This window comes from Patescibacteria group bacterium (assembly GCA_028711655.1).
GTDB lineage: Bacteria > Patescibacteriota > Patescibacteriia > Patescibacteriales > JAQTRU01 > JAQTRU01.
On the sequence record JAQTRU010000001.1, the window covers coordinates 1 to 57,671 of the forward strand.

The window sequence follows — 57,671 nt, forward strand, 5'->3', positions numbered from 1 at the left end:
CTTTCGTTATATATGCCCCAATGGTTATTTGTCCCGGCAACGCTTTGGAGATCAATTTCGGCGTTATTTCCGGTGGCGCTATAAATATGAATCTGACTGTTTGGGTTGTTGGCACCTAGGCCGAGCCTGTTATTTAAAATCAAATTACCAACCATCGTGTCCCCGCTCTTAGCCACGAAATCATTAGGCAGATTATTCCAGTCGTTGAAATTCAGGCTATTATTGTCTGTATCATTTTTGTTATAATTGCCGGTTATGGCCAATGCTTCTTGGCCCGGGCCTAAGTCATATATGGCTAAAAATCCGATAACTGAAACAAACAACAAAATAACTCCGACAGTTAATTGCCTTTCTAATTTTTTAATTTTAGTTAAATTGTTTGGTTGCATATGGTTATGATTAAATTATAAATATTTAATTCTTATGTCCGGAAAAATTATTGCAACAAACAAGGAAAGGTAATATTGAATTGGCAATCGCGAACAACCGGCGCGGAACCGCAATCCTCCGGACAATTTTCCGAATTTTCTCCCGAAGCCGCGTCGCAAGTTCCGTTTCCGCAGCAGTCAGCTACTTTGCAATCGCCCGAACCGCCGGTTGAACATTCAACAGCCGGATCGCATTTCCCGTCTCCGGGCCTACAACCGGTTATTTTGCAGTCCGGATCATCAGCAGCCGTACAATTAGCCGGGCAAACGCCATCGCATGAACCGTCGGTCAAACAAGGAGAAGAAACGGACATTATTTTTATAGTGCAGATTTTCGTGGCCGTCCCTCCCCGGCTGTCATTTACCGCCACGGAAAAATTATAGTTTCCGTTATTGCCGGCCCTGAGAGAATAAATTTCTTTTTGGTTTAAATTGGCGGTATCCCGTAAAACCGGAGCGGCTGACCAGCCGGTCCAATTTGTACCGGATGTATCTAAACTCCAAGTAAGCACGTCTCCATCCGGATCGCTCGCGCCAACATATCCCTTAAATTCTTCACCGGGCGTTCCGACCAAAGTTCCGCAAGTAATAACCGGGTTTCTGTTTGCCAAGGTTTCGCCGAAAGCGGCGCTGCCGGCGCAGGCTCCCGCTCCCAGATTGATATAACCCGATTCCATAACTCCGCAAACATCATAACTTGATCCGTCAGTGGCGGCCGTGTAAACAAAAGCGTTGCTGTCGGCCGGCAATTCCAGGGTGCCGTCCGGCAATGTCGCGCCGGCAAAGGTTTTGCCAGCTTCGTTCCAGCAGGTGATGGAATCATAACCCGGGCAAGCGCCTAATTTGTTTACGGGGTCGGTGGGCAAGCCCACGCCCAATTCCTTGGCCAGGGTCTGCTGCCAGCTGGGCCAGGTGGAAATGGTTTTGTTGGCCAAATACGTGCCCGCTTCTAATTTCGGGTAATGCCCCTTTGTTTCTTTATAATTATCCAGGGCTATTTTTATTTCCGCCAATCTTGACAGTCTCTTGGTGTCGCGAGTTATCTTTTCTTTTAACTCCGCGTTGTCAATATTGGTGTTAAATTTCCAATGGGAAATAATCTGCTCTAAGATGCTCTTGGTGGCGGCTTCCGCTTCCTGATTATAGGAAATGAGGTAGATATTGGTATATAAATTATCACCAACCACATTGGCGGCATTGACATAGATTGTCCGGCCGTCCCGAATCGCCTCGTAACCGTCAATGGTAAGGGGTTGGGGCGAGCCCTTGAATCCCTGCTGGTTATACCAGCGGGAAACACCGTAATGGCCGAGGTTGGGAATAACCCGAATGGCAATTGCGTCCGGGTTGGGAGCGTCTGCGGCCGAAGCAGGAATAATTTGTTGGCTGGAGCGAAAACCAAATAAAAGCAAACTGAACCCTAGGGTTAATAAACCTAAATATGCCAATTTATTTCTTTTTTCGCTCAAATAATACATAAAGGGAATTTCCCCGCCAAAGGCGGGTCAGCCTCTGGCTGATAATTCACCTAATTTCTAAAATAATTTAGAAATTGGAAATTATAATTCAGAAATTAATAAAGAGATGCTATGGGGTTGGCGCCACCGGAGTTACCGAACCGGTAACCATATCGCTCCGATTCCCCTCTGCGTCATAAGCCGCTAAACCGAAACAATAAGCTACTTCATTGGTTAAGTTAAAAGTCTCCGGATTTTTTATTGGCACCCGTGAATCGCCAAAACTTACAGAATCATTGCATGTATCAGTTGCCTTGTAGTAAATCCTAAAACTAACCGCCTCGCCTCCGCTATTATCTGTCCAGCTTACTGTTACTTTTCTGTCTCCCGGCTCTAAAGCCATTGTCGGGACTACTGGGCCTACGGTATCTTCGGGAGTAGCTGACACCTCGTTGGAATAACCGCTTACGGCTCCGCTTATGTACTCGGCCACAATGGAAAAATAATAAGTCTGGTTGTTGTTCAAATTATCAACCTCATAATAAGTCGTTGACCCGGCGCCTATATTCACCGAATACCTGCCGCTGCTTGTGCCGTAATAAACCCTATAATCGGCCAAAACCTCGTCGGGTGGCACGGAAATCGGCGTCCAGCTTAAAATTACTTTTCGGCCCTCGCTCGGAATACTGGCCACGGTTAGATTGACTTCGGAAACATCGGGAGTTTCCTCCCGGAAAAAATAAGCTTCTTTCAGAATATCCTGCGCGCTTGATCTTCCTCTGATAATGGTATTCTCGGATAAAATCGCCGGCAAATCATCAGCCGGACCGGCCGCGCCCCGATCGCGGCAATAATAAAATTCATAATTGGTGTTTACGCAATCGCCGGTGCCGGATAAGCAATCCGCGCCTTGCAAAGAATCTTTCCATGGCTCCCAGCTTCCGTCTGTTTTAAACGGCGGCCAGGGATTCTCGCATAAAAATACATAAACTTCAGCCTGACCGGTTTTAGCCTGGCCCTCGGTATCAAAAATTGTGTCTTTGGTAATGGTGGCGGTCGCGTTAATATAAGATTTGCCGTCTTTAACGTCTTTGGCCGTTACGGGCTGGATGGAATCATCGGAATTATTAACCGTTGCCACCTCCGGCTTGCTGGAAACCCAACTCCATTCCCAGTCGTAGTAGCCGGGTATGGCCACTAGAATTTGGCCGTCGGTTGAACGGGGCCGGGCTTGAAAAGACTGGATTTGTCCGGCTTTTCTAAATAAATAGCTTGCCGGGCTAACCGTGACGCTGGACAGTTTGCAATCATCTCGGCCGGCAGCCGCCCCGGTAGTGAAGGACCAAATCTTTGCTCGGGAAAAAGTTTGTCCGCCAAGAGCCGCCGTGTCCGGACCGTTCATGCCGATCCCCCAATCAGAAAATACGCCTTGGCCGCTGTTTAAATTTTCGTCTCCTTTTATTATCACATAATAAGTCCGGTTTATGTCCAGGGGTTTATTAAGGTTAAAGGTCAAATCAGTGGTTCCATCCGCTTTTTGGACGCCGTTTGTTATGCCGGTAATGGCGCAGTAATTATGGTTCGGGTCAGGCGTATCGGCCAAAGCTCTTCCGCCCAGCCAAGAACCGCTTAATCTTTTTACAACCGCCAAAACGTTCTGATAAAAATTTACAGCAGTATTTTTTTGCTTGATCGTCTCATGTTTTAAAGCCAAGTATTGGGTTCCGGCCGGACAAACGCTGTTCCCATAATCCCCGGCTACAATTACATTGCCGACAAAGCTGTTAATGTTCATTTTTTGGCTGAAGCTTGCGGAAATTGAAGTATTAAGGCAAACGCCGGTAGCTCCTTCAGCCGGATAAACCCCGGAAACTTCAGGCCGGCTCCGGCAGCAGGTATCAGAAGCGCAACCGACCGTATCCGGAAAACCGCAGTCTTCATCTTGTTCACAGCCGCAATAAAGCCCGCGATTGTAGCCGGTACAAGGCTCTCTGTCCGGCGCGCAAATTAAACCATTGGCATTAACCTGCGGCACGCTCGGATCACAACAGCAAGTGGGACAAATTTCCTGATCCAGGTCATCTAGACAGCTATAGCCCGGACCGCAATTAAAACCGGGATTGCAAGTCGTCTGAGTCGGGGTGGTCGTGGCCACGCATTTTTCGCCCGGCCGGCTTATTTGCGAACATCCGATTGCGCATTCTTCTCTGGTTTCAAAAACGCTTCTGGTTGAACTGGCTACCGGACTTGAATCGCAAACTCCGCCGCCATCCGCGCACTGATAATATTGGCAATAAGCTAAATTATTATAATTAACCATTCCCGTTTTGCCCATTCCTCCCCGGCAGATATTACCGTTTACGGCGTCAACGCAGCAAGTCGTGTGCTTTGAACATTCTTCGGCCGAGGATAATTGTTCGCAATCTCGGCAAACGCCGCCAGCTACGCTTGTATCGCAAATTTTCCCGCTATGCCCGAAACAATTGCAGGCCGCATCATGCTCGGCCTGGGTTGTGCCGGCGCTGGCGCAACCGGAGCAATGGCCAAGGCCAACATTGTCGTTTGAAGTGTCGCTGCCGCAAGCGCCCCTGCAAACTAGGGGCGGGCAACAATCTCTGGCATCCTGGCCAATCTCACAACAGCATTCGCAAAAACTCTCACCCGCGGCAATATTATTATAAGGCGAACAAACGCCGGCGGAATTTGGGCAGGGCAAAGGATCGCAATTGCCGGTTACATAACTTCTTCCCAAACAACTATAATAAGTTGGGGGAACAACGGGTTCCCCGGCTCCCGTAGAAAATTCCCACTCATAAACCGAGCTGGCGACAAGAATATAACATTGGTCCGGGTTATCCTTGCATTGGCCGGATTCGCTGCTATCGGCCGGACAACAAACCTTGCCAGAACCGCAATCTTCATTTTTAGCGCAGCTGCCAACTCTGAAATTCAAACCGTTGCCAAAAAGCGCGCTCTGGACAACTTGAACCGGACCGGTTTGCGCTTCCTGATGGACAGTAGTTACTATCTTTTGGGCGTCGCCTTCATCGCCCCAAAAACTTATATTATTTTGATTTTTATTAGAATAGAATCTTACTAAACCTGTAGCCTGCTGCCCAAAATTTTCTCCCCATAAACTTATCGGGCTGTTGTTCGGCCCCATGGTTGGATCAATTTTGCACAAACTCGGCGCCAGAGCCAAACTGCTATCAACTTTAAAAGAAGATTCGGAGTTTATCGTCTGGCCGCTTATTTCCATGCTTATAATATAATCCCCGTTAGCCAAACCGGCCGGCACTTTCACAACAACTTGGTTGTCGCTCCAAACGCTGGCCGCGCAAATTTCCGGAAACTGATAGCTGGCTTCTATCTGGGTCGCCCCCTTGAAATAAACATGGTTGGTCGTTCCCCTAATTCTGCCAAAACTCCGGCCATAGATAGTTACATATTGGTCCGGAGCGCCTTGGGCCGGCTCAAAAAAAGTAATGGTCGGACCGGCATATGGTTCCGCTTTTTTTGTGAACCGAAAATAATTACTGGCTATGCCCATGCTTGAAACAAATGTAGTGGTTTTTCCAACCCTGATATTTGGCACTTTGGCTGTCCCTCCCAAATTATCGCCAAAAGAGGGTTCCAAAGCCGCGACATTGCTTGTTTGGCCGCCAAAATAAGCCGCGCTCCCCGACAAATTCAAACCATGATAAGCAATGGCATCGTTCATTACTCCTTCTCCCGGATTCACTTTGCAAAGTCCGGGTCGGACAATATCATTAACAACAAAATCGTCAAGATTGGGGCCGCGGTCATTATCAGTTGTATCTTCGCGCCCATCTGCTGTTACAACCCTTATCGGTCCGGAAACCGCCGCAGACGGCACTAAAACAACTATCTGATTATCTTGCCAATTATTATCGCAATTTGCATTCACGCTACCGGGAAATTCCGCTGCTGTCATTATATAATCACTCCCATCCCAAAAATAAACTCTGCCGGTTGCGCTGCCAAAATATCTTCCGCCTATGGTAACCAAATTTCCCAAAGCTCCGTCCGCCGGGCTGACCCACTCAATCACCGGCGCCCCTAAACAGGTGCACGTTTCAGTATCGCAAGTCAAATAGCCAGAACATAAATTATCATCCGCCTCGCAGGTGGTTGTTCCGCCGTCTCCGTCACAGAATTCCCCATAGCCGCCGCCGGCTCGGCAAATACAGCTTCCGGTATCGCAATAAAAACCTTCGGGGCATAAAGTCGCGTCAGCTTCGCAAGTGTCCGGGCCGGCCATGCTGTCGCAGGAAATTATTTCATCATCACTAATCCCCGGACCAACGCCGGGACCGATTCCTGGCCCTGCGCCCGTATCAATTCCCGTCCCGACACCGGGGGTAGAAGCCGTAAGCAACCGATTTAAAACAAAGCTGGCAATGGCAAAGGAAGATAAAATTATAATTAAACCTATAATCGCTCCTGTTAAAATCTTCTTGGCTTTTTCAATCTTTTCTTCTTCGCCGGCCGCAGTCATATAGAGCCAGCCGGCGTAAATAATCAGGCTCACCGCTATAATTCCCAAGAATCCCAAGGCGATTCTGATGACGTTGGCCGCCATTACCCGCGGATCTTCGCTGCTAAGCCCTATCTGCTCCCCGTATTCCATCCCCAAATCCGCTTGAGCAAAAGCAAAATTAACCACAATAAAACTGGCTATAATCAAAAGCGCTATCACTATTAAGTTTTTCTTTAATTTAGACGCCATTTTTTAAAAACTCTAAGCTCTAAATCCTAAACAAATTCTAAATTCAAATTATCAAAATTCAAAACTTCATATTTTGATAGCTGTTTGGGATATTTGGATTTTGGTAATTTGGTATTGTTTAGGATTTAGAGTTTCGGATTTCGGATTTATACTAAGGGCATTCGCTCCCCGCTGTTGGCGCGCCGGCGCAACAGGAAGGATTGCCGGCGCAGCCCGGCCCCGAGCTCGGCTTAAAACAATTCTGATTTATGTCTTTTACCCCGGAACCGACTTGCGCCCGATACCTAGTTGAATCATTAAAGGTGGAGTGCCTTATTTCCACCCTTGTCCCGTCCGGGTCGCCATCATCATTATTATCTATATTATTTTTCGCTATCCAATATCCCGGCAATTCCGGATCCGGTTCAGGAGGAGAGAGGGTGGATTTTGCAGAAATTAGATTAATCAACTTATGTTCAATATCGTCTCTGCCATTATTTATTATTATACTGCCCGTTCTCAAGCTGGAAGACATCATCGCTTTGTTAAAATCTATTAAAATCGGCTTGGCCAAATGAGCGCCGGTAGCCCCCTGACTAAGGAGCCGCTCTTCTCCGAACGAATTTTCCTGGGAAGTGGCGGTAATTTCCGGCGGGCTTAAATCAACTATCTCACTAATGGAAAAAAGCCATTGATAATTATCGCCGGCAAGGGGATTGGGGCTGTTTTCATTATAAAAACTGGCTGGGCCGTCAGCATCTCCGTCTCGATTGCCATCCAGGGAATTGAAAGCCATGTCAGCCACCCCGGCCAGGGGAAGCAGGGATAGGGGATAATTCTTCCCCTCCCCATCCTGACAATGGCTGTTAGCGCATGTATTGTAAGGGCTGCGGCTGGCGCAATTATCAGCTCCGCAATCAGCCAAAACCGCCGCTTTTATTTCTACTTTTATCTGGCTGTCTCCGGGCAGGCAGTAAATTTTTTCTCCGCAGCCGTTAACTCCGCATTGAATATCGCTTATAAACTCTATGGTTTTGTATTGATTGGAAATATTAAATTTCCCTTTAAGGCAGGTATCGGCTCCGCAGGAAAAATACCCATCGTTAGCCGGATTGCAATCAACTCCGCCTACGCATTTTACCGCTATCTGGCCGCTTACCTCTTCCGCGTTGCCGGAAACGGTTAAGGGGTTGATGGCTTCGTTAAAATTTATCTGAATAACAGAGTTTCTCGGCTTAGTACTGCCCGGCTTGGGCAAAATTCCCCCTTTATCCGCCGCTCTTACTTGCGGTGGGGTTAAATCAAGTTTTTCGCTCACTTTAAACTGCCACTCCAAATAGTCTCGGCTGCAAGAACTAAAAACATTGCCCCCGTCCGACTTTTTTATGTCATTGCTTAAATAAACCGTATACCAAACGCTTTCCGAAGGAGAACCAAGATAAGCTTTCGGGGAAAAAACAAAAACCTTGTTGTCCTTTGTAATAACATTAATTCCGGTAATAATGCTGTTTGGATCGCTAGTTTTGAATAATTTGACATGGTTGTCCGAAGGGACGCTTTCTTTTTTAATCTCATCGCCGGCATCGCAAAAAACTCCGTTATTATTGGTGTCATCACAAATGGTTTTGGGGTCAATTTCTTCCCTGAAACTTACTATAATGGAAGTGTTTCTTGGCACCTCCTGCTGGCTGGGTTCAGGATAAACGCTTTCTACCGAGCAGGAGCCCAAAACGCCGATGCCGCCGCCAGCGCCCCCGCTCGGGCCGCCGCCAGCGCCCCCGCTCGGGCCGCCAAAAGTCGCTCCCATCAATCTGTTTAAAACAAAACTGGCAATGGCAAAAGAGGACAAAATAATTACCAAACCGATAATAGCGTTTTTCAAAATATTCTTGGCTTTGGCAATTTTTTCTTCGTTGCCTTCGGAAACCATCCACATCCAGCCGGCGTACATAATCAAACAAACCGCTATAATTCCCAAGAATCCCAAAGCCGCTTGAATAACCCGGGCGATTATAATGCGCGGGTCATCTCCGCTTAACCCGATTTGCTCTCCGTATTCCATTCCTAAATCGGCCTGGGCGTAAACAAAATCAGCTATCACAAAACTAGCTATAGCTAAAAACATTACTATAATTATTAAATTTTTTTTGGATTTAAACACCATTTTGTAAAATTTCTAATTTCTCCCGCCACTTTATTATATTCATGGCGGACGGGATCCTCCGCCTCTGGCGGGGTGATAATTCACCCCGGTAGTAAAAACCTTGTTTCACTGCGGGGCAGACCTAATTTCTAAAAAATGTCTAATTCCTGAATTTCTAATGTCAAAAATGTTTCTAATTTGGAAATTAGACATTTGGACATTTGAATTTTTACCTGCCCGCTAGCCTACGGCAGCTAGGTAGGCGGGTTAGAAATTAGAAATTGGGTCAATTAGGAATTTTTTATATTATCTTGTTATTTTATTATTTTATTATTTTATTATTTCCGCCGCGTTGACTATTCCCCTCTTTTGTTATTTAATACTATTATAACATAAATAAAAGCCAGAGGGCAAACAAAATGACAATTGAACAAATAGTAAAAAAAATTAAAGAAAATAATCCCAAAGCGGATACGGACATGCTGAAACTGGCATATGATTTTGCCATGAAGGCCCATGGCGAACAAAAAAGGAAGACGGGGGAACCATATATCCAGCACTGCCTGCATACAGCCTTTGTTTTGGCGCAAATTAAGGCGGATTTAAATACAGTCATCGCCGGCATCCTCCATGATATTCCCGAGGATACCGATTATACTCTGGAGGATATAAAAAACAATTTCGGAGAAGAAACCGCTTATTTGGTTGAGGGAATCACCAAATTAAGCAAAATAAAATATCGCGGCATTGAAAGATACCGGGAAAGTTTAAGAAAAATGTTCCTATCCATGGCAAGCGACTTAAGGATTATTATAATTAAATTTGCTGACCGTCTCCACAACTTAAGGACCTTGGAAGGGCTGCCGCCGGAAAAACGCCTGCGTATCGCCAAGGAAACCCTGGAAATTTACGCTCCCATTGCCGGACTTCTGGGAATCTGGAGTTTGAAATGGCAGATGGAAGACATTTGTTTTAAGCATCTTTACCCGGAAGAATATAAAAAAATAGAGTATAAATACGAAGTGGAAAAGAAGGTTGAACATACCCAATATATCCAAAGGATAAAAAATATTTTAAAGAAAAATTTTGAAGAAGCCGGCATTAAATATAAAATAGAAAGCCGATTTAAACACCTTTACAGTATTTACCAAAAAATGCAGAAAAAAGACAGGCAATTTAATGAAATTTATGATGTTTTCGCCCTCCGGGTTATTGTGCCAAACGTTAATGATTGTTATAAAGTCTTGGGAATCATCCATACTCTTTGGAAGCCAAAAGCCAACCGCTTTAAGGATTATATCGCCTCGCCAAAACCTAATGGCTACAAAAGCCTGCACACCACCGTCTTTGGTCTGGAAGAAAAAGCCATTGAATTTCAAATCAGAACCAAAGAAATGAATGACGAAGCCCTTTACGGTCTCGCCGCCCATTGGTATTACAAACAAAAAAGGGGCGGCAAAGAGGAAAACCGCTTTATTGGTTCAGAGAAATCTTAGATATCCAGCGGGAAGCTGAGGATACGAATGACTTCGTAAAAAAAATAAAATTTGACATCTTCGGCAACAGAATTTTCGTTTTTTCTCCCAAGGGCGATGTTTTTGAACTTCCGGAAGGATCTACGCCGATTGATTACGCTTACGCTGTCCACACCGAAATCGGCAATAAGGCAACCAGGGCCCTGGTTAACGATAAAATAGCCGATTTGGATAAAGAATTAAAAAGCGGGGATCTGGTGGAAATTATCATAGATAAAAACCGCCCGGGACCAAACCGGGCCTGGCTAAAATTTGTTAAAACCGCCAACGCCCGCAACCGGATAAAACATTATTCCAAGACACCCATGGAAAACTTTAAAAATTTTTTTCCAAAATTTTAGAATGACAAAAACCCCGCCCTTCACGAAGGGCGGGGTTTTATTTTATACGAATTATTTTTTGCTTTCAGCTAAAACTTTTTTAACCGCTTCGCTCGCTTTATTGCCATCGGCTTGGCCTTTAACCCTGGCCATAACCTGCCCCATAATTTTCCCAAAATCATTTTCGCTCGCTTCCTCCAAAGAATTTATGGTTTCTTTGACAATTTTCTCCAATTCTTCATCGCTTATCTGGGGCGGCATGTATAATTCCAATATTTCTTCTTCCTTTTTTTCCTTGTCGGCTAAGTCTTGCCGGCCGCCGGCTTTATAGGCCTCAACTGAATCTTTGCGTTTTTTTATTTCGGATTTTACAACTTCGATAATCTGTTCATCAGCCAATTTTATTTCTTCGCCCTTGCGCAGGGATATTTCTTTGTTCCGAATAGCGCTAATAAGCATACGCAAAACGGAAACGGCTATCTCGTTTTTTTCCTGCATGGCCATTTTCAGGTCTCCGTTAATTTTTTCCGATAAATTTGGCATAAAAATCACGCTTAGATAAACTATCGCTTTCTCTTGAAATTATCCTCAACCAGTTTTCCTGTTTTTCTCAAATATTCTTTTTCTTTCCTTAAGCGCAAACTCGTCAAAGCATACTCTTTCTGTTGCCTTTTGTTCTTCTTCGGTTCCCGATGTTGCTTCTGGCGAGCCACATAAAGCCTTCCGCTCTGTTTCAGGGCCTTATTGAATCTTCTTAAAAAACCCTCAAAACTTTCACCCTTTTTCCTTTTGAATTCAGCCACCTTACACCTCCGTTCTAGCCCCGCCTTCAAGAAGGGCGGGATTAATATATTTAATATTATTATAGCGCTTGCGCCTTCCCGCTGTTTCAATTAGCTTCTAAAAAGAAGCGCAAGCAATGATTATTATTTTTCTTTATTTAAATTCAACTTTTTTTCTATTTCTTCTTTTATTTTTTTCTGGGTGATAACCTCCTGAATCCCGGAATCCATATCCCTGAATAAAATGGTCCCGTCCATAACTTCTTTCTGCCCCAAAATAAGGCTAAATTTCGCCCCTATCCGATTAGCTTCTTCTAATTGGACTTTTAGGCTGTCCTTGGTGAAAGCTTGCCGAATTTTAAATCCGGCCCGGCGCAACTCTTCAAATAAAACAAAAGCTTTGCGCTTGGCCTGCTCCCCTAACTGGGCTAAAAATATTAGATCCCCTTCCTCGCTTTTCAGGGGGATATTTTTTTCCCTTATTCTGGTTATCGTTCTTTCTATCCCCACGGCAAATCCGCAAGCCGGTGTCGGCCGACCGCCCATATATTTTACCAGGCCGTCATACCGACCGCCGCCGCCCAAGGCTAGTTTGCTCGGCATCGCCCCGCCTTCTTCAACCGCCCAAATTTCAAATACGGTCCGGTTATAATAATCCAACCCCCTTACCAAATAAGGGTTCAGATTGTAATTAATATCCAATTCGTCCAAATATTCCAAAACTTTAATAAAATGCTCCCGGCAACTGTCGCATAAATAATCCACTATCTGCGGAGCTTCTTCCCTGGCTTCCAAACATTTTTCTTCTTTGCAATCAAGGAGCCGCAAGGGATTTTTTATTATTCTCTTCTTGCAATCGCCGCACAATTTAGACCGTCGCCCCCTCTCTTTGTAAAATTCAAGGAGTTTGGCCAAATATTCTTTGCGGCATTCTTCGCACCCAATGCTATTAATCTGAATTTGGGCGTTAATCTGCAGTTCGCAGAAAAAATTATAAGCCAGTAGAATTAATAAAACATCAGCTACCGGCGCCTCTTCGCCGAATATTTCCAAATTAAATTGAAATGACTGCCGATACCGGCCGGCTTGCGGTTTCTCATGCCTGAAAATAGGACCCAGCCAAAACATCTTAACCGGCTGGGGCAGGTTAAACATGCCATGCTCAATATAAGACCTCACTAAAGAAGGGGTGGCTTCCGGGCGCAAAGAAATTTTTTCTCCGTTTTTGTCAACAAAGGTATACATCTCCTTGGTGACGATGTCGCTGCTTCTGCCGCTTGATCTTTCATATAATTTTGTGTTTTCCAAAACCGGAGTTTCAATTCTTTTGAAACCATAAGCTCGCGCCAATTCCGTCGCTTTCTTTGTCACCAAATCCCAGTATCTGTATTCGTCAAACAAAACATCTTTCATTCCTTTTAAGCGGGAAAATGCGAAACCGCCGCTTTTCTCTTTTTCTTTTACTCTCCTGATTTTTGGCTTTTGATTTTTTGTGTTTTTTCTTCTCAGCATATTAATATTGGTATTCAGGCAATTTAAACAGGCTGATCCGGCTAAAAGGCCAGCCGCGGAGCAACACCCGCCCGGTTAAAAAACTTCGGTTGACCGGACCGAAACTGCGGGAATCTTTTGAGGAATTGCGATTATCTCCTAGAACAAAATATTCTTTCTCGCCCAAACTTACTATATCCTCTGATAAGCTATAGGTTTTGGTCCCGCTGGCCAAATACGGTTCGTCCAAAATAAAACTATTTAAATCGCTATCATTGGCAATATGAACCTGCCCGTCTTTTATCTGAATTTTTTCGCCGGGCAAAGCAACAATTCTTTTTATAAAATACTCCTGCGGATTTTTCGGATAACGGAAAACTATAATATCTCCCCGGGTAGGTTCTCTGAATCTATAACTAATTTCATCAATAATTAAATATTCATGATCATAAAAATTAGGCTCCATAGAAGCGCCTTTGACATAAAACGGCTGGACTAAAAAGTACCTGATTGGAATTATAATTACCAAAGATATAACGATGATTTTGACTAATTCAAAGACAAAACTAAAAAAACTCCTTAACATTTAATTTAAAAATAATAAAATAATAAAATAATATAAAAATTTAAGAGAAAAATCTATTATATAGATTTCTAGGTTATTTTATTTCTATATTATTTTATTATTTTATTTCTACAACAACTATAACACTAAGCGAAAAAAAAATCAAATTTCGGGCCTACGCGGACTATCATAGATAAACATCGCGTCTCCATAGCTATAAAACCGGTATTTCCTTTTTATGGCCTCACTATAAGCTTTATCAATATTTTTCTTTCCGGCCAAAGCGCAAACCAGCATTAAAAGGGTGGATTTGGGCAGATGAAAATTGGTAATCAGGCCATCAACAATCTTAAATTTATAGCCAGGATAAATGAAAATATCCGTCCAACCGGAATAATCGCGTATCGCATAACGCATATCGCATAACGAATTTGAAGTTTGTAATTTATTTGCGATATGCGATTTGCGACTAGCGATATGCGAAAAAATCGTTTCCAGCGCCCTCGCGCTCGTTGTCCCTACCGCTATCACTCTTCTGCCTTCAGATTTGGCCAAAAAAATTCTAGCGATAGTTTTTTTATCTACTTCCGCCCACTCCGCATGCATTTTGTGTTTTTTTATATTATTAACCTTAACGGGCGCAAAAGTTCCCAAGCCAACATGAAGAGTCACATATTCTATATGTACGCCTTTTTTCTCCAATTTCTTTAACAAGGCCGGGGTAAAATGAAAACCGGCGGTCGGGGCGGCTACGGATCCTGTTTTTTTTTCGCTGGCGTAAACCGTCTGATAATTCATGTCGTCAGATTTCTGTTTTTTATCTCTTTTTATATAGGGAGGCAGGGGCATCAATCCGATTTTATTTACGATTTTTACAAATTCTTTTTTATTTTTATTAAATTTTAATTCCCAGGTTCCATTTTGATTATTTTTTATAATTTTAGCTTCCATTTTTTTCTTAAATTCAATTTCTAGACCGACTCTCGCTCCCCGCCCGCCGATCAAGCATTGCCAAATCGCCGACGAATTTTTTTTCAAAAGAAAAACCTCAATTTTTCCTCCCGTATCTTTTTTCCTTCCAAATAATCTCGCCGGCATTACCTTGGAATTATTAAGGACGAGAACATCGCCTGGCCGAAAACAATCAACAATATTATAAAAATGGTCATGTTTTATTTCTCCTGTTTTTTTTGATAATAAAAGAAGCCGCGAGCGGTCTCGCGGTTTAACAGGCTTTTGGGCAATTAAATTTTTCGGCAGAAGGTAGTCAAAATCTTTTAACTTCATATCAAATATGATGAGCAACTTTACACTTTTCCACTAACTTAATAATAACATCCCTTACTTGATCCGGATTCGGAACCTCATGGAAAAAAAATCTTTCTTTAGCCCCGGCTGTTTGCACATAAACATTGCCGTATTTTAAAATAGTCGGGAAAAATCCCTTGGTTTCGCTGGTAACGTCCTGAACCCGGTCTAGTCTCTGTTCAGAAATTGTCCGGGCGAAAAACCCCTGTTGTTCTATATTAATAATTCTCTCGCTGGTTATTATCCAAATATCCAGATAATAATCAATAAAAGAAAAAAAGAAAAACACCCAAAGAAATAGATAATAAAAGCTTACTATTAAAAGAAAAATGGGATGGGAAATCTGCCCATAAAGAATGTCCGGATAAATAGAAGTAACTACCAAATAAAAAAGTACCAAGGGCAGAACTAAGAGCAAAATAAAAAATAAAATTTTTTTTATAAGAATAAAAACATCCCGCCTTAGCACTTTTATAATTTTTTCATCGGGAAGTTTTCCCGGCAAACGGTAAAGTAAAAGCATAGGCTACTTAAAAAGAAAATTCTAAATCTAGCAAGTCCCCAAAAATAGTAACATTCATTTGCCAATCAATTTGGCTCAAATATTTATAAGAAAATAAAAGCATAAGAATGGAAATGGCGATATAAATAAAAATCGTGAAAAAAGTGGTAAAATTTAAAAAGCCGTATTTAAACATATGGTAAATCGCGATAAAACTAAATATCAGCCAGCCCAAAAGAAAGATAAGATAAATTATTAAAAAAATGTATAAAGGGAAAGTCATACGGGAGTTAAAAGTTATAAAGTTAAAAGTTATAAAGTTAAAAGTTATAAAGTTACTAATTTTCAAATACTTTATAACTTTATGGACTTTATAAACTTTCCAACTAATCTGCTAATTTAATATAACTCTAAATTTGTAAACTTACGGGATTATTTTCATCTCTATTCCGTTTTAAGTGCTTATAGCCGATGTCAGTAACGATCCGACCGCGCGGAGAACGGTCAATAAAACCCAACTGCATTAGATACGGCTCATAAATTTCTTCAATAGTCGCCATCTCCTCGCCGGTGGCCGCGGCAATAGCGTTTAGGCCTGCCGGCCCGCCGTTAAATTTATCAACTATCGTTTCTATAATTTTCCGGTCAATCCAGTCCAGGCCCAAATCATCAACGTCCAATATTTTAAAAGCTTCTTCGCAGATTCCATTCTCAACATCCCCGTTTCCTTTGACCTGGCAATAATCGCGGACTCTCTTTAATAACCGGTTGGCAATGCGGGGAGTGCGGCGAGAACGCCCGGCAATAACCTCCACCGCTTCCGGCTCTACTTTTACCCCCAGGATGTTGGCGCTCCGGCTGATAATTCTATTAATATCTTCCAGGCCGTAAAAATCAAGACGATAAGTAAGCCCGAAACGGTCGCGCAAAGGCGCGGATAATAAACTTACTTTAGTGGTGGCGCCGATTATGGTAAAACGCGGCAAGTCAATTCGCAAAGTCCTGGCGGACGGCCCTTTACCGATAATAATATCCAGAGCGTAGTCCTCCATGGCCGGATAAAGAATTTCTTCAATGGTTTTATTTAAACGGTGAATCTCGTCAATAAATAAAATGTCGCCTTCGCCCAAATTAGTTAAAATGGCAGCCAAATCGCCGCTTTTTTCAATGGCCGGCCCGGAAGTAATTCTGATGTTGGCGCCCAACTCATTGGAAATCACATGCGCCAACGTTGTTTTTCCCAATCCGGCCGGGCCATGCAGGAGCACATGCTCAATCGGCTCTCCCCGGCCTTGCGCCGCGGCCATGGTAATTTTCAAGCTTTCCTTTATTTTATCCTGCCCCACATATTCGCCCAATCTTTTCGGCCGCAAAGTCAAATCCAGGGCATTATCATTGCCCAGTTCTTCTGGATTTATTATTCTATCATTTAAATTTTTAGTTTGTTTATCTGCCATATTTTATTTTTTAATCCTCGGAGATTTTTTTGCTTTTTTCACTATCTCCTTAATTAACTTTTCTTTCTTCGCTGTATAAATTTTTCTTGAGTTTTGATATTTTTTAGCTAATTTTTCTTTTAATTCGGAATACTTTTCTGCTGCCCTCCTGTCTTCGCAAAGGTAATCTCTAAATAAAATCATATCTTCGATGTAACCACTGCCAACTTTCCCTATATGGAGATAGTGTGTCCGTTTCTTTTCCGGACCTTTTGTAAAAAATAATCTTTTTTTATTTGTATCGTCTTTCTTTATATTATACCCTATCTTTTTTAAGTTTTCCTCATAGCGCCCCACTTTGGTGATTGACGGAACAAGTAGAGCAATGTCAATTATTGGTTTGGCCACCATCCCCGGGACAGAAGTACTCCCAACATGTTGAATATCAAGCGCCTTTCTACTAAAAATCTTTTTTATCTTCTTTTTCTCGCGCTCAAAGCTTTGCGACCATTTTAAATTGTGAATAACTAATCTAACTGTTCCTCGTTTTAACCCAATCATAGATTTATTATTTTTTACATCTTGCCACGCCTTTTATACTTTAATCTTACCACTTTCTTTAAAATTCACAAATCTGCGTCATTCGCTATATTCGCATAAATTCGCATCTATTAGCGTTATCTTAAAAATAAAACACTAAATACATAAACAGCAAAACCGCGTAGTTAAAAAGCATAAACCATTTATTTGACCAGTTTATGCCGGAAAAATGGAAACGGGAAAATGGCCAAAGGATCGGGGTGGGGAAAAACTCCGAGGTATGGGTAAAAATATCTAAAAATATATGGAGCCCCCAGGCATAAAAAATAACCACGGCCAGATCTAAACCTAAAATTTTTAAAATTAAAAATATTGCCAGCCAAATTACTAAACTATGGGTAATGTCATAAAGTCTAAAAACATACTTCGGAATCCCTGATGGCATTGGCGCTTCAAAATGCAAGGTTCTCCTAAAAAAATTTCTAACGGTCATATAAGAAAAACTGATTAAATCTGGGAACAACCCGAATAAAACCGCCACGCCCCTTTGCTCCATCGGCAGTTCTTTAAAAATTAAGTTTGTCCACAAAGCGTGGGAAAGTATATCCATAAGATAATCCAAATCTACGAATTTATCCGAATGCCCCGAATGCTTTGATTTAGGAATTCGGAGCATTCGGATAAAATTCGGATTAATTCGGATTACGACTTCCTGAATTCGCAAATATCTTTAAAATCGCAAAACTGGCAAAGCGCGGAAGGCTTTGGCGGAAATTCGCCTTTTTTTATGGCGGCAATGGTGTTTATGATCTTTTCTTTTGTTTTGTCCAGCTCATCCTGGCTGCCCAGAAATTCAACTTCAGTATTGTTGTCCAAATAATAAAAGGCCAAAGAATCTACTTTTTGCCGAAAAAGCTCCTCGGCGGCCAACTGATAAATTAAAAGCTGATATTTTTCGTCAAGGCTTAATTTGTCTTTCGGGGTTCCGGTTTTATAGTCAATAATTTTTATTTTGCCTGCCCCGTTGCTGCGGTGGCCGTTTATCTCATCAATCCTGTCCATTACCCCGCGCACGGTATAGAGCTCGTTGCCGACCCTGACCTTGGAATTAAATCCTTTTTCCAGAAAAATCACGTTCGGCCATGCATCTTGATGCTTTTCATAAAACTTCTTTAAAATTTCCTTGCCTTTCTTTTTATATTCCTCTTTCCGCGCCTTGGTCTCATACCAATCGTCAATCCAGCTCTGCTCGTATAATTTTAAAATTTCTTCCAAACTGATTTTAACATTTTTTTTGGCTGCTTGCGTTGAACTTGCCGAAGCACCAAATAAATCCGTCTGCTCCCGCTTCTTTCTTTCCTCGATTAAACTGAATAATTTCTGCAAAGTAATGTGCAAGGTTTTGCCAAAAGAAAAAACATGTTTTCCCCGGACCGGAATTCTTAAAATATGGGCAAAACGGTATTGGTAAGGACAATTGGAAAACGCCGCCAATTGCGTATAAGAAAAATAAGACGGCACCACCGACTTTACAACCTCTTTTGCCGGAACAGAAATTCTTGTCTTTAAAATATCGCCATCTTGTATTTTTGCCTGCCCCTCGAAGCCCTGGCGCAGTAGGGTGTTTTTGCCTGCCCCTCGAAGCCCTGGCGTAGCGGGGTATTTTTGTGTTTTTGTGTTTTCTTGAACAAACCCGCATTCCTCTAAAAAACGAGAAGGTTTTTTGAGTCGAGCGCCGCCATAGTCAGCCGCCCAAGAAAAATATAAATCGTTTTTTGCCCGCGTCATGGCTACGTAAAACAATCTTCTTTCCTCTTCTAAATGGATATCGCCTTCCGGTAAAATTTCCTTGACTAAAGCGTCCGGAATGGCAATCTGCTCGCTTCTCTCAATCGTGGGAAAACGCTTATCAACTAAACCGGCAATAAAAACATACTTAAATTCCAATCCCTTGGCCCCGTGAACCGTCATTACTTTTATGGTTTCCGGACCGGCCTCCCAGTCAACCGGCATCGCCCCTTCTTCCCCGGCGTCAATTTCCATCTGCAGTTGGGCCAAAAACGCTTTAACGCTTCTATCGTCACTGCCCTTTTCAAATTCCTCAACCCGCTTCATAAACTGGTTAAGACAGGAAGCCGCCTCCCGGCTTTTTTGCTCATCTTGGCTCATCAGATATTTCAAATAACCGCTGTCATTTAAAAAAACAAAAATAATTTCACTGGCGTTTTTATCTCTGGCGAGGCCGGCATGCTTATCAATTAAAGATAAAACCGCGACCACTTTCTTCTGCAATTCCGGCCCCAGATTTAAAGCGGAGACATTGCGCAGAACTTCATAAAGCGACCAGGCTTTTTTATTGGCCCAATAATTAAAATTAACCAACTCGTTATAGGTAAACTTAAAAATCGGCAGGTTTAAAACGCGATAAGCCGCCGCGCTTTCATGGTAATCGTCCAATAATTTTAAATAAGCGATTATGTCCATTATTACCGGCTTGGCATAAAGGCCGCGGGAAGATAAAAATTGGTAGGGCAATTCGGCCGCGGCCAAAAATGAGCAAATTTCTTTCGCGCTTTCATTGGCTCTGACCAAAATCGCAAAATCGTCCCAAGTAGAATTTTTATCCTTAATTTTTAAATCCGCGATTTTCTCAATTACCATTCTTATCTCCTCATTCAAATCTTTGCCTTCTATAACTTCTATCACCCCCTCCCCCTTATTATCAGCTACCAGCTTTTTGCTTAATTCCGTTTTTGTGTTTCTGCTCGCCCCTCGAAGCTTTAGCGTAGTGGGGTGTTTTTGTGTTTTTGTGTTCAGTTGATACTCCAGCCGATTCGGGTCATTTTGCTTGATAAATTTATAAGACAAATTCAGAATATTCTGCTTATTGCGGTAATTATTGATTAAAAAAATCTGCCCGGCCCGCGAATAATCTTTTTGAAACTGCAAAATATTAGATACCGAAGCCCCGCGAAATTTATAAATTGACTGGTCATCATCGCCAACGACCACTAAGTTATTTTTCGGGGCGGCCAGCATTTTTATCAGCTCATACTGCGCCCAGTTAGTATCCTGAAATTCGTCCAGCAGTATATATTTAAATTTATCCCGATATTTTTTTAAAATCGCCGGCCGGGCGCGGAATAATTTCAAGCAGTAGTTTATTAAATCTCCGAAATCCAAAGAGCTGCTGTCTAAAAGCAGTTGCTGGTAAACATGATAAGCGTTCGCCACTTCGTTTATCCTTGCCACTTCCTGACTTGCTATTTCTTTATTAAACTCACCTCTTTCTGTCATTGCGAGTCCCGAAGTCTCGGGACGAAGCAATCTCTGGTTAGACGCGCTTGACCGGAGATTGCCGCGTCGCTCGTTGCGCTTCGCTCCACTCGCTCCTCGCAATGACATATTAGGGGCTCCGCTCAACATATTGTCTAAATTTTCCTTCAACTCATTAGCGTATTCAAGATACTGGGCCGGATTTATATCCTCGTCTTTGGTCCGGGAAAAATGCTTTATCAAGGCGCGGATAAATTTCGTCGGATTGCCCATCGGCCGATAATAATCCAGATCAAGTTTATCCAAATTATTTTTTATTAGAGCATATTGTTCAAACTCATTCAGCAATTTAAAATCATTAGGTAGCCCGATATCAAGGCCGTGTTCTTTCAAAATTCTTTCCCCAAAGCCGTGAAAAGTGGAAATCCATAAATCCAAATAGCCAATCGGCAACAACCGATCGACTCGTTCCTCCATTTCCCCGGCCGCTTTTTCCGTAAAAGTTAAAGCTAAAATTTCGTCTGATTTAGCCCACCCCTGCTCTATCATATAGGCGATTCTTTGTGTAATAACCGTGGTTTTGCCAGTGCCAGCTCCGGCCACAATCAACAAAGGGCCGTCTTTATGTTGGACAGCCTGTAATTGTTCTTTATTCAAATTTTCCATCAAATTTTCCATATTATTATCATAGCTAATAATCAATAAATCGGCAAATCAAAAACCTGACTAATCATCGCTTATTTTCTATTATAAAAATAATCCCTTGCCAAAGGGAAAAGCGCGCCAAGACTGACCGAAAAACATTTTTCGGAAAAAGTTTCCTCGGCGCAGGTGGAAAAACATCAAAAAGGAGTTTTCGCCATGAAACGCTCCTTTGCCACCAACAACTCGTCCTAAATGTGCCCGATGCCAGGCGACTTAGGTCTCGCGAGGTTCTCTCTACCTGAATCGCAACCCTTCGCCTAGGGTCAAAAATTGGTGGGGTAAAAACGAGAGAGGGACAAAAGAGTTGTTGGTTAAAAGAGGTAAACGGGATGAATCCTTGTGGTTCATCCCTATTTTTTTATAACAAAATAAAGGCGAGACTCGCTGATCTCGCCTTCTTTGTTTTAATTCTTATCCCTCCTGCCCGCTAACCACCCTGACCGTCTCTCTGGCCACGATTATTTCCTCATTGGTTTCGAGGACAACGGCTTTGATGGACGAGCAAGGATCGCTTATAATCTGCTCATCTCTCATATTCGCTACATCGTCAAGGACAAAGCCGAGGAATCCGAGCGAACCAAGAACTTCAGCCCGAAGTGTCGGCTCTTTCTGCCCTATCCCGCCGGAAAAGCAAATTGCATCCACGCCGCCCATGAGAAGAATATAGGCGCCCATATAGAACTTGATGTCGTAGATGAGCTTAGCGCGGGCAAGTCGGCAGCGTTCGGCCAACGGGCCGCCTTTTTCTATCTCGTGGAGGATGTCCCGCATATCACCGGACGTTCCAGAAAGCCCTTTCAAGCCACCGTTGGTGGCAAGTTCGCGAAATACTTCTTCCATTGAGAGGCCGGTTTTTCCCATAATAAATGGAATGGCAAAAGCGTCAATATCGCCAACTCGTGCCCCCTGGATAAGACCGGATTGCGGAGTCAGACCCATGGAAGTGTCAATGGAACGCCCGTCCTTATATGCGCAAACTGATGAAGAGCCGCCCAAATGGCAGGCAATGATTTTGTGAAATTTCTGATCAAGCCCGAGAATCTGAATGGTTTCGCCGGTCACGAACCGCAAGGAAGCGCCATGATAGCCGTATTTGAGAAGCCCGTACTTTTCGTACCATTCATAAGGAACGCCATAAACACTGGCATACTCCGGCTTCCCGGTGTGAAACCCCGGCTCAAAAACTCCGACCCGCGGCGTATCCGGCAAAAGCTTGGCAAACATCCGAATCGCTTGAAGGTACGGCGGATTGTGCGCCGGCGCCAAATCACTGTACTCTTCCATGGCGCAAAGAACATCATCGGTCAAAAACACTGACCCGTTCTTTTCTCCGGCCTGGACCGTCTTGAACCCAACAGCCTCAATCTCGGAAAGACCCGAGACTGCGCCTTCTAAGAAATCAAGGCAATTTTGGACAGCCTCACATTGAGTCGGAACATATTCCGATCTCTCAATTGCCGGCACTTTTCTATCGCCCCTGTAGAATTTTATCGTGGAGTCGCGATAACCAACCCGCTCAATGCCGCCCCGGGCAAGGACTTTTTCCCCGTTACCCATGTCAAGAAGCTGAAACTTGAACGACGTAGACCCGATGTTGCAGACTAAAACTTTCATAGCTCTCTCCTTGTAAAATGTGATGTGAAATGTGCGAAAAAACAACTTTAAAAATAATATAACTAAATAGCGTTAATATCAATCAGTTAATGTCAATCTAATTCGTTCAATTTCGTCCCGTTCGTGTATGTTAAAACTTCAAAATCTTCTCAAACTTTTTTTTGTCTTTAAATGGTCCGATTATTGCTAAATTCAATTTATTATTTGTAAAAATTTCACCGGCCAATTTTTTCATGTCGCCTGCTTTCACCAAATCTATTTTTCTGAAAAAATCTTCAGGAGATAAAGTTTTTCCGCCTAAAATTAAATGCTCCATATACCAGCTGGCCATATCATCAGACGCTTCCAGTCTTATCACCGAACGGCCGCGAATCAAATCTTTGGTTCTTTTTAATTCTTGGCCGCCCACCAAAATCTTCGTTAGCTTTTTATATTCGGATAAAATTATTTTTATGGCCTCTTCAATTTTGTCAACCGGAACGCCGGCCTGCGTAGTCAGATAACCGCTATCGGTATAAAATTCGGATTGAGTCCTTACATAATAAGCCAAACCCTTTTTCTCTCTTAATTCCGTAAATAAGCGAGAGCTCATGGAGCCGCCGAGAATCGTAGACATTACTTTCAAAATAAATTCTTTTTTATGGCCGAACGGTAGCGCCCTCACTCCCAGGGAAATAGTCGCCTGGTTTGTTTTTTTGTAGTGGATTTTAATCTGCGGTTTTATCTGATTTTCTATTACTTTAACTTTATCCTGAAAGTCATTTTTTCTTAATCCGGAGAAATACCGGCTAACCGCTTTTTCCGAATTATTTTTTATATTCCCAGCCAAACAAACAATCGCGCTCTCCGTGCCGTATTGGGAATTAAAATAATTGATAAAATCTTTTCGGGAAAAATTCAAAACATTTTCTTTGCGGCCGCTTACATACCAGCCGGCCGGCGCATCTCCGTAGAGGCATTCTTCAAAAACATCTTCAATATGAATCAAGGGGTTGTCGGTTCTCATATTTATTTCTTCCACAATTACGCCTTTCTCCCTCCCTATCTCTTTTGCGTCAAATTTGGAGTTAAGAAGCATGTCGCTTACAATATCAACCGCCAATTCTATTTTTGAACTATCTACTTTCACGAAATAACCCGTATATTCTTTGGAAGTAAAGGCGTTAAATTCCGCGCCTATGCTGTCCAGTCCTCCCGCGATCGCCAAAGCTGTCGGCCTCTTCTTTGTGCCTTTAAAAAACATATGCTCCAAAAAATGAGAAATGCCGTTATTTTTTTTATTCTCATATTTCGAGCCGGTTTTAAGCATCACTAAAATCGTTATGGTCTTTGTCCCGGTCATCGGCACGGTAATAAGTTTCAGCCCGTTTTTTAATTTTTTTTGTTTAAACATAATATTTCTTACCCACAAATCTACAAACAATTTGACAAATGTACAAATATTATCCCTCCGTATTTGTAAATTTGTATTGGATTTGGAGATTTGTGGGAGCTATACAACTAGCATTTAGAAATCTTCTAAACCATCTCTCACCACCATACCAACAACAAACCAAGAAAACAAGACTCCAAAATGCAAACTCCAATACCAATGGTCAACCATCATTATTATAACTAAGCTAGCGAGAATAGACAAACCAAAATATTTTTTATTTTTTATTAAATTCCATCCCAAAAATCCTAAGAGTCCCAAAAATCCCAATAATCCTACCACCCCCACTTCCGCCCAAACCAATAAAAATACATTATGGACCGGCTGATAATTCCAGCTCTCCTGACCCGGTTTCATTTCCTTTAAAGCCAAGGTGTAATTTCCCATCCCGGCGCCAAATAACCAATTATTTTTTATTAACTCTTTAGCATCAACTAAAGACTCCTTTCTTTCCGTATTAGATTTAACTTCCAGTCTCGTATCTTTAGATAACCGCGTTAAAACTAAATTATTGTAAAAATTAAATAAAATAAAAACTAAAATCCCGGCCGCCAAAATTATTTTCAACAGTTCCCTCTGCTTTAAATAATCTTTCTTTATTAAAAATATAACCAGCATCAATAAAATTCCGACTATAACTCCGGCCCAAGCTCCGCGGGAAAAAGTGAAAAACAGCGCTAATAAAAATAATAAAATAATAAAATAATAAAATAACTTAAACCTTGTTTGAAAATTTAGAAATTTAAAATTGTTTGAAAATTGAAAATTGCCAGCCAGCGGCTGGTCCGCCTCTGGCGGAAAAATTGAAAATTTATTAACTAAAAAACAAATTACTATCAATACGCCCGCAACTAAAATCCCTCCCAAAACATTCGGATGATCCAATCCCCCATAAGCCCGAAGCCACCTTTCGCCAATCCCATCAGCGCCAATTGTTTCCACAACCGAAACCCCGAGTTCAGCCGGATTATGCATCGCCATTCCCAACCACTTAGAGGCAAAACTTGATTGGGATAAAAATTGGTAAATCCCCAAACCGGCTTGAAAAAAAATTCCCGCCAACAAGCTCCACAACAATTTCATTCTGTTATAATTCGCGCTCGTCACGAGCCAAAACAATCCCACCCCCAATAAAAACCAACCGTATTTATACAAGGCCAGCCATTTGTCAGAAGCAGAAAATATAGAAATAAAAATAAATAAATCCAAAACCGCTATCACCCACCAAATTTTTGAAAATTTAGAAATTGAAAATTGTTTGAAAATTGAAAATTGAAAATTGAAAATTACGAATAATAATAGGAGCGCCAGCAAAATTATATCTACCCCATACAAACTATACGTCGCATATTCCGTCTCTCCGGCCCTGATAATCCACCTCGTCTGCCAAGGCAGTAAGAAAATTAATAAATACAAACCATATTTAATTATTTTTTCCAGTATTGTCATAAAGCAGTTTTTAGTTTTTCACTTTTCGCTTTTAGTTTTTCTTTGTATTCCTCTCTTCTGTCATTAACATGAAGTTTTATTATTCTGCCATCAACCACTACCCGGCTGTCTATATTCATAATATCTTTTATTTGTCTCGGCATTATTTCCAGTTGGATCTCTTTAATTCTTCTTTCCAGCCCGCCCAAAAGCATATCAGCCACGTTGCGGTAAAATCGAGAAAAACTTTTGCCGGCATCCCGCCTATAATTAATTCCCCCGGCTTCCCAATTAGACAAATAATTTTTTAGCCAGCCATTGGCTTTAATAAATTTATTATAAATATTATCTCTATTATAAACCGGCGCTAATCCGGCCAGCCAATAGATAAAATAAATATCTCGCCCGCCCCCCAGCATTAATTTTTCCAGATTCATGGCTTCTTCGCTTATAAAAAAACTTAAGCAAATTTTATCTTTCATGTTTTTCGGTTTCGGCCGCAGGCCCAATATTTTTATAATTAAAACGCAAAAAAATCTCGTTAGCCAAACCCTCCCATCTTCCGTGATAATAAATAAATCAATATCGCTTTCCTTTTTTAGATTATGCGCCCCGATTATATTTCCAACCGCGATCATTTTTATCCAAGGAATAAATTTGAAAATTTTAGCCAGCCAAACCGCCCGCTTGAATTTCTTATCCGTATAATTATATCTTGCCATCCTTTGCCTTATAATTTCTTCTCGGCCGGCTAAAAAATAAAAACGATTCTTTTCTCCTATGCCCAAAAGGGGTTCAACCCCCAATTTGGGGGTTGAACCCCTTCGCTCTACTAAAACTTCTAAAACTTCACTCAACTCGCACTTTACACCCGTATATTTCCAAACCTCAAATCCGGTTAGCGGGTAAGAGAACAAGTCAAAAAAAGCAATTGTCTCCACAATTGCCTCCTCGAGTTCCGCTTGTTTTTTTGCGTAATCAATTCCCATATCCTTATTCCATTTTGGGTTTATCTAGCGCCATCGGCTCAATTTTTGATTCGCCCTCGGTAATTTTTATCACGTCTTTATCCATTTTTTTAAATTCTTTGTAGGCATTATTATAATGATTAACAGTGGTGGACATGCTAATGCCCAATTTTTTCATAAAGTCATCATAGCTTAAAAGGTGACGGCCCAATTTTTCCACGTTAATTTTGATCGCCTTGGCGCTTTCTTCAATCTGCAAAGCCCGCAAGCCCTGAAGAACAGTTTGCAGATAAGCTAAAAATGAAGTTGGAGAAACAATAATCACGTGTTTGTCGCGAAAAGCGTATTCTATCAAATCTCTGGTATTTACCTGAACAGCGCCGACTTTATTTATAAGCAGATCATAATAAATCGCTTCGCTGGGAATAAACATAAAAGCAAAATCCATAGTTTTTTCCGCCGGCTTTACATATTTAGAAGTTTCATCAATTCTATTTTTCAAATCTTGTTTGAATTGCTTTTCCAGTTTTTCTTTTGTGCCCGCATCAGAGCAATTTAATATTTTTTCATAATTTTCCAAAGAAAATTTGGAATCAACCGGAATAATTTTGTCTTTCACAAACACGACGGCGTCAACAATGCTCCCGTCTTTGAAAGGATATTGCATCTGATAAGAATTCGGGGGTAAAACATTTCTCAAAGTTTCTTCCAAAAAATATTCACCCAAAACTCCGCGCTGTTTCGGATTTTTTAAAATATCCTGCAGATTCTGAAGCTGGGCCGAAAAATTTACTACTTGCTTATTGGTCTCATCCAATTTGGTCAATCTCTCGGTCACATCGCTAATCAGTTTGGCCGACTGCCCGGTTATGCCCTGAATAATTTTAGTGGCTTGGCCGAATTGCTCCTGCGTCGCCCGATGGGTTTCCGACAGCTTGCCGTCCATAGCTTGGCGCAATTCTTTGTTTTGCTCCGCTAGCTGGGACAGTTTTTCCATCATCGTAATCAGTTTCTCTCCATCTCCGTTTTCTGTTTTTTTCCGCAATAAAAGAAAGATAATGGCAATTACCCCGAGAATCAAAAGAATTAATAAAAATGTCATTAACTGGTTCGGCATCTTAAGTAAAAAGTTTAAAGTTTTAAAATTTATAAAGCAAAATAATGTAAAATATCGACCAAAATTGCCAAATAGTATGCGATACGCATTATACGTTCCACGTTATGCGATAGTTTCATCTTATCAATATTATCTGGCTTCGGCAAGGGTGAAAAAAGGATATCGCAAACCCCTGCCCCCTTCGCCGAAGTGGCTACGGAGACCAAGCATGGATTTACGATATCCTAAAAAATTCGGCAATAAAAAAAGACCCCGGATATTCTTTCTCAAGAATTATCCGGGGTTATTGTATGTGTTTATTTTTTCAAATGTTCGGGACGATCTGGAGTATTTTCTCGAGATCGCGGACCGGGCGCATGACATTGTCGGTAAAAACCATTGAATATTTCAGGGAGTCTCCTGAAAGATCAACTTCGCAGGGAGTATTGTTAATCCGAAAATGAACTGTTTCTCCCTGTCTTTTGTCCGGAAAATTCACACGATAGTTGCGGCGTTCTGCTTTCCCCACTACTTCTTTTCGAATTTCGTTGAACATCTTGTTCAACTCGGCATCGCGGCGCGCTTTTTCCGGGCCCTGGCAAGCATGGGAAAGAGCTAATTCCAGAAGACCGTAATGGTACTCTTCCGAAAGCTGCGGATATTGCCTGGTATCCAGAGTGGCAGTAAACTTGCCGTCCGTCGTTTCGATGCCCACCGTAATACGATCAAACTCCTTTTCCTTCCCGTTCCAGTCAGCTATGAAAACTTCCTTGTTTATGGATATAGGCGTGGTGAGCGGGAGATGATGTCTCGTGAGCGCCGACTTGACGAGATAATTTTCGACCCTATTAAGGCCGTCAATCTTGACATTCAGGGTTTCCTCTTCAGCCTGGACGCTGGCGACGAGAACGGTGAGAATAGCGATGACGACGAACAGAGCTTTGAATGCTTTCATAGCATCCTCCTTAAAAATGTGAGAAACGAAAACGACGAAAACGATAAATAACTTTATATATAATGTAAAGATCAATTAATATTATTAATAACCATTATCAAATAATTATAGCATACTTTAAAATATTTGTCAAGGATTTTAACTGATTATTCACTTTTTTATTTAATATTAGATAAAAAAGGACTGCTTTATAACAGTCCTTTTGAAAAATCAATTTCCGCTTGCGAAAATCTTAAAAGAATCTTTGGTAATTTTTCGGCCATAATTTTTTATTTCATCTATGGCGTAGTCCCCGAAAGGCGCCAAACCTTCGTGATATAACATTCCCTTCTCATCTTTTAGATTCATATTTTGCCGCTCAAATTCAACCGGCCAGACATAATAAATTTCTGAATTTAAACCGTATTCTTCGCCCACGCCCCACAAAATATTTCTGGTGACAAAATATAAATTGCCAAAAGCTGGTTTTATTTCTTTTCTGCGGGGAGCGAGAACAACGTAAATTGAATCAGATTCAACTAGAACCCTTAAAGCCTTTTCGCTATAAAAAGCAAAATAAAAATCGCCGTATTCTTCCCAGACCGCTTTTCCGTCCTTGAATTCGATTTCTTTAGAAGGTTTCCAGCCTTCGGAAATCTTAATTTTTGAAAGATCGGCTCTGACAACGATATTTATATCACCAAAAGCAAGGCAAACTCCCAAGGCCATAAAAATGGCCACAGACAATGCAACTGTTACCGTTTTCATTCCAATCCTCCTTGTTTGTTATCTTAATTGTCCTAAAAATCTTAAAAATCCCAAGAGCCCCAAGAATCTCACCGTTCTACACCCAGGTCACGCAGGCGACTTTATCGCTCGCTTCTTTAAAGCGCATCAATCTTACGCCCTGCGTATCCCGGCCCAATTGGTTAACTGACTTGAAAGGCAGTCTTATCACCTGGCCCTTTTCTGAAATCACGATTAAATCTTTTTCCGCCATTGCCTCTATATTAACAATAAAGGCATTCACCAGTTTTCCGGTTTTACTTGTTACTTTAGCAGTTTTGATTCCGGATCCGCCCCGGCCCTGCAACTTATAAAAACCCAGAGCGGTCCGCTTGCCAAAGCCCTGCTCCATAATAATCATAACCTGATATTTTTTCATTTTTTCTTTATCGCCTTTGATAACTCCCATGCCAATCATAATATCGTCTTTTTTCAGCCGAATTCCCCGCACCCCGGCAGCATTGCGTCCCATATCGCGGACATCAGATTCCTTGAAGCGCACAGATTGGCCTCCGGCCGTAATCAACTGAATATGGTCATTGCCGCCGGTCGGCTTGGCCCAAATTAATTTATCTTCGCCTTTTATTTTAATGGCAATAAGGCCTGACCGGCGGACATTGGCAAAGGCTTCCAGCTTGACTTTTTTCACCAACCCCTTTTCTGTCGCAAAAAATAAAAACTTGCTGTTGGAAATTTTGTCTAAAGGCAAAACCGAAGTTATTTTCTCCCCGCCCAAAAGCTGCAAGAAATTAACAATCGGCGTGCCTTTGGCGGTCCGAGAGGCCTGCGGCACCTCGTAAGCTTTTAATTGAAATACCCGGCCGCGGGTAGTAAAAAATAAAATATCAGTATGGGTAAAAGTAGTAAACATAAATTCAACCGTATCTTCTTCCTTGGTGGACAGACCGATTACGCCCTTGCCGCCGCGCGCTTGTACTTTAAAAGTATCCGGGGCTAAACGCTTAATATAACCGTCCCGCGTCATTACAATCATGGTTTCTTCGTTCGGCACCAAATCTTCAACGCTGAAATCTTTTACGCCGTGGGCGATAACCTCTGTCCTGCGCTTATCGCCGAATTTATCCGCCAAATCTTTAATTTCGTTTTTTATGATTCCCCTTATCTTTGCTTGGGATTTTAAAATTTCTTCCAAATCTTTTATAATCTTCTTTTTCTCCTTTAATTCCTCTTCTATTTTTAACCTCTCTAAATTAGCCAAATTCTGTAATCTCATTTCCAAAATAGCCGTTGCCTGCAAATCGCTAAGCTTGAATTTTTTCATCAAATTCACCTTAGCCACTTCCTTGTCCCGCGACGCTTTAATCGTCTTGATGACTGCGTCAATGTTCTTCAAAGCAATCATCAAACCCTCTAAAATATGGGCTCGCGCCTTGGCTTTGTCCAAATCAAATTGGGTCCGGCGCCTTACTACTTCCTCGCGGTGCTTGATATATTCCTCCAAAATCATTTTCAAGGTAAGAACTTTCGGCTGAATCCCGTCCACTAAAGCCAGCATATTAATATGAAAAGTTTCCTGCAATTGGGTATGCTTATACAGGCTGTTCAAAATTTTCTTCGGATAGGTTTCTTTTTTTAATTCCACTACTATGCGCACCCCTTCTTTATCCGATTCGTCCCGCAAATCTTTTATGCCTTCTATTTTTTTGTCTTTCACCAAGTCGGCAATTTTTTCTACCAAAGTGGCCTTGTTAACCTGATAAGGGATCTCGGTAATAATAATATGAAAATTTCCCCCCTTGGTTTCTTCAATGTTGGCCCGACCGCGCATAACGACCCCACCCTTGCCGGTAGCATAAGCCTGAAGGATATCTTTATTATTATAAATAAATCCGCCAGTTGGGAAATCCGGGCCTTTGACGAATTCCATTAAATCTTCAACGGTTGCGGCCGGCTTGTCTATTAAATAAATTATGGCGCTGGTTAATTCCGATAAATTGTGGGGAGGAATATTGGTCGCCATGCCTACGGCGATGCCCATTGTGCCGTTAAGAAGAAGGTTGGGGAGTTTGGCCGGAACCACTCTCGGTTCTTTCTGCGAACCGTCAAAATTCGGAGTAAAGTCCACGGTATTTTTGTCAATATCAAAAAGCAATTCCTCGGTGATGGACGCCAACTTGGCTTCCGTATAACGCATAGCGGCCGCGTTGTCTCCGTCCATGGACCCGAAATTTCCCTGTCCGCGCACCAAAGGATAACGCATGGAAAAATCCTGGGCCATGCGGACCATTGAATCATAAACGGCCGAATCGCCATGGGGATGATATTTGCCAAGAACTTCACCGACAACGGTTGCCGACTTTCTAAATTTAGCCCCGGCCCGAAGGCCGATGCTCCACATGGCGTATAAAATTCTCCTGTGCACCGGCTTTAAGCCGTCCCGGACATCAGGCAGAGCCCGGCTTACAATTACGCTCATGGCGTAATCCAGGTAAGAAACGCTCATCTCTTCCACAATTGCCTGTGGCTCCACCAAACCATACTCTGTTCTTCTGCGGCTGTCTACCACTTGCGATTTTATGGTTTTATCGCCTTCTTTCCCCGCCGCCTCAACAACTTCTTTGCCCGGCTGTTCTTTGTCTGTTTCACCTTCTTTCTCCGGCAATTTGGAAACAGATTTCTTAGTTTCTTCTTCCCCGGCTTTCTTCACAATTTTTTCCTTATCAACTTTTTTCGCCGCCTTAACCAACCTTTCGGATTTTACCTTCTCTTTCCGCTTAGGCAATTTGCTTTTTTGCTTGCCCCGCAAAGCTCCGCCTGCCGGCGAGGCAAGCTTGGCGTCGTGGGGTTTTTTTGCTTTTGCGCTTTTGTGCTTAACCGCCATATTCAAATCATTATTTATTATTTTCTATCTCCTCCTCTAATTCTTTTAACCTGTTTTTTAATTCCTCAAGATTTTCCTCTTTTATTTCCGCCTCGGGCGAAGAAAAATCGGCATTTTTATTCGGCAATAAATTGCTCTCATCTAAATTATTTTCAGTAGAAGTGGAAATATTATCTATAACGCTTACTTGTTTTAATTCTTCAAGCCCCTTTTTTATCTGCTCTATCGTCTGGCCAAAGTCGCCGGTAAGCTTATCCCATTCAAATTGCCGGTAATTGTTTCTCGCTTCCTTCGCCCCCCTAAAAACGCTTCTCATATTCAGAACCCAACCGGCAAAAATTAAAACCATAAAAAAACTTACTCCCGCCCACATCATTAATTTTTTATCCCGTTCAATCTTTTCATCTTGGAAAAGACGGGGTTTTCCGATTTCCCTTTTTACCGGCTTTTCCGATTTTTCTCTTGACTCAATTTTTTCTTGAGCGCGGCCGATTTCCCTTTCGGCTTTGGCTTTGGGAGTTTTTTGAACCTTTACTTTTAACTTAATTTTTTTTACCCTATCCGCCATATAACAAAACAATAAAAACCACTCGACTGCAGAGTGAAATTATGCTTCTATTGTAGCAAGAATAATAAAAAAAGTAAACCCCGCAGAAATGAACATTAATGCGAAATTAACTCAAAAATATAATTATAACTTAATAAAATAAGGGGCGGTTTTCTTGGCGGGGCAAACCTCTTGGCAAGTTTACACTAAAAATTAAAATTTACTAAATAAAAATAAAAAAACTCAAGGTTTTTTGCTAAATAAAAAAGCTGTTGATATTATGTTTATAAAGGCCCTTGACATTAAATAAATAATAGTTTACTATTAAAGATACGAAAAATACAAAAGAATAGCAGGCAGGAGGCAAGGAAACAGTAATATTAATTTAAATTTAATATTCCTGTTTTTTTGCTGCTTGCCCGGTAATAATTCCGGGGAGAAGGAATGCCCTTTAACAATTTATTAAATTTTGGTGAACAAAAAAATTTTTGGCGCTAGCAGGCGCCGATTTAATCCTGTCGTCCTCGGACGACGGGGCAAGGATAACGAAATTTACCCGGGGCAACCCGGGTCTCAAATAGAAGTTAAAAGCTTCAACAGGGAAGAAAACCTGTTTAAAAACTTTCTCTTGGATAGTAAACCAAGTAAAAAACTTTAAGAGAGTTTTCAGCCAGAGGCTGATCCGCCTTTGGCGGAGATCCTGGCCTGCCCGCAAGGGCAGGTTAAAACTGGAGTACTGAAAACTTTCCTTGGATAGTAAACCAAGTAAAAAACTTTAAGAGAGTTTGATCCTGGCTCAGGATGAACGCTGGCGGCGTGTCTAAGGCATGCAAGTCGAATGCCAATGCTTCGCATTGGCGCGCGGACCCGAGCGGACTAATGCGGACTAATGCGGAAATTTTTTTCCGTATAAGTCCGTATAAGTCCGTATAAGTCCGCGTGCCGCTGTGGAGCAGCGGCATGGCAAACGGGAGAGTAACACATTGGTAATCTACCTCGAGGACGAGGATAACCCTGCGAAAGCGGGAATAATACTCGATGATAGTGAGGGGGCAAAAGCCATTCTCACTTAAAACTCCGGTGCCTCGAGAGGAACCTATGGCCTATCAGCTTGTTGGTGGGGTAATGGCCCACCAAGGCGACGACGGGTAGCGGGTGTGAGAGCATGACCCGTCTCACTGGGACTGAGACACTGCCCAGACTCCTACGGGAGGCTGCAGTCAAGAATCTTCCTCAATGGCCGAAAGGCTGAAGGAGCGACGCCGCGTGCATGAAGAAGCCCTTCGGGGTGTAAAGTGCTTTTAACTGGGACGAATCAATGACGGTACCAGTTGAATAAGGGGCTGCTAACCTCGTGCCAGCAGCAGCGGTAATACGAGGGCCCCGAGCGTTATCCGGATTTATTGGGCGTAAAGGGTCCGTAGGCGGCCCGTCGCATCTTTCGTTAAATCCATCGGCTCAACCGATGGCCTGCGAAAGAGATGAGCGGGCTAGAGACCGGAAGAGGCAAACGGAATTGCTGGTGTAGGGGTTAAATCCGTTAATATCAGCAAGAACGCCAAATGCGAAAGCAGTTTGCTAAGACGGTTCTGACGCTAAGGGACGAAAGCGTGGGTAGCGAATGGGATTAGATACCCCAGTAGTCCACGCCGTAAACGATGGATGCTAAGCCTTGAAAGTATCGACCCTTTCAGTGCTGTTAATTTAAGGTAACCCGTTAAGCATCCCGCCTGGGGAGTACGAGCGCAAGCTTAAAACTCAAAGGAATAGACGGGGACCCGCACAAGCGGTGGAGCATGTGGTTTAATTCGACGATAAGCGAGGAACCTCACCAAGGTTTGACATCAGGCTGCATTTTCTGGAAACAGAAAAGCCTTCGAGGGTGCCTGACAGATGCTGCATGGTTGTCGTCAGCTCGTGTCGTGAGATGTACCGTTAAGTCGGAAAACGAGCGCAACCCTTATCCTGTGTTTTATATGTCTCAGGAGACTGCCCGCTTTAAGTGGGAGGAAGGTGGGATGACGTCAAATCAGCATGGTTCTTACACCTTGGGCAACACACGTGCTACAATGGGAATTACAAAGGGAAGCCAAACCGTAAGGTGGAGCAAATCCCTTAAAAGTTCTCTCAGTTCGGATTGAGGTCTGCAACTCGACCTCATGAAGCCGGAATCGCTAGTAATCGTGGATCAGCTATGCCACGGTGAATACGTTCTCGGGTCTTGTACTCACCGCCCGTCAAGTCAAGGGAGTCGGCAATACCCGAAGACCCCCGCCTAAATTTTCGAACTTCGAAAATTTTGGCGGGGGGCTAAGGTAAGGCTGGTAACAAGGACTAAGTCGTAACAAGGCATCCGTAGCGGAAGCTGTGGATGGATCACCTCCTTTCTAGGGAGATATTCGGTGAAAAAAACGAATGTGTCGACCTACTTAAATTTTTATAAAATCTAGGTGGGAAATTGGCGCCTGCTAGCTTTGAAATTTTGATCATCAAATAAAAAAATACGCGAGTTGATCGCGTATTTTTTGTTGTAAAAATTTTAAAATAAATTCCCAAAAATCCCAAGAATCATTATGATCCCAGGGATCCCGCTAATTAATCCCCATTCTCTCTTTTACTCTTCTTAAAGTTTCATCCGCAATCGGCTTAACTTTCTTTGCCCCGTCTTCCATGATTTTTTTCGCTTCTTTATCACTAATTATTTTATACCTTTCCTGGAAATCTGCCAAGAACTTCTTTACCACTTCGGCCAAATCTTTTTTAAAGTCGCCGTATCCCTTGCCCCGGTATTTAGCTTCCAGTTTTTTTATTGGCTCATCAGAGAGTAAAGAATAAATAGTCAACAGATTAGAAATTGCCGGCTTGCTTTTTGGGTCATATTTAATTTCCGAACCGGAATCAGTTACGGCCTTCATAATTTTTTTAGCCGCCGCTTCCGGATTATCCGTTAAGCCAATAAAATTATATTCGCTTTCTGCGCTCTTGCTCATTTTCTTGCTCGGGTCGTCCAGGCCCATAATCCGCGCTCCTTCTTTTCTAATAACCACTTCCGGAATTTTAAACGTTTCACCGAATTGCGAATTAAACCTACGCCCTAAAGTCCGACAAAGTTCAACATGCTGGGCCTGGTCTTCTCCAACCGGCACGGCATCGGTATTATAAAGTAAAATATCCGAAGCCATTAAAACCGGGTAATCAAAAAGGCCGATCCCAACATTTTCCTGTCCTTCTCCGGCCTTATCTTTAAACTGGGTCATTTTATTTAAATCGGAAATCCGGGCTACGCAATTTAAGATCCAAGTTAATTCCGTGTGCGCGCTAATATCAGACTGCTGGAAAATAATTGATTTTTTCGGGTCAATGCCGGACGCTAAATAAATTTTAGCCACTTCTATAATTTTTTTCTTTAGCGCTTCTGGGTCCTGCTTAACCGTAATGGCGTGATAATCAACCACGCAAAAAATGCATTGATTTTTCTCCTGCATTACCACCCACTGGGCAATCGCGCCCAGATAATTGCCAAGATGCAGATTGCCGCTGGGTTGGACCCCGGAAAAGACTATAGGTTTATTAAGCATAATTATCAAATTATATAGTATTCGTATATTCGTAAATAATTCGTAATTCGTAGGAATATACTATTATTGTAATTTAATTATTGGTTTTAAGCAAGAAAAAGGTGGAGACAAGACGGCATCTCGTCTCCACCTAAAACCATTACTGCCTGCCGTTCCGTTTTTGGAACTGGCTCTTTCTAGCGCTTTTGTCGCATTTCGGACAACGCTTTACGGTTTTGCCGCCGGGCAAATAGAACGTTTGAATTCTTTCACCATGAACACTGCATTTCTTAGCCATAAATCCTTCTCCTAATTACCCATTACAAAAACCACCTGATGGTGAAGAACCAGACTCCCCGCTTGTACCACCTACAGGAGTGGTAAATCCGAAACCAACGGAATTACGCGGTTTATCTCTTCCTGTACTTGTCTCTTTCTTTTGCCCGCATACCAAACAAACGCCGTCAATGACTCTACCGCCGCAACCAGGTTTAGAACAAATTAATTCTTCAGCCATGATAGGCCTCCATGTTAAGAATGAACAATTAAATATACAATGAATGAACAATTCCTTTCCGCATTAGTCCGCATCAGTCTGTATTAGTCCGTGAAAAGAAAAAAGCTTCCCATCTCTTAAGCATAACTAAATCATGCTCAAGGGACGAAAAGCTTTTGCTTTACGCGGTACCACCCCTTTTCCCGCCAAACTTTTGCGAACAAAACTTAGGCGGGCACTTTTACTGACTCTGACCCCTCTCGACAAGCTCAGGGCGACATCAGTTAGCCCATGATTACGGAGGCAACCGGGTCTTCACTCTCGCAAAAACCACCCTTCCGCCAATTGACGGATAATTCAGGCCCAACCCCCTGCAAAAAAGCAGAGGACCTGAATAGGTTTTATTGTTTTTAAACTACTAAATACAGAATAACATAATAAAAAATTCTATCAAATAACTGGGTTTATTTATCCTATTTTGCCTCCTCTAATTGATACCACTTAACATGATAATGAATTTTCTCTTCCTGGCCGTCCGGAATTTTATTTATATTAGGAATTCTAGAATCCGGACTATTTTCTCGATACACTACCTTAAGACTATTACCGATAGTTCCTTCAACTACCAACAACATAGATTTCTCTATCCATCTACTAAATTTTTTTTCGTCTTCTTCTAAATCCTGTCTTGCTTTCTTCAGTCCATCTTCACCTAATCCCCCTCCATATTTTTTCTCAACATCAATTAAAGTTGGCCTTTGCTTTTTTTCTCTATCTTCTCGCGGAAACACTACTAATTTGTCAAGTTCTCCCATGTCTTTAAAAAAACCAAAAAACCGAACTTCTGTCTCGGGGTCTATTTTTTCAGACGCTGAAGGAATTACCTTTAAACCTCCTTCGGGATCAATCTTAGCCCTATCTACTTTACCGTCAGATATAATAAACGCGCCCTCCCTCCCGGGTATTTCAAATAAAGCCTCGGAATAATTAGGAATATCCTTTATTTTATATTTTTTGCCAACTTCCAATGGCGCGGGCATTTGGTTTGGTTGTTCTTTCATAATTTTTAACTTTCAAGTACACAATAGCATAATAAAAAAAATTTTGTCAATCACGGCTCGCTCACAATCCCCTTTAGCAGAGCCGTAGTCCCCCAACCCCGCCGCTGGCGGGGTTAACGGGAGACCATGATTGAACCAATCCTTTTAGAGAAGGCCCTGCCAGAGCGAAAAGAATAAAAATTTATCACCCGCGCACACAACGAACATAGAGGTTGTAGATTTTGCCGGTGTAGTCCACGAGGCCGTAGCCGAAACTCACGCCCCAGGCGCTGGTGGTATTGTGAACAACGGTAGTAGAAGACCAATAATAAGTGTTGCTGCCGGGGTTGGTATTAGGGAAATAAGTGGTATTGATGGCTGGCAGAGAATTCTGATAATTCACGATGCTCATTAGCTCTTTTACATTTGGCAATCTCCAATTATTATAACCACCAAAAATCAAATTTTGGCATTGGCTTAGAGCATTTTCCCAGTTAACATTATTGACGTATCCGGCGCAGTTGGTTGTTGAAGTATCCGGCTCCGTGCATTTCTTCCACATCAAACCCGTGCAGTTATCAGTTATAGTACCGTTGCCATTGTCTGTGAAAGAAGGATTGCAGGTGGAAGGACTGTTGGCAGAGGTATAATCATTATCTTCGCCATAAGTTGCGGTATAGCTTGAAGTCTGACCGGTATCAGGAAGAGTTTTAATCCCTGTATAAATCCCTGCCAGGCCAAATATGGTAACTCCGCTTTTAATATTGCCGGCGGCTAAGTCAGTATCTAAGGCGCTCTTGCTAGTTTGGTTAATAAAGCATTTTCCGCCATTGTTATCAGTACAATCGGTCAGGGTATTACTAGCCAAATCAACTAGATTATTCCAGTTAGCTTCGGTTAAGGTATCACTAGAAGCTGTAGCTCCGGTAGCCTCGGTATCGCAGTTGCTGCCGCATTTATTGTGAATTTCATTAACAAAAGTATTCCAATTACTTTGGCTAAGCTGGCCTGAATCATTAGTTTTAGCGTCATTCCAGGCTGCGTAGACATAAGTAGCGCCAATGGCTAGGAATATTCCGAAAATTAGATAAATCAGCCGGGAAGAAATAAATCCCGCACCTTTCAGCAGAGCATCAAACCTCGCCGAAAGAATTTTGCCTAAATCCTTCATCCCCGCAACAAAGCTACGAAATATTAAGGAAAGGTGCGGGATAAATTTTAATGTTTTTTTAAAAATGTTTTTCATATTTTTATTGAGATCGTAGTACCCCAATGGGAGACTGCGACTGAGTTAAATTTTTAATAAATATAACACACGCATGTTGCCCATGATTCATAATTATTTCTGTAACAACCAACACGATTATCTCCGCCACCAGTATATACTGTGAAATCGTTTCCACCAGTATTACATGTGTTGCTACAAACAGTCCCAACAGTGCATGAATAATCTGAAGTACAATCACTGGGATAGCATTTAACTCCTGTAGATGCTAAAGTACCAGCAACCCCAAAAATAGTTACTCCACTTTTTATATTTCCAACAGCCAAATCACTATCCATAGCGGAAAAAGTGGAAGTGTTCATATAGCAATAACCATTATTGCTAGCGGCCGAACAGGCATTGGCATTAACGTATTTAGCCGTATCATCAACATAACAATTAGTTTTGGTGGTCGTAGTTGAATCAGCGCATTCCGAGCCAAAAGCATAATAGCTGTTGTCAGTCGGAACAAAACATTGGTTTTCTTTAGCTTCATTACATAAATCAGTCGTCAGATAGCGGGCAGTAGTATCAACATAGCAGTTTGTTTGGGTGGTGGTAGTTGATTCTCCGCATTCCGTAGAATACCACTCTCCGGCCGTAGTCATCCGATTGGTAATATATTCCAGCCGTTCTACGATAGAGCCATCTTTATTGGTTGCCACCAAGGACGAGTCAAAATCATTATTCGCGTTGTTGGCGCCCAAAATATTCTGGGTAAAATCCTGGTCCGAATCCGTTGGCCCGGCGCTTGGTTCAACAAAAGCGGCGTAAACATAAACGGTAACAACCGCGGTTAAGGTTAAAATAACCGTAGTAATTATGCGCCAGCCAATTCTTCCTAGATAGTCATTCAGTTTGGTTTTTAAGATTTGGTTATCCATCCAAGTTTTAAATTATCAATTATCAATTTTCTAATTTTCAATCAATTACCAATTAACAAATTTTCAATTGATAATTTAATTATTGAAAATTCATTAATAATTGAGACTTGAAAATTGAAAATTTTATCTCGTCCTTATCCATTTTCGCTTTTTGCTTCTTCAACGGCTGTCCAAATAATCAATAACATATTCTAACCTCTCAATAATGCTACCGTCATTATTGACCACCACCAAAGACGAGTCAAAATCATTATTCGCGTTGTTGGCGCCCAAGATATTTTGGGTAAAATCCTGGTCAGAATCAGCCGGCCCGGCCGAGGGTTCGATAAAAGCGACGTAAACATAAACGGTAACAACCGCGGTTAAGGTTAGAATAATAACCACAATGGCCTTTTTGCCTAATTCTTTTAGATTTAAGAAATTTATTATTTTTTTAACAAAATTTTTCATATTTAGATTGCCTATAGCAAAAAATAATCAGAAAAACTACTTTGGTTATCTGAACTTATTTTATCATTATTTTAAAATAATCTCAATATTAAAAACGCGCTCCGCAAACATTGACAATTAGATTAATCTCCCCTATAATCTAAACATAAAAAATAAATAATTTTTTATTTTTGATTTCTAATTTTTAATTTTGAAAGATATGCCTTTAATTCCAACAGTTATAGAAAAAGACGGACATGTGGAACGGGCTTATGATATCTATTCCCGGCTTTTAAAAGACCGGATTATATTTTTAGGCGAGCCTATCACCGACCATGTCGCCAATATCATTATCGCCCAATTTCTGTTTTTGGACGCCGAGAATAAGGACCGGGACATAAAATTTTATATCAACTCTCCGGGCGGATCAGTCACGGCCGGTATGGCGATCTATGACACCATGCAATATGTCAAATCCGATGTCTCCACAATTTGTGTCGGCATGGCCGCTTCTATGGGCGCCACCTTGCTCGCTGCCGGAGCCAAAGGAAAAAGGTTCGCTTTGCCCAATTCGGAAATTATGATCCACCAGATTATGGGCGGAGCCGAAGGCCAAGCTGTTGACATAAAAATCAGGGCCGAACATATCCTGAAGATAAAAGACAAAATGAATAAAATCCTGGCTTTCCATACCGGGCAAAAAATCTCCGCAATTGAAAAAGACACTGACCGCGACCGCTTTATGGATGTGGAAGAAGCGAAAAAGTACGGCATCATTGATAAAATAATTACGAGGTAATTTTCATTTTCTTGTTGGGAGCTCAACTCCGGGGCCTCGGAGTTGAGCTCTTTTTAGTTTATTGCCAGATGCCGTTTTCTTGTTTCACCGCTTCAAGCATGATATAATATGATTATCGGCCAATAATGGCTGAAAAAACAAGGAGGTTAATGTGAGACCCAAAATCGGCGTAGTCTTTCTTCCTGAAGCGCAAGGCAAAGCCAACGAGAGTCTGTCGCAGAATTTCCCGAATCCGTTCAACTGATGGCTGTTCCGGTGCAACAAGGGGTAGACTTGCTAAACGCGAGTCTACCCTCTTTTTTTATTTTATTGAATAAGTTTAGGGACTTAGTCGCCACAGAGGCGACTAAGTCCCTATATTTCAGAATGTGATGATTCTTTTTCCCCATTCAATCTTGATTTTCCAAGCTCTTTACAAACCTTAAATCTTATGCTAAGATAATTTTACAAACTTAAATTAAATTAATAACGAATAGTGTTGTTAGGAAAAGGAATAATTTTTTAAAGATTTTTCCAATATCATCGGACAAACCCAATAAATTTGTGAAAATAACTAATTACTCTAGAATATTCTCTGGAACAAAAATCAAAAAATCGTTTGTCGGCCTTAATAATTTAGGGCTTATTGTATTGCGAAAAAACAATTAAATTCAACCTCCTGACAACAGAAATAAATTCTATGGAATATGCGATCTACCTTATTCTGGCTGTGGGCGGTTTTTTTATTGGCTACTGGTTAAGAAAAAGAAAAGCTTTAAGCGAAATTAACAGCGCCGAGGCTCGCGCCGAAAAAATTCTAAACGACACCAAGGTTAAACAAAAAGAGTTGCTGCTCGTTGCCCAGGATAAAGCTTTGAAAATCATTGAGGAAGCAAAAAAAGAGGAGGGACAAAGGCGAAAAGAAATAAATAACCTGCAAACCAGACTGGAAAAAAGGGAAACCGCTTTTTCCCAAAAATTATTGGAATTGCAGGAAAAGCAACAGCAGCTTTTTGACAAAGTCAACAGAGTGGAGGAAGTAAAGGAAAAAATAAAACAAATCAAAGAGGAGCAGATGGTAAAACTGGAAAAAATCGCCAAGATGACAAAAGACGAGGCCAAAGAAGTTTTGTTAAAAAATGTCGAAGAAAAAGTAAAAGAGGATCTGCTTGTCCGCATTAATAAGTTGGAAAAAGAAGCTACGGAGACTATAGATGAAAAAGCCAAAGACCTGATGACCGGGGCTATGCAACGCCTGGTTTCTTCCTACACTCCGGAAATAACAACGACCACGGTTGATTTGCCAAACGATGAAATGAAGGGCCGGATTATCGGCCGGGAAGGCCGCAACATTAAAGCGATTGAACAAATAACCGGCGTGGAAATTATCGTGGATGACACGCCGAACGCCATTACCATCTCCGGCTTCTCACCCATAAGGCGACACATTGCCAAAAGGGCTTTGGATTATTTAATTAAAGACGGACGGATCCATCCGACCAAAATTGAAGAAGCGATTGAAGAAGCGAAAAAAGAACTGGCTTTGGATATTAAAAAAGCCGGGGAAGAAGCCATGTATGAAATCGGTGTGGCCGGCCTTGACCCGAAATTAGTCCAGATTATCGGCCGCTTGAAATACCGCTCCAGCTACGGGCAAAACGCCCTTGGCCATTCCATAGAAGTGGCCCATCTTTCCGCTCTTTTAGCCGAGGAATTAAAAGCCGATGTGACCTTAGCTAAAAAAGCCGGTTTGCTTCATGATATTGGAAAAGCCGTTGACCATGAAGTGCAAGGGACTCATCCGGAAATCGGCCGCGATATCGCCAAAAAATTCAATTTGCCCCAAGAAGTTATTGATCCGATTGAAACTCATCACGACGACCATCCGCGCGGCCTGACTGCCGTAATCGTTAAAGTGGCAGACGCGATTTCCGCGGCCCGTCCAGGAGCCCGTTATGACACTTATGAACGTTATATCCAGCGCCTGGAAGAACTGGAAAAAATCGCCACTTCTTTCCCGGGAGTGGAAAAATCTTACGCGATTCAGGCCGGACGCGAAGTAAGGGTTTTTGTCATGCCAGAAGAAATTGACGATTTGAAATCTCATGATTTGGCCCGCGACATAGCGAAAAAAATAGAAGAAGAGTTGAAATATCCGGGAGAAATAAAAGTTAATGTTATCAGGGAAATGCGGGTAACGGAATATGCGCGCTAACGCGCTAGTAGAAAGTTATAAAGTTGAAAGTTATAAAGTCTTACTTTCAACTTTATAAACTTTATAACTTTATGAACTTATTATTTCTCGGCGACATTAACGGCAAAATCGGCCGGCAAGCCGTGGCTAAAATTTTACCCAAACTAAAAAAGTCTAAAAAAATAGACCTCGTTTTTGCCAATGCGGAAAATATCGCCCACGGCACCGGCGTAACCGAAGATACCTTGAAAGAATTAAAAGAGGCCGGCGTGGATTATTTTACCGCCGGCGACCACGCTTTTGATAAAATAAAACAGATTGATTGCTATGAAAAATTTCCGATTATCCGGCCGGCCAATTTTCCGAACGGAGCGCCGGGGCAGGGTTATGCGGTTTTGGAAAAAGGAAAATATAAAATATTGCTAATTAATCTTATTGGCCGGGTATTTATGGCCCAAGATTACGACTGCCCTTTTAGGGAAGTGGATAAAATTCTGGCTAAGTTTGCAAAAAAAAGCGTATCTGCTATAATTATTGATATACATGCCGAAGCGACTTCGGAAAAAATTGCCTTAAAACATTATTTGAACGGACGAGCCAGCGCCATTGTCGGAACTCATACGCATGTTATGACTGCGGACGCGGAAGTTTCCAAGGAAGGAACAGCTTATATAACGGACATCGGCATGGTTGGTTTTGCTGACGGCTGCATCGGGGTCGATAAAGAAGGTATTATAAAAACTTTCTTAACCCAGATGAAACAACCGCACTTCATACCGGAAAACGGACGGACAATCTTTAATGCCGTTTTAGCCGAAATTAATCCTAAAAATGGAAAAACCAAAAGCATAAAACCGATAATTAAAACTACTAATATAGAATAACCCTACGAATTACGAATATATACGAATGTACGAATTCCCCAATAAACGCCTTAATTTAATATTCGTATATTCGTAACGAATTCGTAATTCGTAGAATAAAAATATGAATAAGGCAGGATTAATTGAAAAAATAGCCGAAGCCGCGGCCGTAACGAAAAAACAGGCTGAGGACATGATTGAAACTTTGGTAAAAACCATTGTCTCCGAATTAAAATCCGGGGGCGAGGTGACCATTGCCGGTTTTGGCACGTTTCTGGCCAGAACCCGCCACGCCCGGGGCGGTGTTAATCCGCAGAAACCGACGGAAAGAATTAAAATCCCTGAAGTAAAAGTGGCAAAATTCAAAACCGGAAAAAATTTAAAGGACGCTTTAAAAGGCAAAATATAATTTTTTACAGGTTAAAATAAAAAAACAACCCGTTTGTTTTAAGGGGTTGTTTTTTATTGAAAAAAATAGGGTTATGCCGCTCTAGACATAACCCTCGAAGATAAATCAAAACTATTAAAGATACAGCTGACGAAAATCTCTTATGATTTGTCTGGCGGTTTCCGAATTCTTTGGATCAAAAGGAATTTCCAGACAAATTATTTCCATTGTCCGGAGAGCTTCCTTAACCGCCGGAGAAAAATTGGCAAGGTGATCATGGGTGTCAATCAATATTCCCTCGGGGGGTATGCCGGAGAAATGGCAAACCGGACTATGCGGCAAGGCAAGATAATCAGCAACGGCCTGATTAATATCTTTCCATTTCTCGGGGATTGCCATAAAACCCTTTTTTGCTTGGTTAACCATTACAGCCAAATGGGTAAAGTCAATCAGGCATTTCCAGCCCAACCCCAAAGATCCAAATAAATGTTCCATATCTTCCGGAGTGCCGCCAAACCCCCAGTAGCTGCTCCGGCTCCATGGGCTTGTGTCCTCATCTGGTGGATAAAAAGATTTACCAACGATCGGAGGAACGTTTTCCAGTAAAATATTATTCCCGGAAAACGCGGCCAGAGAGGAAACAACCCTTGAAAAAGATATATAATCCGCCTTGCTTTCCCCATAGCCAGGATGAACTACTATCCCTCTTGCATTATATCCGAGTTCTTGAGTTTCTTTAGCTATCCTTAGCGACCAGCGCAAGGTCTCAAAATTCCAGTTCTCCCAAGTATAAAAAGAAGAATGACGACCAAATACGCCGAGCTCATCAAAATTTTCACCGAAGTCAACGCCAATATTTTCCGCCCCGCAATGGATAACCACTTCTTTGCCCGGCAACCTTGATAAAATTTTCCTTAACCAAGATTTATCATCCGCCAGGCCGGGCGTAAAACAAGGGTGCGCCACTCGCAACTGGATACCCTGGATAAAACCGGCTCTAAAAAGCCCTTGCTGGAGAGTAAAATATTCGTCTCCGGAAACAAGATTTTCCCAAAAAAGACCGCCAAAAATTTGAGGCATGCCAGACCCACCTTTCTGATTTTGTCTTTATTTGTTGATATTTTTAAAGGACCATTAAAATTATATCACTCTATCATATTTTCACTATTCAGTCAATCTAAAAATAATTCCAAAGGATAGGGGGGTTGTTTTTTATTGAAAAATATGCTAATATAATCTTGAACTCCCCTGGGAGTTCTTTAAATTAGCGCTCGTAGCTTCCGCCTTCGTCCTTCGATAAACTCAGGACTGCGGCGGGTAAGCGACTGGATAGAGCGCGTGTTTTCCCTGCCTGCCGGCAGGCAGGGGACCAATTATTTTTTTGCCGTTTTGCTCCTGTGGTGAAATGGATATCACGCTTGGCGGAGTTTATCCCGCTTAAAGCGTACCCGTAGCTCAATGGATAGAGCGCTTGGCTTCGGACCAAGAGGTTGTGGGTTCGACTCCTGCCGGGTACGCTTTGTGCGGGAGACCAAGAATTTCGGGCCTGCCCCGCACCGCAAAGGGTGCGGGGTTCGAATCCTGACGGGAGCACACCTGGTAAAACAAAAATTCTAAGAATTACTTTTTCGACTCCCTGCCTACCGGCAGGCAGGCTGCCGGGCGCGCTTTGCGCGGGAGACTGGGAACCAAAAATAAATCAATAGCTATGGATTATCATCTTATTATTTATTTTTTAGCTGGCGTTCTGCAAGACTTCTTACTAACCCTTAATTGGCGATTTATAGCTAAAGAGAAAGCTATTTCTGCGGCCGTTCTTTCTTTCGCCGTAACTATAGTAACAATGCTTGTGCTTTATAATATTTTAACCCAACTTGATAAGCAACGGAGTCTAATCGCAATTATAGTTTATGCTTTAGGCATAAGCGCGGGCACAATTTTGGGAATAAAAACAAAAATTACTTCTAAAAATTAAAAATTGTCGCAATAGCGACACCTAAATTTTACATTTTAAATTTTACATTTTAATTTATTTATGGCTGGGTAGCTCAGTTGGTTAGAGCGTAGCACTCATAACGCTAAGGTCGAGGGTCCGATCCCCTCCCCAGCCACAAAGAATTTCAGATTTATGATTTTAGATTTTAGATTTAAATCTGAAATCGGCAATCCCTGCCTGCCGGCAGGCAGGTTAAATCAAAAATCAAGGGGCACCGTTAGCTCAATTGGTAGAGCAGATCCCTCTTAAGGATAAGGTTGCAGGTTCGATTCCTGCACGGTGCACAAAAAAATCGTAGAGGTGAAAAGTTTTTTACCTCTACGATTTTTTTGTACTATAATCCTATTTAAAGATTCTTTTCCAAAAATTCTCTTACCTCTTTTTCTTTTTCCTCGGCGATTTCTTTCGTTTCCCCCTCAATCGTAATCCTAAGCAATGGCTCGGTATTGGACGGCCGAATATTAATCCACCAATCTTTATATTCAACGGTTAAGCCGTCCAATTCATCCTGCGCCCCGTCTTTAAATCTTTCCCGAGCGGCCGCTATTATTTCTTCGGTTTTTTCAGTTTTCATATTGATTTCGTCCAAACGGTAATAAGGATTAAGCCCGCTTACAATTTCTGATAATTTTTTTTCCTCTTTGGAAATCAGGGCCAGGAGGATAACAAAAGCAATAAAGCCGGAGTCGGCGTAATAATTGTCCCGAAAACAGTAATGCGCCGAAACTTCTCCCCCCATAATTCCGCCATTGTCTTTCATGGCTTTGGCCACATTGACAAACCCGACGGCGGCGCGCAAAGGCCGGCCGCCCCAGTCTTTTACTTTTTCCCGAACCGCCCGGCTGCAAATCGCGTTATAGGCGATACCGGCGCCCGGTTCTTTTTTTAAAAAATATTTTGCTAAAATCAACAGGGTGGTGTCAGCTTGAATAAATTCTCCTTTTTCATCAGTAAAAAACAAACGATCGGTATCCCCATCCATTATTATGCCAAAATTCGCATTTTCTTCCCTTACTTTTTCCGAAATCTGTACCTTTGATTCGGGCAGCAAAGGATTGGAAGGGTGGGCGGGGAAATTTCCATCAAGCTCAAAATTCAAAGGAATTAGCCGGCAGGGCAATTTGGCAAAAAGCAAGGGCATAACTTTTCCGGCCATGCCATTGCCGGCATCAACCACAATTTTAAAAGGTTTGATTTCCCCCATATCGGCGAAAGATAAAACATGCTTTAAATAATCGAAAATTACATCTCTCTCTTTAATTTCACCCCTTGGCTCTTTGGAAGCAAAATTTTTGCCGCGCAAAAATTCATATAATTGGTTTCCCCGTATCATCTCTATGCCGTTATCTCTCACCACCATCTTAAAGCCGTTATATTCTTTCGGGTTATGCGAAGCCGTCACCATTATTCCGCCGTCATATTTATAATGGCCGACAGAAAAATAAACCGCATCAATCGGCACCTGGCCCAAATCGTCAACATTAACCCCCTGGTCAGCCAAACCGGCGGCAAATCTTTCCCCGAGACTGTCAGAGCCGATTCTCATATCCCGGCCGATTGCCACCTTTTTCACGCCGGTTAAGTTGGCATAGGCCTGACCGGCTAAAAAAGCGGTGGCTTCATTCAGCTCATCCGGATAAATTCCCCGGATATCGTAAGATTTGAATATTTTTGGATTTAGAGTCATAAATTTATTTTTTAGCAATTTTCCAAAAAGTCCGGAAATATTGCAGATAACCTAAAGCCACTTCTTTATTAATTATTTCAATTAAAATAAGCGGAGTCGTATATATCTGGATAAAAACCCTGTCTTTAAAAATTTCCGTATTGGCTGGGACTAAATACTTTTCCGGCAGATACTTAGTCGTCCGGGCAAAACTGCTTTGATGCTCTTCTATCTCTTTTCTCTGCCAGGAAAAAGCGATCATACTTAAAACAATTTTTTTTTCTTTCAAAAAATTCTCATAGCTTAAAAATAAATTTCCCATGGCTTCTACCCATTTATCGCCCCCGGCGCCGATTGTATAAACTTTATCTCCCCTTTTTAAATCTTTCATAACTCGGCGGTACGCCGTCTGCCAGCCTTCTTTTCCTTCATAAATATTAACCTGCGGGGCTTTAAAACGGCTTTTAGTCCTTATTTCGCAAGCGACCTTTACCGCCAGATCAAATTGGTCCCTAGCCTGATTACTTAAAACTTCGGGGTTGCCTACTTTAAAATATTTCTTTCCTTTTTTTATCGTTTCCTTAACCAAATCTCTTTTTTTAAGATTATCAAGGCTCTCATAAACAATATTCCGGTGTTTGCCAGTTTTTTTATTATTTCTCCCGAAGGCGTTTCCCCGCTTTCAAGCAAAGCGCAAAAAACCAAAGATTCATTCGGGGATAAACCTAATTTTATCAGTTCTTCCCGCATATGGATAATTTTACCCTATTTTTAGTAAAAAAACAAGTTTAAATAACTATCATCATAAAAGTATTGACATATTATATAAACTATGCTATATTAATATATTAAAAATGTTCCTTTTATTTCAACCCTTTATCAGGAGGTATGGCCATGAAAAAGCTGCTGATCACCCTCGTTCTGTCTGCCCTGCTTTTCGCCAGCTCGGCTTCAGGCCAACATCTGTTTGATACCCGCTTTTTGCTCGGAAATTCAGCTTCGCTGAAATTTGATCATTTTCACGACTGGCAGAATTGGACCAGCTTTGTGGAAATTTCGCCGACCGGACAATACGCTCTGCTTGAGTTCGGGCCGAAATTCAACCTGCCGATCGGCGCCTTAAAACTGCGAGCCGGCTTCAACATAACTTCAACTTCAGCCGGGGCTGAATATATCGACCAGCAGGCTCTAGTATTTCTCGGCCACTGGGGTAACCTGACCCTGCTCTCCGTTAATGAAATAGAAGATATAACCAGAGGCGATCCTTTCCATTGGTCAGCTGACCAATATTATTATGAGCATGATCTAAAATACGGCTGGCTGGGGATTCATGCTGAAGCGGTCTGGTGGGAGAAAAATTACAAACCCTTTACCGGACCGACTTTTTCCTTCCCGGTCGGCCAAGGCCATTTGGTTGTCTGGCCGGGCTGGCAAATAGGCGAAGGAAAAAGAACTCTGGCGGTTGAATACAATCTTTTCTTTAAATGATTTATAAGGAAAATACAAAGCGGACTTCTTAAGACAAGAAATCCGCTTTTTTATATCAAGCCCTCTAAGCTTTTCGGAAAGCCAGCCAAATTCCTCCAAGCCCCCACCAAAGCGCGACTAAAGCTAAAATCCAGCCGACAAAAGGGATGGAAAAAATAAACCAGCAGATGACAATGCCGACAATCATGGCCCAAATTAAAGAATCTTTTTTATTTTTCCAAAATTTCTCCAAAAGATTTCGCCCAATCATAATACCGGTTAAAATTTTGGCCGCAAAAAGAGCAATTGCCCAAACGCCGAGCAAAAGCAAGGCCAACGGAATACCAATAAAGGTAAATAACAATAGAATTGAAATAATTGGAGTTAAAAACATGATTACCGCGCCCCAACCAATAGAAGCCCCAACCTTCTCAAGCATTCTGTCGGTCAGTTCCACAATCTGTTTGCGCCATAGGCTGATTAAAACCAAACCAATTACCAGGGCGGCAAAAATTGAATATAATCTTCCCCAAAACCAACCGACAAACCTGAATTCCCCTCCCTTTTCCGCTTTTGGCAAATTATGTTTAATCTCGCCAACCACAAAAGATTTTTCAGAAATATCCGCCTCGTTACTTCCGGTATAAGTTAAATTCCTCCCGATTTTAGCATTATCGGCAATAATCAAAAGTTCATTTTTGTCGTGATAGCTAATTCCTTTATTTTCCGCGCGTATTTTATCTCTAAGCTTTATTCTTACATCCCTGCCTATTTCTCCGGCAATGGTAACTTTAGGACTGGCGCCATATAAATCCTGGCCGACTTTCCCTCTCGCTTCCATTGTGGCTCCGGCAAAAAGCATGCTCCAGCCCACCTCCGCATTTTTGTCCAAAATAATAGAAGCGCCAAAAGCATTAACGTTGCGGGCAATCTTACCGCCCAAATTAATAGAATTTCCCGCCACTCTTAAATTCCCGCCTATTTCGCCCGAGATATTGATTGACTGACCGGCGCAGATAACATCGCCCTCTACTTTCCCGTTGATATTGATTGACTGACCGGCGCAGATAACATCGCCCTTAATAGTACCGTCAATTGTAATATTGGTCGCAACCGAATATAAACTTCCTTCTATGGTTTCATCTTCCGCAATATAAACTGAATCGCCGGTTTTAATTGAAAAAGCTTTTACGGCCAAAGGCGAAACCAAAAAGAAAATAAGAGAAAAAATAATAATTAATCTTGTTTTTGTCATAATTTTATGGTTAAGTGTATAAGTGCTAATATTATATCAAATTTATTATACCAAATTCACATGCCAGAAGCAATAAAAGAATTACTAAAATCAAATATAAAATCAAGGGACGAATTAACCGCGGCCAAGAGAAAGGCGGCGAAGCAGTTTAAGATTGGCATTTTTCTTAATTCTGATATTTTAAAGGGATATAAAAGATTAATTAAGCAGGGAAAAATTAAACCAAAACCGGCCTTGGAAAAAATCCTGCGGAAGAGAACTGTCAGAACTTTATCCGGAATCGCCCCGGTCGCGGTTTTGATAAAGCCCTACCCTTGCCCGGGCAAATGCGTTTATTGCCCTTCGGAAAAAGGCGTGCCCCAAAGCTATTTATCTAATGAACCGGCCGTCATGCGGGCTATCCGTTGCAATTACGATCCATACAAACAAGTCCAGTTTCGCTTGCGCGCTTTGGAGGCCAACGGACATGAGCCGAATAAAATTGAATTAATCGTTATTGGCGCCACTTGGTCAGTTGTGCCGGAAAAATATAAATACTGGTTTATAGGGGAATGCTTTCGGGCAGCAAATGAATATAATAAAAATAAAAAATTAAAAATAAAAAATAAAAAACTGATATCTAATATTAAAATTCTAAAAAAAGAATTAGCTAAAGAACAAAGTAAAAATGAAAAAACTGAATACAGAATTATTGGCATCACTCTAGAAACCCGGCCGGATTATATTAGCCAAAAAGAACTGTGGCAGATGCGGGAATTGGGTTGTACGCGAGTGGAATTGGGCGCGCAGGCGCTTGATGATAAAATTCTAAAATTAAATAAACGGGGCCATGGCGTAGCCGAAACTGTCCAAGCCACAAAGCTTTTAAAAAATTTTGGCTTTAAGGTCACTTACCATATTATGCCCGGACTGCCTGGCTCCACTCCGAGCAAAGATTTTTTAATGTTTAAGCAACTTTTTTCTGATAAGCGCTTTCAGCCGGACCAGATTAAATTTTATCCTACGGTCGTCACCCGCGGCAGTCTATTATATAAATGGTGGAAAACGAAAAAATATAAACCTTATACTGATAAACAGCTGCAAAATCTAATTATAAAATGCAAAAAAATTATTCCGCCTTATGTCCGCATCATCAGGCTAATCCGCGATATTCCGCAGGAATCAATTATCGCCGGCAATCTGATTACCAACTTGCGCCAAATCATGAAGGACCGGGGCGTGAAATGCGGGTGCATCCGCTGCCGGGAAGCGGGGAATAAGCAATTCAAAATCAAAAATGCAAAATTAACAATTAAAAAATATAAGGCCTCCGGAGGACAAGAATATTTTATTAGTTACGAAAGTAAAAACAAAAAAACCTTATACGGCTTTTGCAGACTAAGGTTGCCAAATACCGTAAAGACGCAAGATTTTGCGTCTTTACAAAATTCCGCCCTTATCCGCGAACTGCACGTTTACGGCGAATTGGTTCCGGTTGGAAAAGATAAAATTATCCAGCATGCCGGCTTGGGCAAAAAATTAATGAAAGAGGCGGAAAAAATCGCCAAGGGTTGCGGATTTAAAAAAATTATTGTAATATCGGGAATAGGAGTTCGGGAATATTACAAAAAACTTGGCTACAAGTTGGAAAATACCTACATGGTAAAAACTCTTTAAGGGGAGTGAAAACAATGAAAAAAATTCTCGAAATCATTGGTAAATGCCTGTACGCAGTTGTTCTTTTCTTCGTTTTAACCTTCAAGGTCTTTATTTGCCCTGAAATTTAATTTCCGGGCAAAAAATTCCAGGCGTCCTGTCCGCAGATCGGACGCCTTTTTCGTTAAAAATAATTTGACATAAAAAAGCCTAAGTGATAATTTAATATATCAACCTGAAATTATTTCGTCCTTTAAAATAAACTATTCTTTTAATGAGGGAAAACCACGATGGTTATTCAGAACAGTTTCGTAGTGCTGGGCGGGACCGGCAACCATGATTTAGATAAAGGCATTCTTGCCGTAGTCAACGACCTGGCAAGAACGCGCCTATCCTTTCTCCACCTGAACATGGATGATTTTTCCGACGGTGAAGACGATTTCCGAATAACCCATCCGGAAAAAATCGCCGGTAAGCACGTAATCCTGTTCCAAAGCCTGCATAGCGATTCCCGGCAAAACCTGGAAAGGCAATTTCTTACCCTGGCCTGGGCGGCGAAATTCCAATACGGGGCAAAGTCCATTGTCGCTGTTGTGCCCTTTATGAGCTATCGGCGCCAGGACCATCCGGAAAAAACGGATGAAATCCACCGCAATCTCTGGCTCTTACATAACATGAAAGCTAACGGCGTTGACAAGTTGATTCTCTGTGATATTCATTCCTGTGTCACCCTGGAGAACTGTAAAAAGGTCGGCATTGAAGCCTGGAATGTTGACCCTTCTGCGGCTTTTGCCGAAATTTTAAAACCGAGGGTTGACCTTTCCCGATCCAGAAGCCAGCCGTTTTTCGTTTATTCTCCCGATAAGGGGTCAATAAGAAGGGCGGTTTCCCTGGCTAGAGAGTTCGGGGTGCCGGTAATAGTCAGCTTGAAAAATCGCCTTCATGATTGCTCCGTGGCTGCGGAAGAAAACCCGGAGAAATTGACGACGATAGAAGTTGAATTGGCTGAACTGCAAGAAAAATTCGGCGTGCCGATCTCTCTGGCCGAAGAAAGCTTGAATGGTGCCAGTATTTGTATCCGAGAAGACGAATTGTCCACCGGGGCTACGGCCGTATTGACCGGAAAATCCCTTAAGCAGGCCGGAGCCAAAGAAATTTTCTTCTGCGCCACCCATCCGGTTTGCACCAAGGGCTGGAAAAGAAAAATCATTGATAACAACCCTTTTGACGCCATTATTTTGGGCGACACTGTTCCCCGCCCCTACCGCAAAGAAACCGGCGGCGAAGTAATTACGGTTTCAATGGCGCGAGTTATCGCCAACCAGCTGTTCGTAATAATTATGGACAGCATCTGATCTTTTTAAAAAAGGCATCTCTACCCGGGTGCCTTTTTTCTTTTGACAAATTGGGTAGAAATGATAAAGTAAAGACAGGAATTAACTTAAAAATATGCCTATCAAAAATATCGTTAATTTTATCTTTGAATTAAACCAATTAAAACGCCAAAGGCGAAGCGGCTTTCAGTTGGCAGGAATAAAAAATCCGGATACGGTAGCCGAACACGTGATGCGGGCCGCGCAAATCGGCTACATTTTAGCGGTGATGGAAGGAGACGCTAATCCGGAAAAAGTGGCCGCCATGATTTTGGTTCATGACAATGGCGAAGCTCGAATTGGCGACCAAAATAAAGTAAGCGCCCGGTATTTTGACAATAGCCAAGCCGAGCAAGATGCTTTTTGCGATCAGGTAAAAAATCTGGGCGGACAGATTGAAAAAAAGTGGAAAAAATATTTTTCCGAATTTGAAAACAGAAACACGAAAGAAGGCATTGTCGCCAAAGATGCTGATTGGCTAGAGGTTGCTTTCCAGGCTAAGGAATACCTTGATTTGGGTTGCCCGTCAGTAGATAACTGGATTAGTAATGTGGAAAAAGCCTTAGAAACAAAATCGGCCAAGGCTTTAATAAAAGAAATGAAAAAAACAAAATTCACTGACTGGTGGAAGGGCTTAAAAAAAATGACTTACAAGAAACTTTATAAATAAAAAATAAAACTGTCATTGCAAACAACAAATTTGTTTCTGTCATTCCCGCGAAAGCGGGAATCCAGCCTGCCTGCCGGTAGGCAGGAATTAGTCCGCAGGAAGTTCGGTTTGTTAAAATTGTGATAAAATAAATGTCCTTACCTCTTAACCCTAGATCCTCTGGTCACCGGCCAGCTCCCCCGCCAAGCTTCGCATAGCGGGGCGTGGCGCTAGCGGGGCAGGCAAGCCCGAAGATGACAAGAGATGAACGGAAGGGAAAAAGCCACAATGACAAATAAGGGGTCTTTCGGCCTTCTTTTTTTGACAAAATAAGCTATTGGGCTTATCATAAAATTACTAACTATTATACTTTAACCTGCGTAAGAACAGGGTATTACCCTGTTCTTACCTAATATAAACCTATGCTATCTTATAAAAATTTATCAAAAAATGATCCGGAAATATTTTCCGCGGTGAAAAAGGAAATGAAAAGGCAAAGCGAGGAAATGGAATTAATCGCCTCGGAAAATTATGTTTCCAAAGCGGTCCTGGAAACCATGGGCACGGTCCTAACCAATAAATACAGCGAAGGCTACCCGGGCCACCGCTATTATGGCGGCAACCAGATTATTGACGAGGTAGAAACCCTTGCTATTGAGCGGGCGAAAAAATTATTTTCCGCCGAGCATGCCAATGTCCAGCCCCTTTCCGGCTCCCCGGCTAACGCCGCCGTTTATTTCGCTTTTATAAAACCCGGAGATAAAGTTTTGGGCTTAAGGCTTGACCACGGAGGTCATCTTTCTCACGGCCACCCCATAAATTTTTCCGGCATGCTCTATAATTTCGTCCAATACGAGGTGGACGCCGAAACCGGACGCCTGGATATGGAAAAAGTCAGGGAAGTGGCTTTACGGGAAAAACCAAAAATGATTGTGGCTGGCTACAGCGCTTACTCGCGAGAAATCGACTGGCAAAAATTTAAGGAAATCGCTGACGAAGTCGGGGCTTTTACTTTTGCCGATATTGCCCATACCGCCGGTTTAATCGCGGCCGGTTTGATGAACAATCCGGTGCCGATTTTTGATGTTGTCACCACCACCATCCACAAAACTTTGCGCGGCCCCAGGGGCGCCATGATAATGTGCAAGGAAAAATACGCCAAGCAGGTTAACCGGGCGGTTTTCCCCGGCATGCAGGGCGGTCCCCATGACCATATTCAGGCCGCCAAGGCGGTCGCCTTTGGCGAGGCCTTAAAGCCGGAATTTAAAGAATACGCTATGCAGGTTATGATGAACGCGAGGATCCTGGCCCGGGAATTCCTAAACATGGGGTATGAAATAGTTTCTGGAGGCACGGATAACCACCTGATGGTCGTAGACATGACCTCAAAAGGCTTAAATGGAAAAGAAGCCGAAGATATTTTAAATGAAGTCGGAATTTCTGTAAGCCGCTCTACAATTCCCAATGATCCCAACCCGCCCATGAAGCCGTCCGGCGTCAGATTCGGCACCCCGGCCATTACCACTCGCGGCATGAAAGAAAAAGAAGTGAAACAAATTGCCGCCTGGGTTAATGAAACATTAGACAATAGAAATGACGAAAAAATTTTGGATAAAATAAAAAAGGAAGTGAGAAAAATGTGCTTAAATTTTCCCATCCCAAGCATCTAAATATATTTATTACAAATACACAAATATTATCACAAATAACACAAATAAAAAAAGATGCTGTATAAAATTTGTGAATTTGCGTTTTGATTTGTGAATTTGTAATTATATTTTATGCCCGCAAAAATAATTGACGGCCAGATCCTGGCGAAAAAAATTAAAGACCAGCTCGTAAAAGAAATCCTTAAACTTAATGATAACAAGCCGGATTGCCAAAAACGTCCCAATCTGGCAATTATTTTAGTTGGGGACCGGGAGGATTCAAAACTTTATGTTGGCCTGAAAGAAAGAGAAGCAAAAAAAGTTGGAATTGATACTCATATTTACAGATGCCCGGATAACACAGAAGAAAAAAAAATTTTAGAAACCATAGAATGCTTAAATAAAGATAAATTAATTGACGGAATTTTAGTCCAGCTCCCCCTGCCTGTTGGTTTTGACACTAATAAAATCATAAAAACGATAAATCCGGAAAAGGATGTGGATTGCTTCCATCCGGAAAATTTAAAGATAATTTTAGGAAGCTGCCGCCATAATCATATTTTATCACCTGTTTTTTCGGCCGTTCTGGAAATGTTAAAAAACATTAATTGCCAGTTAAAAGGCAAGCAAGTTTGTATTATAGCCAACTCGGATATCTTTGGTAAAAGTTTAGCTAAAATTCTTGAGTGCCAAGGAGCAAAAGTGAAAATCGCCAAGGCCAACGACCAGAACCTGGCCAGCAAGACAAGCCAAGCCGATGTTTTAATTACGGCGATCGGCAAGCCAAGGTTTATAAAAAAAAATATGGTAAAAAAAGAAGTGGTGGTGATTGATATAGGCATAACAAAAGAAGGTGAAAAAGTTTGCGGCGATGTTGACTTTGCCGAAGTTAAAAATAAAGCTGGTTATATTACGCCTGTGCCGGGCGGTGTTGGGCCCTTGACTATAGCCATGCTATTTAGAAATACTCTAGAGTTATACAAGAATAAAATAACAAAATAGCTTAAATAATAAAATATTAAAATAATATGAAAATAAAATAAAAAGATAAGAAGTGCTATTTTTAAATTATTTTATTATTTTTTTATTTTATTTTTAAAACCATGAACCAATACGAACAATGCTTGGAACAGCTTGATAGAATCTGCGCCATTATAAAAAAAATGGAAAATGCCAGCGAAGCGGCGGAACTTACTTCCCGAGAAGCGGAAATTTTAAAGCATC

General features: G+C 41.8%; 49 protein-coding genes, 3 tRNA genes and 1 rRNA gene (1 of these 53 running past the window's edge). 18 read left to right on the forward strand and 35 right to left on the reverse strand.

Annotated elements, in window-relative coordinates; all coding sequences use genetic code 11:
* The 4 genes from PHQ42_00005 to PHQ42_00020 all read right to left on the reverse strand — a co-directional run.
* A partial coding sequence (locus PHQ42_00005) for a hypothetical protein (protein ID MDD5071115.1) occupies positions 1 to 389 on the reverse strand: 389 nt, incomplete at its 3' end.
* Positions 390 to 436: 47 nt separating this feature from the next.
* Entirely contained in the window at positions 437 to 1,906 is a 1,470-nt protein-coding gene (locus PHQ42_00010) for a hypothetical protein (GenBank protein ID MDD5071116.1), read from the reverse strand.
* A 109-nt stretch (positions 1,907 to 2,015) separates the two neighbouring features.
* Positions 2,016 to 6,635 (reverse strand): Ig-like domain-containing protein, encoded by a 4,620-nt coding sequence (locus tag PHQ42_00015; protein MDD5071117.1) that lies wholly within the window; start codon positions 6,633 to 6,635, stop codon positions 2,016 to 2,018.
* 151 nt (positions 6,636 to 6,786) lie between these two features.
* Positions 6,787 to 8,739: an Ig-like domain-containing protein gene (locus PHQ42_00020; GenBank protein MDD5071118.1), complete on the reverse strand. Its 1,953-nt coding sequence runs from the start codon at positions 8,737 to 8,739 to the stop codon at positions 6,787 to 6,789.
* 437 nt (positions 8,740 to 9,176) lie between these two features.
* On the opposite strand from PHQ42_00020, the gene PHQ42_00025 reads away from it, so the two are divergent.
* Both PHQ42_00025 and PHQ42_00030 read left to right on the forward strand, forming a co-directional pair.
* Complete coding sequence (locus tag PHQ42_00025; protein ID MDD5071119.1) at positions 9,177 to 10,253, forward strand: HD domain-containing protein; 1,077 nt, start codon at positions 9,177 to 9,179, stop codon at positions 10,251 to 10,253.
* Positions 10,187 to 10,633, forward strand: a complete 447-nt coding sequence (locus PHQ42_00030) for a TGS domain-containing protein (protein ID MDD5071120.1) — start codon at positions 10,187 to 10,189, stop codon at positions 10,631 to 10,633. The genes PHQ42_00025 and PHQ42_00030 overlap by 67 nt, the downstream gene beginning before the upstream one ends.
* A gap of 51 nt (positions 10,634 to 10,684) precedes the next feature.
* On the opposite strand, the gene PHQ42_00035 is transcribed toward PHQ42_00030, so the two are convergent.
* From PHQ42_00035 to PHQ42_00130, 20 genes are all read right to left on the reverse strand, one after another.
* Positions 10,685 to 11,155, reverse strand: a complete 471-nt coding sequence (locus PHQ42_00035) for a GatB/YqeY domain-containing protein (GenBank protein MDD5071121.1) — start codon at positions 11,153 to 11,155, stop codon at positions 10,685 to 10,687.
* 20 nt (positions 11,156 to 11,175) lie between these two features.
* The gene (locus PHQ42_00040; GenBank protein ID MDD5071122.1) at positions 11,176 to 11,415 is read right to left on the reverse strand and encodes a 30S ribosomal protein S21; all 240 of its coding nucleotides are present in this window, start codon (positions 11,413 to 11,415) and stop codon (positions 11,176 to 11,178) included.
* Between the two features lie 123 nt (positions 11,416 to 11,538).
* Entirely contained in the window at positions 11,539 to 12,906 is a 1,368-nt protein-coding gene (gene hisS, locus PHQ42_00045; GenBank protein ID MDD5071123.1) for a histidine--tRNA ligase, read from the reverse strand.
* Position 12,907: 1 nt separating this feature from the next.
* Positions 12,908 to 13,471, reverse strand: coding sequence for a signal peptidase I (gene lepB / locus PHQ42_00050; protein ID MDD5071124.1), 564 nt, complete (start codon positions 13,469 to 13,471; stop codon positions 12,908 to 12,910).
* Between the two features lie 141 nt (positions 13,472 to 13,612).
* Positions 13,613 to 14,737 (reverse strand): tRNA preQ1(34) S-adenosylmethionine ribosyltransferase-isomerase QueA, encoded by a 1,125-nt coding sequence (gene queA / locus PHQ42_00055; GenBank protein ID MDD5071125.1) that lies wholly within the window; start codon positions 14,735 to 14,737, stop codon positions 13,613 to 13,615.
* 1 nt (position 14,738) lies between these two features.
* Positions 14,739 to 15,281: a PH domain-containing protein gene (locus PHQ42_00060; protein ID MDD5071126.1), complete on the reverse strand. Its 543-nt coding sequence runs from the start codon at positions 15,279 to 15,281 to the stop codon at positions 14,739 to 14,741.
* A gap of 7 nt (positions 15,282 to 15,288) precedes the next feature.
* Positions 15,289 to 15,543, reverse strand: a complete 255-nt coding sequence (locus PHQ42_00065; protein ID MDD5071127.1) for a hypothetical protein — start codon at positions 15,541 to 15,543, stop codon at positions 15,289 to 15,291.
* 127 nt (positions 15,544 to 15,670) lie between these two features.
* Positions 15,671 to 16,717: a Holliday junction branch migration DNA helicase RuvB gene (gene ruvB / locus PHQ42_00070; GenBank protein MDD5071128.1), complete on the reverse strand. Its 1,047-nt coding sequence runs from the start codon at positions 16,715 to 16,717 to the stop codon at positions 15,671 to 15,673.
* Between the two features lie 3 nt (positions 16,718 to 16,720).
* Positions 16,721 to 17,257, reverse strand: coding sequence for a GrpB family protein (locus PHQ42_00075; protein MDD5071129.1), 537 nt, complete (start codon positions 17,255 to 17,257; stop codon positions 16,721 to 16,723).
* 121 nt (positions 17,258 to 17,378) lie between these two features.
* A complete protein-coding gene (locus tag PHQ42_00080; GenBank protein MDD5071130.1) occupies positions 17,379 to 17,846 on the reverse strand; it encodes a metal-dependent hydrolase in 468 nt (155 codons plus the stop codon).
* 92 nt (positions 17,847 to 17,938) lie between these two features.
* A complete protein-coding gene (locus PHQ42_00085; GenBank protein MDD5071131.1) occupies positions 17,939 to 21,190 on the reverse strand; it encodes a UvrD-helicase domain-containing protein in 3,252 nt (1,083 codons plus the stop codon).
* A gap of 438 nt (positions 21,191 to 21,628) precedes the next feature.
* The gene (locus tag PHQ42_00090) at positions 21,629 to 22,831 is read right to left on the reverse strand and encodes an acetate/propionate family kinase (GenBank protein MDD5071132.1); all 1,203 of its coding nucleotides are present in this window, start codon (positions 22,829 to 22,831) and stop codon (positions 21,629 to 21,631) included.
* A gap of 130 nt (positions 22,832 to 22,961) precedes the next feature.
* A complete protein-coding gene (locus tag PHQ42_00095) occupies positions 22,962 to 24,224 on the reverse strand; it encodes a pitrilysin family protein (GenBank protein MDD5071133.1) in 1,263 nt (420 codons plus the stop codon).
* A 114-nt stretch (positions 24,225 to 24,338) separates the two neighbouring features.
* A complete protein-coding gene (locus PHQ42_00100) occupies positions 24,339 to 25,712 on the reverse strand; it encodes an O-antigen ligase family protein (GenBank protein MDD5071134.1) in 1,374 nt (457 codons plus the stop codon).
* The gene (locus PHQ42_00105; protein MDD5071135.1) at positions 25,709 to 26,680 is read right to left on the reverse strand and encodes a hypothetical protein; all 972 of its coding nucleotides are present in this window, start codon (positions 26,678 to 26,680) and stop codon (positions 25,709 to 25,711) included. Before PHQ42_00105 ends, PHQ42_00100 begins: the two co-directional genes overlap by 4 nt.
* Positions 26,681 to 26,684: 4 nt before the next feature.
* Positions 26,685 to 27,776 (reverse strand): DNA recombination protein RmuC, encoded by a 1,092-nt coding sequence (locus tag PHQ42_00110; GenBank protein ID MDD5071136.1) that lies wholly within the window; start codon positions 27,774 to 27,776, stop codon positions 26,685 to 26,687.
* A 304-nt stretch (positions 27,777 to 28,080) separates the two neighbouring features.
* Positions 28,081 to 28,710 (reverse strand): hypothetical protein, encoded by a 630-nt coding sequence (locus tag PHQ42_00115; GenBank protein MDD5071137.1) that lies wholly within the window; start codon positions 28,708 to 28,710, stop codon positions 28,081 to 28,083.
* Between the two features lie 210 nt (positions 28,711 to 28,920).
* On the reverse strand, positions 28,921 to 29,457 hold the full coding sequence (locus PHQ42_00120; GenBank protein ID MDD5071138.1) for a hypothetical protein: 537 nt from the start codon (positions 29,455 to 29,457) through the stop codon (positions 28,921 to 28,923).
* 76 nt (positions 29,458 to 29,533) lie between these two features.
* A complete protein-coding gene (gene gyrA, locus PHQ42_00125; protein MDD5071139.1) occupies positions 29,534 to 32,317 on the reverse strand; it encodes a DNA gyrase subunit A in 2,784 nt (927 codons plus the stop codon).
* A 10-nt stretch (positions 32,318 to 32,327) separates the two neighbouring features.
* The gene (locus PHQ42_00130) at positions 32,328 to 32,885 is read right to left on the reverse strand and encodes a hypothetical protein (protein ID MDD5071140.1); all 558 of its coding nucleotides are present in this window, start codon (positions 32,883 to 32,885) and stop codon (positions 32,328 to 32,330) included.
* A 752-nt stretch (positions 32,886 to 33,637) separates the two neighbouring features.
* Here PHQ42_00130 and PHQ42_00135 point away from each other — a divergent pair.
* Positions 33,638 to 35,251 (forward strand): 16S ribosomal RNA (locus PHQ42_00135).
* 204 nt (positions 35,252 to 35,455) lie between these two features.
* On the opposite strand, the gene trpS is transcribed toward PHQ42_00135, so the two are convergent.
* The 6 genes from trpS to PHQ42_00165 all read right to left on the reverse strand — a co-directional run bounded on the left by trpS (position 35,456) and on the right by PHQ42_00165 (position 40,555).
* Entirely contained in the window at positions 35,456 to 36,442 is a 987-nt protein-coding gene (gene trpS / locus PHQ42_00140) for a tryptophan--tRNA ligase (GenBank protein ID MDD5071141.1), read from the reverse strand.
* A 139-nt stretch (positions 36,443 to 36,581) separates the two neighbouring features.
* On the reverse strand, positions 36,582 to 36,719 hold the full coding sequence (locus PHQ42_00145; protein ID MDD5071142.1) for a hypothetical protein: 138 nt from the start codon (positions 36,717 to 36,719) through the stop codon (positions 36,582 to 36,584).
* Positions 36,720 to 37,390: 671 nt separating this feature from the next.
* Entirely contained in the window at positions 37,391 to 37,978 is a 588-nt protein-coding gene (locus PHQ42_00150; GenBank protein MDD5071143.1) for a hypothetical protein, read from the reverse strand.
* A gap of 184 nt (positions 37,979 to 38,162) precedes the next feature.
* Complete coding sequence (locus PHQ42_00155) at positions 38,163 to 39,203, reverse strand: DUF1566 domain-containing protein (protein MDD5071144.1); 1,041 nt, start codon at positions 39,201 to 39,203, stop codon at positions 38,163 to 38,165.
* A gap of 53 nt (positions 39,204 to 39,256) precedes the next feature.
* Complete coding sequence (locus tag PHQ42_00160; GenBank protein MDD5071145.1) at positions 39,257 to 40,105, reverse strand: hypothetical protein; 849 nt, start codon at positions 40,103 to 40,105, stop codon at positions 39,257 to 39,259.
* A 159-nt stretch (positions 40,106 to 40,264) separates the two neighbouring features.
* Positions 40,265 to 40,555: a hypothetical protein gene (locus tag PHQ42_00165; GenBank protein ID MDD5071146.1), complete on the reverse strand. Its 291-nt coding sequence runs from the start codon at positions 40,553 to 40,555 to the stop codon at positions 40,265 to 40,267.
* A gap of 199 nt (positions 40,556 to 40,754) precedes the next feature.
* Between PHQ42_00165 and clpP the strand changes: the two genes are divergently transcribed.
* From clpP to PHQ42_00185, 4 genes are all read left to right on the forward strand, one after another.
* Positions 40,755 to 41,333, forward strand: a complete 579-nt coding sequence (gene clpP, locus PHQ42_00170) for an ATP-dependent Clp endopeptidase proteolytic subunit ClpP (GenBank protein MDD5071147.1) — start codon at positions 40,755 to 40,757, stop codon at positions 41,331 to 41,333.
* Positions 41,334 to 42,012: 679 nt separating this feature from the next.
* Positions 42,013 to 43,527, forward strand: coding sequence for a ribonuclease Y (rny, locus tag PHQ42_00175; protein MDD5071148.1), 1,515 nt, complete (start codon positions 42,013 to 42,015; stop codon positions 43,525 to 43,527).
* A 71-nt stretch (positions 43,528 to 43,598) separates the two neighbouring features.
* A complete protein-coding gene (locus PHQ42_00180; protein MDD5071149.1) occupies positions 43,599 to 44,390 on the forward strand; it encodes a TIGR00282 family metallophosphoesterase in 792 nt (263 codons plus the stop codon).
* A 103-nt stretch (positions 44,391 to 44,493) separates the two neighbouring features.
* Entirely contained in the window at positions 44,494 to 44,778 is a 285-nt protein-coding gene (locus PHQ42_00185) for an HU family DNA-binding protein (protein ID MDD5071150.1), read from the forward strand.
* A gap of 114 nt (positions 44,779 to 44,892) precedes the next feature.
* On the opposite strand, the gene PHQ42_00190 is transcribed toward PHQ42_00185, so the two are convergent.
* On the reverse strand, positions 44,893 to 45,837 hold the full coding sequence (locus tag PHQ42_00190) for a hypothetical protein (protein MDD5071151.1): 945 nt from the start codon (positions 45,835 to 45,837) through the stop codon (positions 44,893 to 44,895).
* A gap of 364 nt (positions 45,838 to 46,201) precedes the next feature.
* On the opposite strand from PHQ42_00190, the gene PHQ42_00195 reads away from it, so the two are divergent.
* The 4 genes from PHQ42_00195 to PHQ42_00210 all read left to right on the forward strand — a co-directional run bounded on the left by PHQ42_00195 (position 46,202) and on the right by PHQ42_00210 (position 47,037).
* Positions 46,202 to 46,274, forward strand: a tRNA-Arg gene (locus PHQ42_00195).
* Positions 46,275 to 46,465: 191 nt separating this feature from the next.
* The gene (locus tag PHQ42_00200; GenBank protein ID MDD5071152.1) at positions 46,466 to 46,732 is read left to right on the forward strand and encodes a DUF5698 domain-containing protein; all 267 of its coding nucleotides are present in this window, start codon (positions 46,466 to 46,468) and stop codon (positions 46,730 to 46,732) included.
* A 62-nt stretch (positions 46,733 to 46,794) separates the two neighbouring features.
* A tRNA-Met gene (locus tag PHQ42_00205) sits at positions 46,795 to 46,868 on the forward strand.
* A 96-nt stretch (positions 46,869 to 46,964) separates the two neighbouring features.
* Positions 46,965 to 47,037 (forward strand) — tRNA-Lys (locus PHQ42_00210).
* 62 nt (positions 47,038 to 47,099) lie between these two features.
* On the opposite strand, the gene PHQ42_00215 is transcribed toward PHQ42_00210, so the two are convergent.
* Genes PHQ42_00215 through PHQ42_00225 form a run of 3 tightly spaced genes read right to left on the reverse strand, consistent with a single transcriptional unit; the run spans position 47,100 to position 49,169 of the window.
* Entirely contained in the window at positions 47,100 to 48,440 is a 1,341-nt protein-coding gene (locus tag PHQ42_00215; protein ID MDD5071153.1) for a phosphomannomutase/phosphoglucomutase, read from the reverse strand.
* A 4-nt stretch (positions 48,441 to 48,444) separates the two neighbouring features.
* Positions 48,445 to 49,008: a hypothetical protein gene (locus tag PHQ42_00220; protein MDD5071154.1), complete on the reverse strand. Its 564-nt coding sequence runs from the start codon at positions 49,006 to 49,008 to the stop codon at positions 48,445 to 48,447.
* Positions 48,990 to 49,169: a hypothetical protein gene (locus PHQ42_00225; protein MDD5071155.1), complete on the reverse strand. Its 180-nt coding sequence runs from the start codon at positions 49,167 to 49,169 to the stop codon at positions 48,990 to 48,992. The genes PHQ42_00220 and PHQ42_00225 overlap by 19 nt, the downstream gene beginning before the upstream one ends.
* Before the next feature lie 138 nt (positions 49,170 to 49,307).
* Here PHQ42_00225 and PHQ42_00230 point away from each other — a divergent pair, with 138 nt between their 5' ends.
* Positions 49,308 to 49,907, forward strand: a complete 600-nt coding sequence (locus PHQ42_00230; protein ID MDD5071156.1) for a hypothetical protein — start codon at positions 49,308 to 49,310, stop codon at positions 49,905 to 49,907.
* A gap of 64 nt (positions 49,908 to 49,971) precedes the next feature.
* On the opposite strand, the gene PHQ42_00235 is transcribed toward PHQ42_00230, so the two are convergent.
* The gene (locus tag PHQ42_00235; GenBank protein MDD5071157.1) at positions 49,972 to 51,141 is read right to left on the reverse strand and encodes a polymer-forming cytoskeletal protein; all 1,170 of its coding nucleotides are present in this window, start codon (positions 51,139 to 51,141) and stop codon (positions 49,972 to 49,974) included.
* Positions 51,142 to 51,201: 60 nt separating this feature from the next.
* Here PHQ42_00235 and PHQ42_00240 point away from each other — a divergent pair, with 60 nt between their 5' ends.
* The 6 genes from PHQ42_00240 to PHQ42_00265 all read left to right on the forward strand — a co-directional run.
* Positions 51,202 to 52,797 (forward strand): tRNA uridine(34) 5-carboxymethylaminomethyl modification radical SAM/GNAT enzyme Elp3, encoded by a 1,596-nt coding sequence (locus tag PHQ42_00240; protein ID MDD5071158.1) that lies wholly within the window; start codon positions 51,202 to 51,204, stop codon positions 52,795 to 52,797.
* 269 nt (positions 52,798 to 53,066) lie between these two features.
* Positions 53,067 to 54,131, forward strand: coding sequence for a ribose-phosphate diphosphokinase (gene prs, locus PHQ42_00245; GenBank protein ID MDD5071159.1), 1,065 nt, complete (start codon positions 53,067 to 53,069; stop codon positions 54,129 to 54,131).
* A gap of 94 nt (positions 54,132 to 54,225) precedes the next feature.
* Positions 54,226 to 54,819, forward strand: coding sequence for an HD domain-containing protein (locus tag PHQ42_00250; GenBank protein MDD5071160.1), 594 nt, complete (start codon positions 54,226 to 54,228; stop codon positions 54,817 to 54,819).
* Positions 54,820 to 55,220: 401 nt separating this feature from the next.
* On the forward strand, positions 55,221 to 56,468 hold the full coding sequence (locus PHQ42_00255; GenBank protein MDD5071161.1) for a serine hydroxymethyltransferase: 1,248 nt from the start codon (positions 55,221 to 55,223) through the stop codon (positions 56,466 to 56,468).
* Positions 56,469 to 56,579: 111 nt separating this feature from the next.
* Positions 56,580 to 57,449 (forward strand): bifunctional 5,10-methylenetetrahydrofolate dehydrogenase/5,10-methenyltetrahydrofolate cyclohydrolase, encoded by an 870-nt coding sequence (locus tag PHQ42_00260; GenBank protein ID MDD5071162.1) that lies wholly within the window; start codon positions 56,580 to 56,582, stop codon positions 57,447 to 57,449.
* A 101-nt stretch (positions 57,450 to 57,550) separates the two neighbouring features.
* Positions 57,551 to 57,671, forward strand: the 5' portion of a protein-coding gene (locus PHQ42_00265; protein ID MDD5071163.1) for a Glu/Leu/Phe/Val dehydrogenase. Its footprint extends 1,157 nt past the window's final position; the window shows 121 of its 1,278 coding nt (coding positions 1-121); it begins with the start codon at positions 57,551 to 57,553; its stop codon lies off the right edge, out of view.

What these genes read in the sequence shown, in the direction of transcription:
- ruvB (MDD5071128.1), bottom strand. Translation starts at nt 16,717, where the DNA reads ATGGCAGATAAACAAACTAAAAATTTAAATGATAGAATAATAAATCCA.
- PHQ42_00080 (MDD5071130.1), bottom strand. Translation starts at nt 17,846, where the DNA reads ATGGATATACTTTCCCACGCTTTGTGGACAAACTTAATTTTTAAAGAA.
- hisS (MDD5071123.1), bottom strand. Translation starts at nt 12,906, where the DNA reads ATGCTGAGAAGAAAAAACACAAAAAATCAAAAGCCAAAAATCAGGAGA.
- PHQ42_00165 (MDD5071146.1), bottom strand. Translation starts at nt 40,555, where the DNA reads ATGAAAAATTTTGTTAAAAAAATAATAAATTTCTTAAATCTAAAAGAA.
- PHQ42_00060 (MDD5071126.1), bottom strand. Translation starts at nt 15,281, where the DNA reads ATGCTTTTACTTTACCGTTTGCCGGGAAAACTTCCCGATGAAAAAATT.
- queA (MDD5071125.1), bottom strand. Translation starts at nt 14,737, where the DNA reads ATGAAGTTAAAAGATTTTGACTACCTTCTGCCGAAAAATTTAATTGCC.
- PHQ42_00150 (MDD5071143.1), bottom strand. Translation starts at nt 37,978, where the DNA reads ATGAAAGAACAACCAAACCAAATGCCCGCGCCATTGGAAGTTGGCAAA.
- PHQ42_00015 (MDD5071117.1), bottom strand. Translation starts at nt 6,635, where the DNA reads ATGGCGTCTAAATTAAAGAAAAACTTAATAGTGATAGCGCTTTTGATT.
- PHQ42_00160 (MDD5071145.1), bottom strand. Translation starts at nt 40,105, where the DNA reads ATGGATAACCAAATCTTAAAAACCAAACTGAATGACTATCTAGGAAGA.
- PHQ42_00105 (MDD5071135.1), bottom strand. Translation starts at nt 26,680, where the DNA reads ATGGGAATTGATTACGCAAAAAAACAAGCGGAACTCGAGGAGGCAATT.
- PHQ42_00235 (MDD5071157.1), bottom strand. Translation starts at nt 51,141, where the DNA reads ATGACAAAAACAAGATTAATTATTATTTTTTCTCTTATTTTCTTTTTG.
- PHQ42_00100 (MDD5071134.1), bottom strand. Translation starts at nt 25,712, where the DNA reads ATGACAATACTGGAAAAAATAATTAAATATGGTTTGTATTTATTAATT.
- clpP (MDD5071147.1), top strand. Translation starts at nt 40,755, where the DNA reads ATGCCTTTAATTCCAACAGTTATAGAAAAAGACGGACATGTGGAACGG.
- lepB (MDD5071124.1), bottom strand. Translation starts at nt 13,471, where the DNA reads ATGTTAAGGAGTTTTTTTAGTTTTGTCTTTGAATTAGTCAAAATCATC.
- PHQ42_00010 (MDD5071116.1), bottom strand. Translation starts at nt 1,906, where the DNA reads ATGTATTATTTGAGCGAAAAAAGAAATAAATTGGCATATTTAGGTTTA.
- PHQ42_00250 (MDD5071160.1), top strand. Translation starts at nt 54,226, where the DNA reads ATGCCTATCAAAAATATCGTTAATTTTATCTTTGAATTAAACCAATTA.
- PHQ42_00025 (MDD5071119.1), top strand. Translation starts at nt 9,177, where the DNA reads ATGACAATTGAACAAATAGTAAAAAAAATTAAAGAAAATAATCCCAAA.
- PHQ42_00255 (MDD5071161.1), top strand. Translation starts at nt 55,221, where the DNA reads ATGCTATCTTATAAAAATTTATCAAAAAATGATCCGGAAATATTTTCC.
- PHQ42_00190 (MDD5071151.1), bottom strand. Translation starts at nt 45,837, where the DNA reads ATGCCTCAAATTTTTGGCGGTCTTTTTTGGGAAAATCTTGTTTCCGGA.
- PHQ42_00230 (MDD5071156.1), top strand. Translation starts at nt 49,308, where the DNA reads ATGGCCATGAAAAAGCTGCTGATCACCCTCGTTCTGTCTGCCCTGCTT.
- PHQ42_00085 (MDD5071131.1), bottom strand. Translation starts at nt 21,190, where the DNA reads ATGGAAAATTTGATGGAAAATTTGAATAAAGAACAATTACAGGCTGTC.
- PHQ42_00225 (MDD5071155.1), bottom strand. Translation starts at nt 49,169, where the DNA reads ATGCGGGAAGAACTGATAAAATTAGGTTTATCCCCGAATGAATCTTTG.
- PHQ42_00260 (MDD5071162.1), top strand. Translation starts at nt 56,580, where the DNA reads ATGCCCGCAAAAATAATTGACGGCCAGATCCTGGCGAAAAAAATTAAA.
- PHQ42_00180 (MDD5071149.1), top strand. Translation starts at nt 43,599, where the DNA reads ATGAACTTATTATTTCTCGGCGACATTAACGGCAAAATCGGCCGGCAA.
- PHQ42_00185 (MDD5071150.1), top strand. Translation starts at nt 44,494, where the DNA reads ATGAATAAGGCAGGATTAATTGAAAAAATAGCCGAAGCCGCGGCCGTA.
- PHQ42_00240 (MDD5071158.1), top strand. Translation starts at nt 51,202, where the DNA reads ATGCCAGAAGCAATAAAAGAATTACTAAAATCAAATATAAAATCAAGG.
- trpS (MDD5071141.1), bottom strand. Translation starts at nt 36,442, where the DNA reads ATGCTTAATAAACCTATAGTCTTTTCCGGGGTCCAACCCAGCGGCAAT.
- rny (MDD5071148.1), top strand. Translation starts at nt 42,013, where the DNA reads ATGGAATATGCGATCTACCTTATTCTGGCTGTGGGCGGTTTTTTTATT.
- PHQ42_00200 (MDD5071152.1), top strand. Translation starts at nt 46,466, where the DNA reads ATGGATTATCATCTTATTATTTATTTTTTAGCTGGCGTTCTGCAAGAC.
- PHQ42_00130 (MDD5071140.1), bottom strand. Translation starts at nt 32,885, where the DNA reads ATGGCGGATAGGGTAAAAAAAATTAAGTTAAAAGTAAAGGTTCAAAAA.
- PHQ42_00020 (MDD5071118.1), bottom strand. Translation starts at nt 8,739, where the DNA reads ATGTTTTTAGCTATAGCTAGTTTTGTGATAGCTGATTTTGTTTACGCC.
- PHQ42_00115 (MDD5071137.1), bottom strand. Translation starts at nt 28,710, where the DNA reads ATGAAAGCATTCAAAGCTCTGTTCGTCGTCATCGCTATTCTCACCGTT.
- PHQ42_00120 (MDD5071138.1), bottom strand. Translation starts at nt 29,457, where the DNA reads ATGAAAACGGTAACAGTTGCATTGTCTGTGGCCATTTTTATGGCCTTG.
- PHQ42_00065 (MDD5071127.1), bottom strand. Translation starts at nt 15,543, where the DNA reads ATGACTTTCCCTTTATACATTTTTTTAATAATTTATCTTATCTTTCTT.
- PHQ42_00110 (MDD5071136.1), bottom strand. Translation starts at nt 27,776, where the DNA reads ATGCCGAACCAGTTAATGACATTTTTATTAATTCTTTTGATTCTCGGG.
- PHQ42_00155 (MDD5071144.1), bottom strand. Translation starts at nt 39,203, where the DNA reads ATGAAAAACATTTTTAAAAAAACATTAAAATTTATCCCGCACCTTTCC.
- PHQ42_00145 (MDD5071142.1), bottom strand. Translation starts at nt 36,719, where the DNA reads ATGGCTAAGAAATGCAGTGTTCATGGTGAAAGAATTCAAACGTTCTAT.
- PHQ42_00215 (MDD5071153.1), bottom strand. Translation starts at nt 48,440, where the DNA reads ATGACTCTAAATCCAAAAATATTCAAATCTTACGATATCCGGGGAATT.
- PHQ42_00075 (MDD5071129.1), bottom strand. Translation starts at nt 17,257, where the DNA reads ATGATTGGGTTAAAACGAGGAACAGTTAGATTAGTTATTCACAATTTA.
- PHQ42_00090 (MDD5071132.1), bottom strand. Translation starts at nt 22,831, where the DNA reads ATGAAAGTTTTAGTCTGCAACATCGGGTCTACGTCGTTCAAGTTTCAG.
- PHQ42_00095 (MDD5071133.1), bottom strand. Translation starts at nt 24,224, where the DNA reads ATGTTTAAACAAAAAAAATTAAAAAACGGGCTGAAACTTATTACCGTG.
- prs (MDD5071159.1), top strand. Translation starts at nt 53,067, where the DNA reads ATGGTTATTCAGAACAGTTTCGTAGTGCTGGGCGGGACCGGCAACCAT.
- PHQ42_00035 (MDD5071121.1), bottom strand. Translation starts at nt 11,155, where the DNA reads ATGCCAAATTTATCGGAAAAAATTAACGGAGACCTGAAAATGGCCATG.
- gyrA (MDD5071139.1), bottom strand. Translation starts at nt 32,317, where the DNA reads ATGGCGGTTAAGCACAAAAGCGCAAAAGCAAAAAAACCCCACGACGCC.